We start from the raw sequence: 55,755 nt of genomic DNA, 5'->3' as shown, positions 1-55,755 counted from the left end.
GCGGCGGCTGCGGCTGCAAGCTCGCGCCGGCCGTGTTGCGCGAACTGCTGGCCGACCAGCCGGTGGCACAGGTTTTCCCACAGCTTCTGGTCGGGACGGAAACGGCGGATGACGCCGCCGTCTGGCAGATCGACGACAGGACCGCGGTGATCGCCACGACCGACTTCTTCATGCCGATGGTGGACGACCCCCGCGCCTTCGGCCGGATCGCGGCTGCCAATGCGATTTCCGACATCTACGCCATGGGGGGCCGCCCGATCATGGCGCTGGCGATCCTTGGGATGCCCATCGACAAGCTGCCGGTGGAGACGATCCGCGAGATCCTCGACGGCGGCCGGTCCATCTGCGCCGAGGCCGGCATCCCGGTCGCGGGCGGCCATTCCATCGACTCGCCCGAGCCGATCTACGGGCTGGCCGTGATCGGGCTGGTGGACCCCGCGAAGCTGCGCCGCAACGCCAGCGCGCGGCCGGGCGACAGCCTGATCCTGACCAAGGGGCTGGGCGTCGGCATCTATTCCGCCGCGATCAAGAAGGGCGCGCTGGATCAGGCGGGGATCGACGAGATGATCGCCTCGACCACGCTTCTGAACCGGATCGGGGTGGAACTGGCCGAGGACGAGGCGATCCACGCCCTGACCGACGTGACCGGCTTCGGCATCCTCGGCCACGGGCTTGAGATGGCGCGGGGCTCGGGCGCCAAGGTGGTGATCGACCGCGCCGCGCTGCCGTTGCTGTCCCGCGCCGAGGAACTGGCACAGTCCGGTCACGTCACAGGGGCCTCTACCCGCAACTGGGCCGCCTACGGGTCCGAAGTGACGTTGCCCGAAAACACGCCCGACTGGCGCCGCGCCCTGCTGACCGACCCGCAGACCTCGGGCGGGCTGCTGGTTGCGGTGGCACCCGAGGCAGCGGACGGCTGGGTGCAGCGCTTGCGTGATGCGGGCTATCCGCTTGCTTCGGTTGTCGGGCGGGTGGAAGAAGGCAGCGGCATCACCGTCGTCTGAGCGGGTTGCTCAGGGCTGGGCGATGCCGGTCTGGATCTCGGTGGGCTTGTCGGACCAGCGATACCTGACCTTGTAGCCCAGCTTGCCCAGGCCCTTGCCGGGCCGGATCAGCACGTCGAAGGACGCGGCCCCCGGTTCCGTGCCGCGGGCCTGCGCCACGCGGTATTCGCTGATGTCGGAACAGTTGTGCTTTCCGCCGCGCGGTGCGGGCGGCCAGGTCTCGGTCTGCGTCACCGGGTCGTAACGGGCGACCTCCAGCATCGACACGATGCGCCCGCCCAGCCGCAGCTTGCGGCAGATCTGGCGCAGGTCGGCCGGGATGGCGGCATAGTTCAGCGCGGTGACGCGCATCCGCCCCCAGCCGTCCCATCCGGTTGGGGCGGCCAGCACGACGGCTGCGAATTGCAGCGGCGGACGGTCCTCGACCCGCATCTGTCGCGCGGCGTTGAACATTGGCAGACATTCCTGGTGAATGAAGGCAGACGCCGGCGTGGACCGGCGCCCCCGAACGGCATCAGTCCTTGGCGCGTTCCACGTAGGAATTGTCCTCGGTGTTGATGACGATGCGGGTGCCCACGCCGATATGGGGCGGCACCATCACCCGCAGGCCGTTGTCCACCGTGGCGGGCTTGTAGGAGGAGGAGGCCGTCTGGCCCTTCACCACCGGCTCGGTTTCGGTGATCTCGACCGTGATCCGCTGCGGCAGGGTCATGGCGATGGGCAGGCCGTTGTAGACCTGCAGAAACACCCGCATGCCTTCCTGCAGATAGGCCTTCTGGTCGCCGATCATGTCGGCGGCGGCCACGACCTGCTCGTAATTCTCGGGTTCCATGAAGTGGAAGCCCTCGCCGTCCTCATACAGGAAATCGTAGCCGCGTTCGTCCACATGGGCGCGCTCGACCTGCTCGGTCGTCCGCCAGCGTTCCGAGACCTTGGTGCCGTCCGAGATGCGGCGCATGTCCACCTGGGTAACAGGCGTGCCCTTGCCGGGATGGAAGTTCTGGGCGGTAAGGACGACATAGAGCTTGTCGTCGATCTCGACCACGTTGCCTTTGCGCAGGGTGGATGCGATGACTTTCACGGGCGTCTTTCTTGCGATGGGGGAATGCGTGGATTATCGGCGCGCTCCTTAGCGCAGACTTGTGGAAATCGCCAGAGATGACTGAAACGCCCTGGTGGGACGCGCGCAGGCATGCCGACCGCCGCCCCCTGCTGCTGGCCCGCAACCGCATACAGCGCAGGGTCCGCGACTGGCTGGACGAGAACGGGTTCACCGAGGTCGACCCCGCTGCGCTGGCGGTCAGCCCCGGCAACGAGGCGCATCTGCACGGCTTTTCCACCGACGCCATCGGCAACGACGGGGTCGCGCGGCGGCTGTATCTGCACACCAGCCCCGAATTCGCCATGAAGAAGCTGCTGGCGGCGGGCGAGACCCGCATCGCCGCCTTCTCCCACGTCTGGCGCAACCGCGAGCGCGGCGCACTGCACAGCCCCGAGTTCACCATGCTGGAATGGTATCGCGCGGGCGAGCCTTACGAGACCCTGATGGACGACTGCGCCGCCCTGCTGCGGATCGCGGCCGAGGCCGCGGGTTCGACGGAACTGCGCTTCCGCGGCCACCGCTGCGACTTCTTCGCCGCGCCCGAGCGGCTGTCGGTGGCCGACGCCTTCCAGCGCCATGCAGGCCTCGACCTGCTGGCGACGGTCAGTGCGGATGGCGCGACTGACCGTGACGAGCTGGCGCAGCAGGCGCAGGCAGCGGGACTGCGGGTCGCCCATGACGACACCTGGTCCGACATCCTCAGCCGCGTTCTCGTGACCTTGATCGAGCCGCATCTGGGCCACGGTCGCGCCACCATACTCGATCGCTATCCCGCGCCCGAAGCCGCGCTCGCCCGGCGCGCCGGGGATGACCCCCGCGTGGCCGAACGCTTCGAACTTTACGCCTGCGGGGTGGAACTGGCGAACGGCTTCGGAGAACTGACCGACCCCGCCGAGCAGCGCCGCCGCTTTGCCGCCGAGATGGCCGAAAAGGCCCGCGTTTATGACGAGGCCTATCCGCTGGACGAAGATTTCCTGTCGGCGCTGGCCCATGTGCCGCCCGCTTCCGGCATTGCGCTGGGCTTTGACCGGCTGGTGATGCTGGCGACCGCCGCGCCCCGGATCGACGAGGTGATGTGGACGCCCGTGCCCTGAGGACGCGTCACGCCCACGTCACGGCCATCCCGCATCCCTGTCACCCATGCCGCCCAGCCAGCGCCTCGACGGATCATGGGAATGTGTCGATGCGCCTGCACCACAGCCACATCATCGTCGCCAATGACAACAACCTGCTCTTTTCGGGCGGGCACGAGATCGGGCGGGCCGCGGACAATGAGTTCATCCTGCTGCCGGTGCCCTGACTGCTGGCCGCCCGCTGAGAGCATGGCCTTCCCGTCCGGTCAGCCGCGTTCCAGCGCATGGCGGATCAGGCCGGTCATGTTCGCAACGCCCAGCTTGCGCTTCAGCGTCGAGGTCGCGTTGGCGACGGTCTTGTAGCTGACGCCAAGCTGGTCGGCGACCTCCTGCAAGGACCGGCCCTCGCCCAGCAGCGCCAGCACCTGATCCTCGCGGTCGGTCAGCGCGGCAAGGCTTTCGGCCCCCGCGCGGCGGGTCGCCAGCGCCAGGGCCTGCCGGGGCGACAGGTAGAACTCGCCCGCTTCCAGCGCCCGGATGGCGGCGTTGAACTCCTCGGGCGGGGCGTTCTTGGACAGGAAGCCCTGCGCGCCCTCGGCCAGCGCCCGGGCGGCGAAGCCCGCCTGGTCGTTCATGGAAAACATCAGGATCGAACTGTTGGGCGAGCGTTCAAGGATCGGGCCGATCAACGACAGCCCGCCCGCGCCCGGCAGCGAGATGTCGAGGATCACGATGTCGGGGCGGTGATCGTCCAGCAGCGCCAGCGCCTCGTCCCCCGACATGGCCTTCAGCACGCTTGCATAGCCAAGGTCGGCCAGCAGCCTGCCGCAGCCCAGATGGGTGATCGGGTGGTCGTCCACGACCATGGCGGTGCGGGTCAGGGGCTGGTCCATCATGCAGGCTCCGGCAGTGTCGCGCGAAGTGTGACACCCTTGGAACCGTCCCGCACCTCGAAACTGCCGCCGAGCAGCGCCACCCGCTCGCGCATCCCGGACAGGCCGTTGCCTTCGGCGGCCCCGCCCCGCCCGCGCCCGTTGTCGGACAGGCCGACCTGCCAGCCATCCGCCCCGTGCGAGACGCTTGCCGTGACCCGGCTTGCGCCCGCGTGGCGCAGGGCGTTGGTCGTGCCTTCCTGCAGGATGCGGTAGATCGTCAGCGCCACGGCCTCGTCGGGCTCGGGCAGGTCGGGGGCGAGGTCGAGCGACCAGACGATGCCCTCGTGGCGCTGGGCGAGATCCTCGAACATGTCGGACAGGACCGTGGCCAGCGGCAGTTGCCCCACCGCCATCGGCCGAAGTCCCGACAACAGCGCCCTGTTCACATGGCCGATCTGGTCGGCGATGGCGAGGATGTTGCCCGCCCGGTCGCGCAGGCCGGGGTCGGTGGTGGCGTCGCGGATCGCCGCCGCCTCGACCCGCAGGGCGAAAAGGCAGGGGCCGTATTCGTCATGCAGGTCGCGGGCGACGGCCTTGCGTTCCTGGTCGCCCCGCTCGACCACCTGCCGCGACAGCCGCGCCCGGTCCGCCTGCGCCGCCGCCAGCGCCGCGCCCAGCCGGTCCACGTCGCCCGCCAGCGGCTTGAGGTCGGGGGTGCCCACCCCGCCGATGCGTGCCCCCGTGTCGCCATGCGCCAGCCGGTTCAGCACCGCCGAGACGCGCGCGAGCGGCCTGAGGCCCCCGCGCAGGATCACCGGGGTCAGCGCCAGTTGCGCCAGCCCCGCCAGCGCCAGCAGCAGGGCAAGGGTGCGGGCATCCTCCCACACCTCGGCGATCTCGGCCCCGGCATCCTCCGAGATGACGACATGCCCGCGCAGGTGGAAGTTCTCGATCACCGGAAGTTGGGTAGACCGGGTGCGGGGGGCGAGCAGGCGCACGAACCATTCCGGGGCGGGCTCGTCCTGGGTCGCGTGGGCAGCGGGGATCAGGGTGCGGCCCGTCGCCAGGTCATAGATCATGATCCGCGCGTGGCGGGGCTGCACCAGCCGGTCGGCCAGCGCGGCGGTCAGTTGCCCCGGCGGCACCGCGCCGATCAGCGTGGCGATGGTGGTGACGACAAGCTCGCGCGCCGCGCGCGTCGAGGCCTCGATCTCGGCCGCGACCGCCTGCCGGGCATTGGCCGCAAGCAATGCGCCCAGCCCGCCGACCAGCGCAAGCTGGACGACGAGGACCAGGGCCGCGATGCGAAGCGTCAGCGTCATCGCCCCGGATGTGACACGCCGCGCAAGGGCGGGGCAACCGGGCCGGGCGTCAGGCCAGCGCCGCCTCGGCCGCGGCGCGGATGGCGCGGATGTTCTCGCCGTAAGGGGCGCTGTTCGACACCGAGCCGCCCCGGAACACCGCCGAGCCCGCCACCAGCACATCCGCCCCTGCCTCGGCCAGCCGCGGGGCGGTGGCCGGATCGACGCCGCCGTCGATCTCGACATGCACGGGACGGTCGCCGATCATCGCGCGCAGGCGGCGGACCTTTTCGGTCATGTCGATGAACTTCTGCCCGCCGAAGCCGGGGTTCACCGTCATCACGCAGATCAGGTCGGCAAGGTCCAGCAGATGCTCGACCGCTTCGGCCGGGGTGCCGGGGTTCAGCGCCACGCCTGCCTTGGTCCCCGCGCCCCGGATCGCCTGCAGGGTGCGGTGGATATGCGGCCCCGCCTCGACATGGGCGGTGATGATGTCGGCGCCCGCCTTCGCAAAGGCGTCGATAAAGGGGTCCACGGGCGCGATCATCAGGTGGACGTCCATGACCGTGGTGACATGCTTGCGGAAGGCCGCGACGGCGGGGGGGCCGAAGGTGATGTTGGGGACGAAATGCCCATCCATCACGTCCACATGCACCCAGTCGGCGCCCTGATCCTCGACCGCGCGGATCTCGCGGCCGAAATCGGCGAAATCGGCCGACAGGATCGAGGGCGCGATCTTGATCTTGCGGTCAAAGTCCATGGAGGTCGTCCTTCCTGCGGCTGCCGTCCGGGGCGGGCCCGCCGGGAAAGACGCGGGCTCGCGCGGGTGTCGGACCGGGTCATAGTCCAGAGTTCCGCCGCAGTCACGCGTCGATCCCGCAAGAAAGGGTCCTTCGCCTGCAGCGGGCGACCGTCTTCCGCTCAGGTGGCCGCGGCGCGTGGGGAAGCCGGCATACCGGGCACGAGGTCATCTGCGGCTGGCAGCGCCTGCCGCTTTCCGGCCGCGTCCGGGGAAAGAAGGGCGGCATGAGCCTGCGCGGTTGCGGGGCCACTGCTCATCCCGCCGCTCTTGCGCCGGACGGCGTTTCTACTTCAGCGGCTCCTGCGGGCCTTCGGTGCCGCGCGGGGGGCGGCCCTCGGCGCGGTCGCGGTGCAGGGCTGCGCGGCCCAGCACCATCAGCGTCACCGGCATCGTCAGCATGATGAGACAGCCCAGGAAGATCTCGTGGATCACCCAGCGCGAGCCGATGGTGGAAAACATCAGCATCGAGCCGATCAGGATGCCCGCCGCGCCCCAGCTTGTCCCCAGGGTCGGGGCGTGCAGCCGTTCGTAGAAGCTGCCCAGCCGGATCAGCCCGATGGTGCCCAGAAGCGTCAGGATCGTGCCCAGAAGAACGAAGCCCGAGATCAGGAAGGCAATGACAGGAGGGATCTGGTCCAGATGGCTCATTCGATCACCTCGCCCCGCATCAGGAACTTGGCCATGGCGGCGGTGGCGACGAAGCCCAGGGTGCCGATGACCAGCGCGGCCTCGAACTGGTAGATGGTGCCCTGCTGCATCCCGGTGACGACCAGCAGCAGCATGGCGCACATGTACATGGTGTCCAGCCCCAGCACCCGGTCCTGCGCCCGCGGGCCGCGCAGCGCCCGCAGCACCGAAAGCACCACCGAGATCACCAGGCAGATCTGGGAAAAGGTGAGGACGACGGACAGGATCGTTGCGCTCATTCGAAGATCTCCATCAGCAGGGACTCGTAGCGGGACTTGATGGTATGGACCCAGTCATCCTCGTCCAGAAGGTCGAAGACATGCAGCAGCAGCAGGCCGTTGCGCGGTTCGTATTCGATCCAGGCGGTGCCGGGCGTCGCGGTCACGATGATCGCCAGCACCGCAAGCCCGTTCGGGCTGGTCATGTCCAGCGGGATGGGGACAAAGCCGGCGCGGCGCCGGCCGCCCCGTCCCTGCGTCAGGATCAGCCCCGCCACCGCGATGTTCGAGCGGATGATGTCGCCGCCCACGCGGAAGAACAGCCGGATGATCTGGCGGGGCCGGCGGACCATGATCCGCTCGGGCGTGAGGCGGCGATAGGCGAGCCCGCCGAGGATGCCCGCGATCACGCCCAGCACAAACTGTCCCGGGGTGAAGCTGGTCAGCACCATCCACAGGATGGTCAGGACGACGGTGACGATGGGATGGGGGAACAGGGTCATGGATCGTCAGACCCCACCGGCGGTGCGGTCAGCACCCCCCCGATATAGACTTGGTTCTGGGTCAGCGCGTCGGCGGTGCGGTCGAGATAGCGCAATGCCGGTTCCGCCCGGATCGACAGAAGCACGACCGTCGCCACCAGCATCAGGATCGGCACGATCTCAAGCATCGGCAGCGGCGGTTCCTCGGTGTTGGCCCAGAGGCTCTGGATGCCCCAGCGGACCATCGCCACCAGCGCGCAGAAGCCGGTGACGATCAGCAGGACCACGAAGGCCCAGTGGCCCCACATGCCGGGCAGGACCTTGGCGCGCTCGACCGCGCCCGACAGCATCCCGAACTTGCCGAGAAAGCCCGCAAGCGGCGGCAGCCCCGCCACCACCAGCACACAGGCAAGGAAGGCCACGCCCAGCAGCGCGGTGGCGCCGGGGATGGCCCGGCCCTCGTCGGTGGGCTCGTCGATCTCTTCCTCGGGATCGGCATAAGCCTCGGCGGTGATCGCCAGAAGCCCGGCGATGCCGCCTTCCTTGCGGCCGATGGGTTCGGCCAGCAGGAACAGCGCCGCGATGGCGATGGTCGAGGCGATCATGTAGTAAAGCGCCGCCGTCAGCATCGGCGCGTCGTCGTAGATCTGCGCCAGCCCGACGACCGCCAGCAGCGTCCCCGAGGACACCAGCACCAGGTTGCCGGTCATCCTGCCCAGATCCTGCGCCTGCAGCACCCCCAGCGCGCCGAAGATCATGGTGGCCATGCCGCCCGCCGCCAGCACGTTGGCGCCGAAGCCCGCAGATTCGCCTGCCCCCGCGCCGAACAGCAGCAGGCCGAGGCGGATCACCACATAGGCCCCGACCTTTGTCAGCAGCGAGAAGATCGCCGCGACCGGGGGCGAGGCCGCGCCGTAGGCATTGGGCAGCCAGAAGCACAGCGGCCACATCGCCGCCTTGACAAGGAAGGCGCCCGACAGCAGCGCCGCCGCCGCATGGACCATGGGGCGGTCGGCCTCGGACAGCCGCGGGATGCGGGACGCGAGATCGGCCATGTTCAGCGTGCCGGTGGCCCCGTAGATCAGCGAGACGCCCAGCAGGAACAGCATCGCCGCGACGAGGTTGACGGCGATGTAATGCAGCCCCGCCGCCACCCGGACGCGGCCCGTGCCGTGAAGCAGCAGCCCGTAGGAGGCCGCCAGCATCACCTCGAAGAAGACGAACAGGTTGAACAGGTCGCCGGTCAGGAACGACCCGTTGACCCCCATCAGCAGGAACTGGAACAGGGGCGAGAAATGCTGCCCGTTCCGGTGCCATCCCGCGCCCGCATAAAGCAGCGCCGGCAGGGCGATGATGGAGCCGAGCAACAGCATGACCGCCGCCAGCCGGTCCAGCACCAGCACGATGCCGAAGGGCGAGGGCCAGTCGCCCAGCAGATACAGGGTGACCATGTTGCGTCCCATGTCGGCCGAGCCGCCGGCGCGGTCCACCAGCGCGATGGCGACGGCCAGCTGCAGCACGCAGGACAGGATGCCGATCCCCAGCTTCAGCCGCCGCTGGCGTTCGTCATACATCAGCATGATCGCCCCCGCGAGCAGCGGGATCAGGATCGGCAGGACGACGATATGGGCCGGAGAGATCACTGGCCGCGCTCCTTCCCGTCGACGTGGTCGGTGCCGGTCAAGCCGCGCGAGGCCATGATGACGACAAGGAACAGGGCGGTGGTGGCGAAGCTGATGACGATGGCGGTCAGCACCAGGGCCTGCGGCACCGGATCGGCATAGGCGTCGGGGTTGACGAAGCCGCCCTTGGGCATGATCGGGGCAGCCCCTGTGACCAGCCGGCCCATGGCGAAGATGAACAGGTTGACGCCATAGGACAGCAGGCAGAGGCCGACGATGACCTGGAAGGTGCGCGGCCGCAGGGTCAGCCAGACGCCGGATGCGACCAGCACGCCGATGCCAAGGGACAAGGTCAGTTCCATCACACGCCCTCCCGCTGTTGTTCCTGTTCCTCGTGGCGGTTTTCCTGCTCCTCCTTCGGGTCGGCGTCGGCTGCGGTCTCGCGCGCCCGCAGGCGGGACGAGCGCAGCGACTGGTGGGCGATGGCGATCTGGATCAGCACGGCCGCCCCCACCACCGTGGCGAAGACGCCGAGGTCGAAGACCAGCGCCGTCGCCGCCGGCACCTGCCCGATCACCGGCAGGGTGACATACTGGGCATGGGCCGTCAGGAACGGATAGCCGAACAGGAACGAGCCCATGCCGGTCGCCACCGCGATCACCAGCCCCAGCCCGATCCAGCGCACCGGCAGGATGGTGATGCGGCTTTCCACCCAGCGCACGTCCCTTGCCAGGTATTGCAGCAGCAGCCCGATGGCGAAGGCGACGCCGCCCGCGAAGCCGCCGCCCGGCAGGTCATGGCCGCGCAGGAACAGATACATCGACAGCGCCACGGTCAGCGGGAACATCCACTGCATGATGACCGAGGGGATCATCATCATCACGTCGTGCCGCGTGGGCTCGCGTTCCGCCTCGCGCTCGCGCTCGGGGTCGAGGGGGGGCAGTTCGTTGAAGGTCTGCTGCGAGGGCAGCGCCACGCTTTCCGGCGCCGGGCGGAAACGGCGCAGCAGCGCGTAGCAGGTCAGCGCCACGATCCCCAGCACGGTGATCTCGCCCAGGGTGTCAAAGGCGCGGAAGTCCACCAGGATCACGTTGACGGCGTTCGTCCCGCCACCCTCGGCATAGGAATTGCGGCGGAACCAGTCGCCGATGGTCAGCCCGGCGGGCGTGGTCATCACCGCAAAGGCGATGGCCGCGACGCCCGCGCCGCAGACGGTCGCCACCACGAAGTCGATGCCCCGCCGCCTGCGGGCGGTGAAGCGGTCGTCGCCCTCGATCAGCTTCATCCGCTTGGGCAGCCAGCGCAGCCCCAGCAGCAGCAGCACGGTTGTCATGATCTCGACCAGGAGCTGCGTCACCGCGAGGTCGGGGGCCGAGAACCAGGCAAAGGTCACGGCCGTCACCAGCCCCGCGCTGCCCAGCAGCGCCAGCGCGGCAAAGCGGTGATACTTGGCCTGGATCGCCGCCCCGATGGCACAGGCGATCCCCCCCATCCACAGCAGCGCGAAGGTCGCGTCGAAGTTCTGCAGCAATCCTTCGGGCACCAGCCGCGCAGCGCCCCACAGCGTCGCCGCCGTCGCCCCGAGGCTGAGCAGCACCAGCAGCCGCAACTGCACCTGCAGGCGCGGGCTGCCGACCCGGCGATAGGCCCAGGCGGGCCACTTGCGGGTCAGCACCAGCATCAGGCGGTCGAAGACCTGCTGGCCGCGGACCAGCGACAGGAAGGCCGGGGCCTCGTTCGCCTCGGACAGACGCCGCGCCATCAGGAAATACAGGATCGTGCCCGCCACCAGGGCAACGATGCTCATTGTCAGGGCGACGTTGAAGCCGTGCCACAGTGACAGGCTGTAATAGGGCGCGTTCTCGCCCAGCACCGCCAGCACGCCCGCGTGCAGCGGACCGCCGATCAGGGCTGCGGGCCACAGGCCCACCAGCAGGACGATGGCGACCAGGAACTCGACCGGGCGGCGCATCCAGGCCGGCGGCTCGTGCGGTTCCTTCGGCAGGTCGGTGGCTGGGGGACCGAAGAAGACGGTGACGATGAAGCGCAGCGAATAGGCCACGCTGAAGGTGCTGGCGATGGTGGCGATATAGGGCAGGGCCGCGTCCAGCCATGTGCCGTTGTGCCAGTCGGCGGCCTCGGCGAAGAACATCTCCTTCGACAGAAAGCCGTTCAGCAGCGGCACGCCCCCCATCGCGGCGGCGGCGACGATGGCCAGCGCCGCGGTGCGCGGCATCGAATGGCGCAGCCCGCTGAGGCGGCGCATGTCGCGGGTGCCGGTCTCGTGGTCGATGATGCCCGCGGCCATGAACAGCGAGGCCTTGAAGACCGCGTGGTTCATGATGTGGAAGATCGCGGCCACGATCGCGCCGCCGCTGCCCATGCCGCACAGCGCGGTGATCAGCCCGAGGTGACTGATCGTCGAATAGGCCAGCAGCCCCTTCAGGTCGTTGCGCCACAGTGCGATCACCGCGCCCAGCAGCAAGGTCAGCATCCCGGTGCCCGCGACGATCCAGAACCAGGCATCGGTGCCGCCCAGCACGGGCGAGAAGCGGACAAGGATGAACACCCCCGCCTTCACCATTGTCGCGGAATGCAGATAGGCCGAAACCGGCGTCGGCGCCGCCATCGCGTTCGGAAGCCAGAAATGGAACGGAAACTGCGCCGACTTGGTGAAGGCCCCGATCAGGAACAGCCCCAAGATCCACAGATACCAGGGATGCTCGCGCACCCGGTCGCCCGCGGCCAGCACGTCGTCCAGGTGGTAGCTGCCGGCGGCATGACCCAGCAGGATCATCGCCATCAGCAGGCAGAGGCCGCCCCCGCCGGTCACGATCAGCGCCGTCCTCGCCCCGTCGCGGGCGGCGGCATTGTGGTTCCAGTAGCCGATCAGCAGGAAGGAAAAGAGGCTGGTCAGTTCCCAGAACACCACCATCAGGATGATGTTGCCGGAAATCAGCATCCCCACCATCGACCCCGCGAAAGCCAGCAGGAAGCCGTAGAACCGCGGCACCGGGTCCGAGGGCGACAGGTAGTAGCGGGCGTAGATGACGACCAGCAGCCCGATGCCGTAGACCAGAAGCAGCATCAGCCAGGAAAAGCCGTCCAGCCGCAGCGTCAGGTCAAGCCCCAGCGAGGGCGCCCATTCGATGCTGCGGGCCACAGCCTGCGCATCGGCCACATCCCCCATGACCGCGAACAGCGCCAGCAGCCCCGCGATCATCACGCCGCCCGCCAGCACCACCTCGGCGTTGCGGGCGGTGACGGGCATGGTGACGGCCAGGATCGCGCCCGCGAAGGGCAGCACCGCAAGCAGGAGAAGGAGGTTCTGGGCGAGCATTCGTCGGCGGCTTGCCTTTCTTCGTCCGGTTGCGGCTTGCAGCGCCGCGCGATTTGATCGACCTCGCGGGCCGGGTTCTGGGCGCGGCGCAGGGAAACGGTCCCGCCGCAAGCGCTTTCCGAAGGCCATCGCGGGGATGCCACCGGGCAGGCACGATGCGCACCTCCGGGCCGGACTATGCCCGCCCCTTGCGTATCCGCAAGGTCGGAAAACGGCCTCAGCCTGCCAGAAACTGCTTTGACGCCGAGCTACAGGGACAGTTCCGGGGCGTCAATCACCTGTCCCGGACAAACGGACTCACAAAAGCGCAAGCCGCCCCGGATGGTGCCGGAAGGCTGGCGCACGTCGATGTCGCAGGGGATTTCAGTGGTGAGCCCAACAGGATTCGAAAATCAAGGCAGTCCGCGGGACCCCGCGTCCGACGTCCAAATTCGGACGCTCTCGGACGTCGGACAGGCCACCTTAAGGCGAGCCGATTATTTCCAACGATTTCAGAAAGTTCAGTGGTGAGCCCAACAGGATTCGAACCTGTGACCCACTGATTAAAAGTCAGTTGCTCTACCAACTGAGCTATGGGCCCAACACAGGGCGTTTCCTTACGGATGCGTTTGGCGGGGGTCAAGGCCAAATCGCTGCGCATCTGGCACAATCGCGGATGTGCGCGTATATCGCCGCGATGGAACAGGAAAACCCGGGCGGCCTCGGCTTCGTCAAGATGCACGGGGCGGGCAACGACTTCGTCATCATCGACTCGCGCGGCGCCCCGCAGCGGCGGGTGACGCCTGCGCTGGCGCGGGCGCTGGGGGACCGCAACCGGGGCGTGGGCTTCGACCAGCTGGCCGAGATCTGCCCCGACGATGCGGCGGACTACCGGCTGGAGTTCTGGAACGCCGACGGGTCCGGGGCCGGGGCCTGCGGCAACGCCTCGCGCTGCGTGGCCGACCTGATGATGCGTGATCCGGGGCGGGACCGGGTGCGCTTTTCCACGCTGCGCGGGATGCTGGAAGCGGAACGTCGGGACGGCCAGGTCCATGTCAACATGGGTCATCCCCAGCTTGCCTGGGACGAGGTGCCGCTGGCGCGCGAGATGGACACCGAGCGGCTCCCGCTGGACGGCGGCCCCGCGGCGGTCGGCATGGGCAATCCGCATTGCGTCTTCTTCGTCCCCGATGCCGAGGCGGTGGACCTGACCGCGATCGGCCCCCGGATCGAGCATGATGCACTGTTCCCCGAGCGCACGAATGTCGAGTTCGCCTCGCTGACCGCCCCCGACCGCCTGCGGATGCGGGTCTGGGAACGCGGCGCCGGCGTGACGCTCGCCTGCGGGTCGGGGGCCTGCGCCACGGCGGTCGCGGCGCATCGGCGCGGGCTGACGGGGCGGCGGGTGGTGCTGGACCTCGACGGCGGCACGCTGGTCGTGGACTGGCGCGAGGACGGGGTGTGGATGACCGGACCGGTGGCGCGGGTCTTCGAGGGTGTCCTGTCGCCCGAATGGCTGGCCGCGACATGACCGCTCCCCCGATCTTCGCCACGCTGGGCTGCCGGCTGAACGCCTATGAATCCGAGGCGATGGCCGAGATGGCCCGCGAGGCCGGCCTGAACGGCGCGGTGATCGTCAACACCTGCGCCGTCACCGCCGAGGCCGTCCGCAAGGCCCGCCAGGAAATCCGCCGCCTGTCGCGAGAAAACCCCGGCGCGCCAATCATCGTCACCGGCTGCGCGGCGCAAACGGAACCCGACACCTTCGCCGCCATGCCCGAGGTCGCCCGCGTCATAGGCAACCACGAGAAGATGCAGCCCGCGACCTGGGCCAGCCTCGCCGCGCCCGACTATGGCACCGAGCGGGTGATGGTAGACGACATCATGTCGGTGCGGGAAACGGCGGGCCACCTGATCGACGGCTTCGGCCGCCACCGGGCCTATGTGCAGGTCCAGAACGGCTGCGACCACCGCTGCACCTTCTGCATCATCCCCTATGGCCGGGGAAACTCTCGGTCTGTCCCGGCGGGCGTGGTCGTGGACCAGATCAAACGGTTGCGCGACCGCGGCTTCAACGAGGTCGTGCTGACTGGCGTGGACCTGACAAGCTGGGGCGCTGACCTGCCGGGCCAGCCCCGGCTGGGCAACCTCGTGCGGCGCATCCTGCGGATGGTGCCCGACCTGCCACGCCTGCGGATCAGTTCCATCGATTCGATCGAGGCCGACCCCGAGCTGATGGAGGCGATCGCCACCGAGCCGCGCCTGATGCCGCATCTGCATCTGTCCCTTCAGCATGGCGACGACCTGATCCTCAAGCGCATGAAGCGCCGCCACAGGCGCGATGATGCCATCGCCTTCTGCGAGGAAGCCCGCCGCATGCGTCCCGGCATCGTCTTCGGCGCCGACATCATTGCGGGCTTTCCCACCGAATCCGAGGCGCATTTCGAGAACTCGGTGAAGCTGGTGCAGGACTGCGGCCTGACCTTCCTGCACGTCTTCCCCTACAGCGCGCGCACGGGCACCCCGGCCGCGCGGATGCCGCGCGTGCCCGGCCCTGCGATCAAGGACCGCGCCGCGCGCCTGCGCGCCGTGGGCAAGGCTGCGCTGGCCGCGCACCTACAGGCACAGGTCGGTCGGTCTCACCGTGTTCTGACCGAGGGACCTCGCATCGGCCGCACCGAGCAGTTTACCGAGGTTTCCTTTGCCCATGACCTGCCCGAGGGCGCACTGGTCGAGGTGACGATCACCGGCCACGACGGCGCCCGCCTCGCCGCCTGAGCCGCGCACCGATTGGAGCAGATATTCCCGGCTGAAGCGCCGCATGGGTATTTGGACCAGAAAGAAGTCTTCTTCTTTGGCCCGCACGAGTGACATCTTTCTGGTCCAAATACCCATGCAACCGTGCAGCAGGCGCGGCGCCGGACTGTAATGCTTGCGATTGCGCTTCTGCAGCGGTTGCCATTAGCTTGCGGGCATGACGATCCTCTACACGCATTCTGCCTCCGAACGGCACCTCACCCCGTCCGGCCACCCAGAGCAGGTCGCCCGCCACAAGGCGGTGCTGGACGGGCTGGCGGATCTGAAGCTCGATCGCCGCGAGGCGCCGCTGGCCGCTGAGGCCGACATGCTGCGCTGCCACCCCGAGCGCTACCTTGCCCGGCTGAAGGCCGCGGTGCCGGCGCAGGGACAGGTGGCGCTGGACCCGGACACCTGGCTGTCGCCGGGCAGCATGGAGGCCGCGATGCGGGCCGTCGGCGCGGCCTGCGCGGCGGTGGATGCGGTGCTTGGCGGAGAGGACAGCCGCGCCTTCGTCGCCATGCGCCCGCCGGGGCATCATGCGGAACGCGAGACGCCGATGGGCTTCTGCCTGCTCGGCACCGCCGCCATCGCGGCGATGCGCGCGCTGGATCATCACGGGCTGGACCGGGTAGCGGTGCTGGACTTCGACGTTCACCACGGCAATGGCACGCAGGACCTGCTGTGGGACGAATCCCGCGCCTTCTTCGCCTCGACCCACCAGATGCCGCTTTATCCCGGCACCGGGCGCGCAAGCGAGACCGGCGCGCATGGGCAGGTGATGAATGTCCCGCTGCCGCCCGGCTCGGGCGGAGCGCAGGCGCGGGCCGCATGGCGGCAGATCATGGATCGCCTGCAGGCCCATGCGCCGCAGCTTGTCATCATCTCGGCGGGCTTCGACGCCCATGCGGCCGACCCCCTCGCCGCGCTCGAATGGGAGGACGATGACTTTGCCGCGATCACCCGCATGATCTGCGACGCGGCAGGCGCGGCCCCGGTGGTCTCGGTCCTGGAAGGGGGCTATGATCTGGCCGCGCTGGGCCGATCCGCCCGCGCCCATGTCACCGCGCTTGAAGGAACCGGCCCATGACCGATGCCGAAATCGACCAGATGTCCTTCGAGGACGCGATGAAGGAACTCGAATCGGTCGTCGGCAAGCTGGAACATGGCGAGGCGACGCTGGAACAGTCCATCGCCCTTTACGAACGCGGCGCAAAGCTGCGTGCCCATTGCGAGCGCCGGTTGCGCCAGGCCGAGGAGCGGGTCGAGAAGATCATGCTTGCCGCCAATGGAGAGCCCAGCGGGACCGCCCCGGTCGAAGGGCTGTAAGGATGCACCAAAGGCTGGAGGAGGCGCAGCGCGCCACAGCGAGCGCCATCGAGGCTGCGCTGGCGGACCTGCCGTCGGGCGACCTGACCGACGCGATGCGTTATGCCACCAATGGCGGCAAGCGCATCCGCGCCTTCCTGGTGCTGGAATCGGCGCGGCTGTTCGGCGTCGAGGACCTCAGCGCCATGCCGGTCGCCGTGGCGGTGGAACTGCTGCACGCCTACAGCCTGATCCACGACGACCTGCCGGCGATGGATGACGACGACCTGCGCCGGGGCCAGCCCACCTGCCACGTCCGCTGGATCGAGGCGACGGCGATCCTTGCCGGCGACGCGCTGCAGACGCAGGCCTTCGCAATGCTCTCCGACCCGGTGATCGGCCCGGCCGAGGCGCGCATTGCGCTGGTGGCGCGGCTGGCCGAGGCCTCAGGCGCGCGGGGCATGGTCTGGGGACAGGCGCAGGACATCGCGGCCGAGACGGCGGGCACTCCGCTGGACCTGCCCGCCATAGAGGCGCTGCAGCACGCCAAGACCGGCGCGCTGATCCGCTTTGCCGCGTCGGCCGGGGCGATCATCGGCGGCACCGATCCCGCGCCTTTGCAGGACTATGCCCACTACCTCGGGCTGGCCTTCCAGATCGCCGACGACATTCTGGACGTGACCGCCAGCGTGGAACAGACCGGCAAGCGCACCGGCAAGGATCAGGCGGCGGGCAAGGCCACCTTTGTTTCCCTGCTGGGGCTGGAGGAAGCGCGGGCGCGGGCGACCCAAATGGTAGTGCGGGCCGAGGCCGCGCTCGACTCCTATGGCGACAGGGCCGGAAACTTGCGGGCGCTGGCGCGTTTCGTTATCCACCGCAAGACCTGAGACCGACCGCCTCCGGGGGGTCCGCCCGCCCGGAAGGGGCCAGCCCATGACCGACACGACCTCGCGTCCCGCAACCCCGATCCTCGACCGCGTCGCCTCTCCCGCCGACCTCAAGGCGCTGAGCGACCGCCAGCTGCACCAGCTGGCCGACGAGTTGCGAGCGGAAACGATCAGCGCCGTCAGCGTGACTGGCGGCCATCTGGGCGCGGGGCTTGGCGTGGTCGAACTGACCGTGGCGCTGCACGCGGTCTGGGACAGCCCGCGCGACAAGATCGTCTGGGACGTGGGCCACCAGTGCTATCCCCACAAGATCCTGACCGGCCGGCGCGACCGCATCCGCAGCCTGCGGATGGAAGGAGGGCTGTCGGGCTTCACCAAGCGGTCGGAAAGCCCGCATGACCCCTTCGGGGCGGGCCATTCCTCGACCTCGATCAGCGCGGCGCTGGGCTTTGCCGCGGCGCGTGACCTCGGCGGCGATCCGGGCGACGCCATCGCCGTGATCGGGGACGGCGCCATGAGCGGCGGCATGGCCTTCGAGGCGATGAACAACGCGGGCCACATGGGCACCCGTCTGTTCGTGATCCTGAACGACAACGAGATGTCGATCGCCCCGCCGACCGGGGCGATGTCTAGCTACCTGACCCGGCTTTACACCCAAGGGCCGTTCCAGGAACTGAAGGCCGCCGCCAAAGGGGCGGTCAGCCTGCTGCCGCCGCCCATGCAGGAGGGCGCCCGCCGCGCCAAGGAGATGCTGAAGGGCATCACCATCGGCGGCACCCTGTTCGAGGAACTGGGCTTCTCTTACGTCGGCCCGGTGGACGGCCACGACCTCGACCAGCTTCTGCCGCTGCTCAGGACGGTCAAGGCGCGGGCGGACGGGCCGGTGTTGATCCATGCGGTGACGAAGAAGGGGAAAGGCTACGCCCCGGCCGAGAACGCCGCCGACCGCGGCCATGCCCGCGCCAAGTTCGACGTCATCACGGGCGAGCAGGCCAAGGCCAAGTCCAACGCCCCCAGCTATACCAGCGTCTTCGCCAAGTCCCTGATCGCCCAGGCCGAGCGGGACGACCGCATCGTGGCGATCACCGCCGCCATGCCGGACGGGACGGGACTGAACCTGTTTGCCGACCGCTTCCCCCGCCGCTGCTTCGACGTGGGGATCGCGGAACAGCACGCCGTGACCTTCTCGGCCGGGCTTGCGGCGGGGGGGATGCGGCCCTTCTGCGCGATCTATTCGACCTTCCTGCAGCGCGGCTATGACCAAGTTGTCCATGACGTGGCGATCCAGCGCCTGCCCGTGCGCTTCGCCATCGACCGCGCCGGGCTGGTCGGCGCCGATGGCGCGACCCATGCGGGTGCCTATGACGTAGGCTTCCTTGCGAACCTGCCCGGCTTCGTCGTCATGGCCGCCGCCGATGAGGCCGAACTGGTCCGCATGGTCGCCACCGCTGTCGCGCTGGACGACCGCCCCTCGGCCTTCCGCTTCCCGCGCGGCGAGGGCACCGGCGTCGAACTGCCCGAGCGCCCCGAGCCGCTGGAAATCGGCCGCGGCCGCATCGTGGCGGAAGGCGCCCGCGTCGCCATCCTGTCCTTCGGCACGAGGCTCTCCGAGGTCCTGCGCGCCCGCGAATCGCTTATGGCACGCGGCCTCGCCCCCACCGTGGCGGACGCCCGCTTCGCCAAGCCGCTGGACCGCGACCTGATCCTGCGGCTGGTGCGCGAACACGAGGCGCTGATCACCATCGAGGAGGGCGCCATCGGCGGCTTCGGCAGCCATGTGGCCCAACTGTTGGCGGAAGAAGGCGTCTTCGACCGCGGCTTCCGCTTCCGCAGCATGGTCCTGCCCGACACCTTCATCGACCACGCCAGTCCCGAGGCGATGTATCGCGCGGCTGCCATGGAGGCGCCCCAGATCGAGGCAAAGGTGCTGGAGGTGCTGGGGGTCGCCGCGCTGGGGCGGCGGGCGTGAGGGGAGAGGGGCTGCCAAAATACGAAGAGTTAATGTTGCCAATTCTTCGCATGATCGGCGAGGGAAAGCAGTCGATCGCCGACTCCCTTCCCGGACTGCAGAAACAGTTTTTGCTTTCCGACACCCAGATGGAAATGCTGCTTCCCAGTGGAACTCAGAGCTATATGTCGAACCGTGCTCATTGGGCGCGGAACTACATGATGCACGCCGGCCTAGTGGAACCCATCAAACGGGGCCATTACCGGATCACTCCTGCGGGAAAGGCGCTGCTGGACAGCAATCCGACCAAGATCGACAAGAACACGCTCAGAACCTACCCGGACTTTCTGGAATGGCTGACATACTTGGCAGGACGATCAAAGGAAGCGCCAGAAGTGCCCGTGTTCGGTGCTTCCGAACCACAGGACACGACCGAGACCCCGCAGGAACTGATCGACTCGGCCCATGCCGCCCTGCAGGACGCGTTGGCCGAGGAACTGCTGGAACAACTCCTCGCTGTCACGCCTGCCCGTTTCGAGCAGGTCATCGTCGACCTGTTGATCGCCATGGGCTATGGCAGCGGTCGGGCGGAGATGGGTCGTGCCATCGGCAAGTCCGGCGACGGCGGCATTGATGGAATCATCAACGAGGACAAGCTGGGCCTCGACGCTGTCTATATCCAGGCCAAGCGCTACAAGCCCGAGAATGCCATTGGCCGCCCCGCGCTTCAGGGCTTCGTCGGCTCGCTGATCGGGGCGAGGGCACGAAAGGGCGTGTTCGTCACGACCTCCTCCTTCACCAAGGAGGCATGGGGCTATGTGCGCGGGATCGAGCAGCGCGTCGTGCTGATCGACGGGGCGCGGCTGGCCCGGTTGATGATCGACCACGGCGTGGGGGTGCGCACCAGCGCGACCTATGTTATCCGCCGCATCGACGAGGATTACTTCTCCGTCGATTGACGGGCCGCGCCGGCCGCGCCTATTCGACTGCCGAGCGGCTTGGCCATGCATGGCCTGCGCGACTGGAACACAGCCATGACCCGCAACACCCACCCCGATGCCCATCCTGACGACCCGCATTACATCACCCGCTCGAACTGGCTGCGGGCGGCTGTCTTGGGGGCGAATGACGGGATCGTGTCGATCGGCTCGCTGGTCGTGGGCGTGGCGACGGCCTCGGGCGATCCGCAGGCGGTGATGATCGCGGGCGGCGCAGGGTTGGCCGCGGGCGCGCTGTCGATGGCGGCGGGGGAATATGTCAGCGTCAGTTCCCAGTCCGACATCGAGGCCGCCGACATCCACCGCGAGCGACAGGCACTGCACCACCAGCCCGAGATCGAGCTGGAGGAACTGATCCTGATCTACGAATCGCGCGGCCTCGCCCCCGACACCGCCCGGCTGGTCGCCTGCGAGCTGACCGAGCATGACGCGCTGGGCGCCCACCTGCGCGATGAACTGGGTCTGACCGAGGAGCTTTCGGCGGATCCCATGCAGGCCGCGATGGCCTCGGGCGCGACCTTCACCGTGGCGGGCGGGGTGCCCTATCTCGCGGCGCTGCTGACACCCTTGGGGCTGATCGTGCCGGTGGTTCTGGCGGTGACGCTGATCGCGCTGGCCGCTTTGGGCATGCTGGGGGCATGGGCGGGGGGTGCGCCTCTCCGCCCTGCTCTCGTGCGTGTGTTGCTGTGGGGTTCATTCGCGATGGCGGTGACCTCGGTGATCGGGCATCTTTTCGGGGCCGTTGTCTGACAAGCCCCGAGGTTCCCGATGCGTCTTGCCGCCCTTGCCCTGACCCTTGCCCTCGCCGGTCCCGCCGCCGCGCAGTCCATGCTGCCGACGCTCTACGACGTGACGGGGGTCAAGTCGAACGACGTGCTTAATATCCGGGCGATGCCGGACGCCTCCTCCTCGATCCTGTCGGAACTGCCGCATGACGCAACGGGGGTCGAGGTGATCGAGACACGGTCCGGCTGGGCGCGGGTCAACACCTTCGAGCGCTCGGGCTGGGTCAACATGCGCTATCTTCAGGAACGGCCCGATGTCTGGAAGCCGGGCGAAATTCCGGCCACGCTGAACTGCCTCGGGACCGAGCCCTTCTGGTCGCTGCGGCAGGTCGGCGCCAACATCGTCTACGAGACGCCCGAACTCTCGCGCCCCCTGCAGCGCCGCGTGGTGGTGGACAACCCCGCCCGGCGCGAGCCCGCCCGCAGCATCATCGCGGGCGACGCGCAGGGCCGACTGACGGTGGTGCTGACCCCCGCCCAATGCAGCGACGGCATGTCGGATCGCGCCTTCGGGCTGTCGGCCACGCTGCTGTTCGAGGGCGCGGACCAGGCCTCGCGGATGGAGAACGGCTGCTGCCGGATCACGCCCTGACGGATTCTTCCGCCAGGATCGCGGCCAGCCCGCTGCGATAGTCCGGGTGGATCAGGCGGATGCCGAGGTCGCGCTTGATCCGCGCGTTCGAGACGCGCTTGCTTTCGGCATAGAAGCTGCGAGCCATCGGCGTCATCTCGGCGGTCGTGAAATCCTCGGCGGGCGGCGGGGGCAGGCCCAGCAGATGGGCTGCATGTTCCAGCACATCCTCGGGCGGGGCGGGGTCATCGTCGCAGAGGTTGTAAATCGCGCCGGGTGAGGGCCGGGCGATCGAGGCCGCGAGGGTCTGCGCGATGTCCTCGGCATGGATGCGGGAAAACACCTGCCCCGGCTTGATGATGCGTCGGGCGGTGCCGTTGCGGACCTTCTCGAAAGGGCCGCGTCCGGGGCCGTAGATGCCGGCAAGGCGGAAGATGTGTAGCGGCAACCCGTGCGCTGCGGCCAGCGCCTGCCACCCGGCTTCCGCCGCCACGCGGTCGCGGCCCCGGCGGGTCGAGGGCGCGAGGTCTGAGGTCTCGTCCACCCAGCCGCCCTGTCGGTCGCCATAAACTCCGGTGGTGGAGAGATAGCCGAACCAGCGGGCGCGGCTGTCCGCGATGGCTGTGCCGAATTCGCGCAGCGCCGGGCATTCCCCGGCCTCCGGCCCGGCGCTGATCAGGATCGCGTCGGCGCGGGCGATCTCGGCCCGCACCGCGTCCCCCTCGCCGGGCCAGCGCAGGGGCGTGGCGCCTGCCAGCGTGACACGTGAAGCATTGTCGCGGGTGGTGCCGGTGACGGTCCAGCCCTGCGGCACCAGCCGCCGGGTCAGGAAGCCGGCCGAATAGCCATGGCCCAGCACCACCAGGCGCGAGGTCATGCGCGGGTGAGTCCCAGCACCTCGGCCCCGATGGCGAAGGATTTTTCGCGCGCCGCCGGGTCCCAGATGTTGCCGGTCAGGATCAGCTCGTCCGGCTTGTAGCGGGCGACCATCGCGTCGATCTGCGCCTTGACGGTGTCGGGGGCGCCGACGGCGCTGACGCTCAGCACCCGGTCCACCATCGACTGGTATTGCGCGGGCACGACCGCATCAAGATCATCCACCGGCGCGGGCAGCAAGCCGGGATTGCCGGTCCGCAGCCGGAAGAACTGGATCTGCGAACTGGTCCGCAGCCGCCGCGCTTCCGCGTCCGTGTCCGCCGCGATCAGGTTCGCGGCCAGCATGAAGCGCGGTTTGTCGCCCCAGGGCCCTGGCTGGAAGCGGTCGCGGTAAAGCGCTACCGCGTCGTCCAGCGCGTCGGGCGCGAAATGCGAGGCGAAAGCGTAAGGCAGCCCCAGCGCAGCCGCGAGGCTTGCCCCGTAAAGCGACGAGCCGAGAATCCAGACCGGCACGTTCGTCCCCTGCCCGGGATGGGCAGCCACCGCCACGCCGGGGCGTTCGGGGCCGAGGTAATGCAGCAGTTCCACCACGTCGTTGGGGAAATCCTCGTTGCGGGACTGGCCCCGCCGCAGCGCGTGCATCACCGCCCCGTCGCCGCCGGGCGCGCGGCCAAGGCCGAGGTCGATGCGCGGCCCATGGATGGTGGCCAGCGTCCCGAAGGCCTCGGCCACCGCCAGCGGCGCGTGGTTCGGCAGCATGATCCCGCCCGCGCCGACGCGGATGTCCTTGGTGTGATCGGCGATATGGCCGATCAGCACGGCTGTCGCTGCGCTGGCGATGCCCGGCATGTTGTGGTGCTCGGCCAGCCAGAACCGCTTGTAGCCCTGGGCTTCCGCCGCGCGTGCCAGCGTCACGCTGCTGGCGATGGCCGCCTTTGTGTCCGAGCCCTCGGGCACCGGCGCGAGATCGAGAATAGAGATGTCCATGCCCCCCGAGATAGGGCTGCCGCCGCCGTCTTGCCAGTGCCACCACCCGCTGCCACTGTCCGGGGCTAAAGGAGCCCGCCCATGGACCAGCTCTCCCGCCTGCTGCCCGTCGAGACGCCCGAGCCGGTCGAGCGCGAATATTTTGACGATCCCCAGGCCGCCGTCGCCCGCCTGATCGAGCTTCACGACCGTGCCACGGGCTGGCTGCTGGACCGTTTCGTAGGCACGCTGCGGGGGGGGCATCCGCCGGCGGCAAGGTTCCGCGCCTTCTATCCCGAGGTCCGGCTGACGACCTCGAGCCACGAGCAGGCCGATTCCCGGCTGGCCTTCGGCCATGTCACGCTGCCCGGCACCTATGCGGCGACGATCACCCGGCCGGACCTGTTCCGCGACTACCTAACCCAGCAGATTGGCCTTCTGATCCGCAACCACCAAGTTCCCGTGGCCGTCGGTGAAAGCGACACGCCCATCCCTGTCCATTTCGCCGTGGCGACCCAGAGCGACCTGAACGTCCCGCAGGAAGGCGTGCTGGATTATTCCCTGCGCGACATCTTCGACGTGCCCGACCTCGTCACCGTGAACGACAACATCGTGAACGGGATCGCTGATGAGCTGCCCGACGGCACCCGCCACCTTGCGCCCTTCACAGCGCAGCGGGTGGATTACTCGCTGGCGCGGCTGGCGCATTACACCGCGACCGCGCCCGATCACTTCCAGAGTTTCGTGCTGTTCACCAACTACCAGTTCTACGTGGACGAGTTCGAGGCTTTTGCCCGCAAGGCGCTGGCGGACCCCGCCTCGGGCTACACGGCCTTCGTCGGTCCCGGAAACCACATGATCGAGCGGCCGGACGATGCCTCGGTGCCCGTTGCCAAGACCCCGCAGATGCCGGCCTATCACCTCAAGCGGCCGGACGGGCAGGGGATCACGCTGGTCAACATCGGCGTGGGACCCTCCAACGCCAAGACCGCCACGGACCACATTGCCGTCCTGCGCCCCCATGCCTGGCTGATGGTCGGCCATTGCGCGGGGCTGCGCAACAGCCAGCGGCTGGGGGATTACGTGCTGGCCCACGCCTACCTGCGGCTGGACCATGTGCTGGACGACGACCTGCCGGTCTGGGTGCCGCTGCCGACGCTGGCCGAGGTGCAGGTGGCGCTGGAACAGGCCGTGGCCGAGATCACCGAGCTGGAAGGCTTCGAGCTGAAGCGGATCATGCGGACGGGCACCGTCGCCACCATCGACAACCGCAACTGGGAATTGCGCGACACGCCGGTCCACCGCCTCAGCCTCAGCCGCGCGATCGCGCTGGACATGGAAAGCGCCACCATCGCCGCCAACGGCTTCCGCTTCCGGGTGCCCTACGGCACGCTTCTGTGCGTCAGCGACAAGCCCCTGCATGGCGAGTTGAAGCTGCCCGGCATGGCGACCGATTTCTACCGCACGCAGGTCTCCAGCCACCTGCTGATCGGCATCCGCGCGATGGAGAAGCTGCGCGCCACCCCGATCGAGCGGCTGCATTCCCGCAAGCTGCGGTCCTTCCACGAGACGGCGTTTCTGTAAATCGGACGCTGCGCGGACCACGGGCCGTGCGCCAGAACGCCGCCGCCTGTCGCTTTATACAAGCTGACGGGAGTCTGCTTCTCAAGCTACTGGGATGACAGGATTGCAAGCGCAGAGTTTTCATCAATGAGCAGTTTCGAGATCCCCAAGCATACGCGGGCCATTTTTGAAGAAATCGTCACGCGTGCCGGTGGTCAGCTGGAAGATCACTATCAGGCGCGACGCGCGGGACTGCTTGCCGAGGCGGAGGCGGCGATACGGCAAAAGGGGATGATGGCGCCAGTCGCCTTGATCCAGCAGGAAGTCCAGAGCCGGATCGGGGACGGGACCGATCCCGTCATCTACCGGAACGCTCTGATCGCCCGCTTTGCGCTCGACCTGCCGCAGACGGTTGCCGCGCTGAGCCTGCCGGCATCCGCCCTCGCGCTCTATCCCGATCTTGCCCGCAGGCTGGCCGAGACGATACCGGCTGAATTCCCGGACTATGAGGCAGATTCGCTGGCGCGGGATGTTGCCCATGTGTTCGGTTTCTTCATCCCCGGCGCTGCGATGGACATCGACCGCTTCGGACGCCTCGATCCGCGCATGATTGCGTCCGCGGCCGTCCGGTGCAGGCAACTGACGGCCCCCGCGCGGTATGTCTGGGGCGGGATGTGGCGACCGTTCCTGGAGTTCCATACGGATTCGCGGCATCTGACCGGGTTCAATCCGGCCGGCTTTCACGCGACCTACCTTCAGGTGGCCGACATGCTCCGATGCAACCCGGCACTGGCGGGGCTGTTCATCTCGTCCTGGTTCCATGATCCCATCGCCGCAGAAATCAGCCCGCGGCTTGCCTATCTGCAGGGCGTCCCCCGCGCGGGCGGCGCGTTCTTCATCCGCAACAACACCGGCGAGCTTCATGTCAAGCGGGCGACCGCCACCTCGGCCACCCGCCGCCAGTTGGTTGCCGACGGAAAATACGTCCCGACCTGCTATACGATGATCTGGCCGCGCAAGAAGCTGATCGCTTGGGCCGACGGCATCAACAAGGGCCGGCGCGATGCCGGTGGGCTGGCAGCCCCTGCCGTTGCCCCTTCCGGGGCCATGAGCTTGGCGTCTGATGCCCATTTTCATCGCCCAAGCCTTAAAAGCACCCCTTGGCCCCTTCAAAAGGGCTTGAAACGCGGGGAAAAACCGGCTGTAGCAGGGGCCATGCCAGATCAACTGGCGCCGGAAATGCCCGCCTGACGCGCGCGACACACGAGGAGACAGGACCTATGGCCACAGCACCCGCCAAGCCCATGACCAAGACGCAGCTGGTGGCTGCACTGGCCGATGAGATGGGCAGCGACAAGAAGACCGCCACCGCCGCGCTGGACGCGCTGGGCGCGCTGGTCGCCCGCACCGTCGCCGAGGGCGGTGCGCTGACGCTGCCCGGCATCGGCAAGGTCGCCTGCCGCGCCCGCCCCGAGCGTCAGGTCCGCAACCCGCAGACGCAGGAAATGATGACCAAGCCCGCCGACAAGGTGGTCAAGGTCACCATCGCCAAGTCGCTGAAGGACAGCGTCAACGCCTGACTGCCCTTGTGGCTGGCGAAGCATCCGGGGGTCGCGCGAGGGCGCGGCCCCTTTTTGCAAGGGGCGAGGCAAGGGGAGGAACCGCGATGAGGATCACGGTGGACGACGCGCTGGCCGAGGCGGGCGCGGGCCGTTTCCAGCGTCGCCTGATGGCGATCTTCGGGCTGGTCTGGGCGGCCGACGCCATGCAGGTGGTGGCGGTCGGCTTCGCCGCACCCTCGATCGCGGCCAGCTTCGGGCTGGAGATGCAGGTGGCGCTGCAAAGCGGGACGCTGTTCTTTCTCGGGATGTTCGTCGGCGCGGCGCTGTTCGGGCGGCTGGCGGACCGGATCGGGCGGCGGAACGTGCTGATCGTGACGGTGGCCTGCGACGCGGTCTTCGGGCTGGCCTCGGTCTTTTCGCCCGACTTCCAGTGGCTGCTGGCGCTGCGCTTCCTGACCGGGATGGCGGTGGGCGGCACCCTGCCCGTGGACTATGCCATGATGGCCGAGTTCCTGCCGCCGAAGAACCGCGGCCGCTGGCTGGTCTGGCTGGAGGGCTTCTGGGCGCTGGGCACGCTGGTCGTCGCGCTGACCGCCTGGTTCGCGGCAAGCTTCGCGGTCGCGGCGCCATGGAAGCTGATCTACCTGGTGGCGGCCCTGCCCGCCTGCATCGGCATCTTCCTGCGGCTCTGGGTGCCGGAATCGCCCATGTACCTGCTGCGCCGGAACCGCGAACCCGAGGCCCGGGCCATCATCAACCGCATCCGCGTGGCAAATGGCGCGCCCGCGTTTGCCCCCAAGGCAAGGCTGGTCCTGCCGCCAGCCGCCCCCGCCCCAGCAGGGGGGATCTTCACCGCCGGGCTGGCGCGAACGACCGTGGCGGTTCTGGCGGTGTGGTTCCTCGTCTCGCTCAGCTACTACGGCGTCTTCGTCTGGCTGCCGGGCAAGCTCGCGACGGAAGGCTTCGGCTTCGTGCGGGGCTACGGCTTCCTCGTGATCCTCGCGCTGGCGCAACTGCCGGGCTATGCGCTGGCCGCCTGGGGGGTCGAGAACTGGGGGCGACAGAAAACGCTGCGGATCTTCCTTGTCCTCTCGGCGCTGGGTTGCCTGTTGTTCGTCACGGCCACCACCGGCGCAGTCGTCGCGGGCGCGCTGATGCTGATGAGCTTCGCGCTGCTGGGCACCTGGGGGGCGCTTTATGCCCTGACGCCCGAGATCTATCCGACCAACCTGCGGGCCACCGGCATGGGCACGGCAGGGGCGGTCGCGCGGCTGGGGGGACTGGCCGCGCCCTCGCTGATGGCGGTGCTGGCGACGCGCGACTTCAACGCGATGATCGGGCTGTTCGCGGGCCTGCTGGTACTGGCGGCGGTGCTGTCCTTCGGCATCGGCCGAGAAACGCGAGGCGCATCCATCGCCTGAGCGGCGGGTCAGAAAGAAGCATCCCGCTCGCAAGGCGAAGTGATTTCTTTCTGGTTCAAATACCCATCACGACGATGAAGCGGGCGCTGCATCGCCGATCACGGCTGAACGAACACGCGCGAGGGATGGACCTCCCCGCCCATGTAGCGGCCGATGGCGACCGCGCGGCCTTCATGGCTGACCCAGACCTCTGCGCCGTAATCGACAGTGCCGAGCACCTGCCCCGGATTGCCGTTCCGCAGCCGCGCCGCGCCCTGGTCGGTGGCGCGCATCTCGGGCAGGTCCAACGCCGACTGGACCGGCAGCAGCGCGGCATCGAGTTCCGCCTGCGCCGCCCGGTCCACCCGGTCGAAGGGGATCGCATCCGCCACCTCGAAGGGCCCCGACCAGACCCGGCGCAGGCCCTGCACATGGCCGAGGCAGCCGAGCGCCCGGCCGAGGTCGCGGGCGATGGCGCGGACATAGCCGCCCTTGCCACAGACCAGATGCAGGTCGGCCTGATCGGTGCGTGCCTCGGTCAGCATCAGTTCCTCGACCCATAACGGGCGGGCGGCCAGCGTGAAGGCCTCACCCTCGCGCGCGAGGTCATAGGCGCGGGCGCCGTCCACCTTGACGGCCGAGACGGCCGGGGGAACCTGCAGGATCTCGCCGCGGAATGCGGGCAGGGCGACCTCGATGGCCTCGGCCGAGGGCCGCGCGTCGGACCGGCGCAGCACCTCGCCCGAGGCGTCGTCGGTCGAGGTCTCGGCGCCCCAAGTCACTGTGAAGTCATAAGCCTTCAGCGCCTCGGTCAGCCAGGGCACGGTCTTTGTCGCCTCGCCCAGCGCCACGGCCAGCAGCCCCGTCGCGTCAGGGTCCAGCGTTCCTGCGTGGCCAGCCTTCTTCGCGTCCAGCGCCCAGCGCACACGGGACACCACGTCGGTCGAGCCGACCCCCGCGGGCTTGTCGATCAGCAGCCAGCCCGAGATGTCCCGTCCCTTTTTCCGCGCCATCTACGGTCCGCCCACATAGCCGATGATGGGTCCCATCCGCCGGCCCCAGTCGGCGCGGCGAAGCCCCGGCGCATAGAGCCGGCTGATCGAGCCGTCGAAATACAGCGCGTTGCGCGCGCCAAGCTCGTCCCGGAAGAAGCGGGCGAACTGGTGGAAGGTGACCGGCGCGTCCGAGATCGCGAACCAGGCCGTCTGCATGTCGCGCGAGACGCCCACGCCGTTGCGGATATAGCGGCTGTCGCTATGGGGCAGGAAGCGCGGGTGCAGCTCTCCGTCGATGACCAGCAGGGGGCCGGATTGCGTCGCCAAGCGGCATTGCGGCTGGGCGCGGGCAAAGCGGCGGCTCTCGATCACTTGGAAAGGCGCCCGGGCGCCGACGCAGAAGACCCCGTTCGGCAGCAGGCCGAAGTTGCCGTCGCCCCCGGCGGTGACGATGTGGCCCGCTTCCTCGCTGTCGGACCGGAACAGCCCTACCGGCGCGTAGTCGGGATGATACATCCCCGCGTTCATGGCAAAGCCCAGCACCTCGCCGGGCGCCAGCGTCCCGCGCACCCCGTTGAAGTCGCCCACTGCCTTGCCGTCCGGCCCGTTCAGCCACAACCGCAGCCCGTCCTGCCGGTCGGTGGTGACGGTGCAGAGGGAATAGCGGGTGCCCTCGAAGGTGCGCGTCTCGCAGATGTCGGCCATGGCGGGCAGCGTCATCGCAACCAGCGCGCCGACCGCCAGCCCCAGCCGGCGCTTGAGCCTACCAATCATCGTCCGCGTCGGGTCCCGAGTCGCGGGCGAGGTCGGCGCCCTCGTCCCAGTCCTCGTCGCCCTCGACATCGCGCCGCACCCGCTCGTCGGCGAAGATGCGGCGGGTGTCGTCCATGCGGTCGAAGGTCTCGTCAAGGACAAAGCGCAAGTCGGGCGCATATTTCAGCGTCATGTCCTTGGCGACCAGGTGGCGCAGCTCGCGCGTGTTGCGGCGCAGCGCGGCCAGCGCCTCCTCGGCGCCGTGGCCCCCCAAGGGAAGCACATAGGCCGTCGCGACCTTGAGGTCGGGCGAGGTCCGCACCTCGCCCACCGTGATCGAATGGCGGTTCAGGTCCGGGTCATGCACGTCGCCGCGCAGCAGCACGTCGCTGAGGGTGCGGCGGATCAGTTCGCCCACCCGCAACTGGCGCTGCGACGGGCCGGGACCATGGTTGAAGCGATTGGAAGCCATGCGCCCCATCTAGGGGGTCGCGGCCCGTCCCGCAACGGGCTAGACCCGCCGGAAACACGGGGGATGCGATGGACGCGCAGAACAGGCCGGGGATCGTGGTCGCGGGCGTATCCGGCCGGATGGGGCGGATGCTGGTGCAGGCGGTGCTGCAGTCGCCTGACTGCCGGCTGGTCGGCGCGCTGGAGCGCGAGGGTCATGCGTGGATCGGCCAGGACCTTGGCACCGCGATGGGGGCCGCGCCCTTGGGCGTTCCCGTCACGGACGACGCGGTGGCGGCGATCGCGCAGGCGCAGGGGGTGCTGGACTTCACCTCTCCGGCGGCAACCGTCGCTTATGCGGAACTGGCGGCGCAGGCCCGCGCGGTCCATGTGATCGGCACCACGGGGCTGTCCGAGGATGACCTTCAGCAGATCAGGGCCGCCGCGCGCCATGCGCCGATCATCCGCGCAGGCAACATGAGCCTGGGCGTCAACCTGCTCGTCGGGCTGACCCGTCGCGTGGCGGCGGCCCTGGGCCAGGACTGGGACATCGAGATCGTCGAGGCCCATCACCGCCACAAGGTCGATGCGCCCTCGGGCACCGCGCTGATGCTGGGCGAGGCCGCAGCCGAGGGGCGCGGCGCGGCGCTGGACGCGCTGCGGGTGCCCGCGCGCGAGGGGATGACCGGCGCACGGGCCTCGGGCAGCATCGGCTTCTCGGCGATCCGTGGGGGCGACATCGTCGGCGAGCATGACGTGATCTTCGCCACGGCGGGCGAGCGGGTTGTCCTGCGCCACATGGCGACCGACCGCGCCATCTTCGCGCGCGGTGCCCTGCGCGCAGCGCTTTGGGGGCAGGACAAGGGACCGGGGGAATACGACATGGCAGACGTGCTGGGGCTTTAAGCCCCGGCCGGGACATTGTCCGGCGAGACGCCTGCAGGACCGGATGATTCCGCGGAGTGCTGCGACGCAGCGCAAGATTGCCACAAGTTCTCTGCATCAAGCCGAATATCCTTGCGGCAACCGCGCGCAGGCGGCGCAAGATCGGCAGCACATTTCCGCCGATCCGCATGATCCTTCCGCAAATGTCCTTTGGGAAAGGTCGAAGCATGAAGATCGTCGTTCTGGGCGCCGGCGTCATCGGGGTGACGAGCGCGTGGTATCTGGCTCGCGCAGGCCATCAGGTCACGGTGGTGGACCGCCAGCCTGCCGCCGCGATGGAAACCTCCTTCGCCAATGCGGGCGAAATCTCGCCGGGCTACTCGACCCCCTGGGCCGCGCCGGGCATCCCGCAGAAGGCGCTGCGCTGGATGTTCCAGCGCCATGCGCCACTGGTGCTGCGCGCATCGGCCGACCCGGCCCGGGCAGGCTGGATGGCGCGGATGCTGCGGAACTGCACCGCCGATGCCTATGCGGTGAACAAGTCGCGGATGATGCGGATCGCCAACTATTCGCGCGACTGCCTCGGCGCGCTGCGCTCCGAAACCGGCATCCGTTACGACGAGCGCACCCGCGGCACGCTGCAGGTCTTCCGCGACGCCTATCAGGTGAAGGCCGTGCAGAAGGACATCGAGGTCCTGCGCGCCGACGGCGTCCCCTTCGAGGTGCTGGACGCCGAAGGCTGCGTCGCCGCCGAGCCGGGACTGGCCTTCTCGCGCCACCTGCTTGCGGGCGGGCTGCGGCTGCCGAACGACGAGACGGGCGATTGCCACGTCTTTACCCAAAGGCTCGCGGCCCTGGCCGAGGCCGAAGGGGTTGCGTTCCTTTACGGCACCGCCATCCACGGGCTTGAGGGATCGCCTTCACGCATCACCGCCGTGCGGACCTCGGCCGGGCGGCTGGTGGCGGACGGCTTCGTCGTCGCGCTGGGCAGCTATTCGCCCGCGCTGGTCGCGCCCTTCGGGGTGAAGCTGCCGGTGCATCCGGTCAAGGGCTATTCGCTGACCCTGCCCATCGTGGACGAGGCCCGCGCGCCGGTGTCCACGGTCATGGACGAGACCTACAAGGTCGCCATCACCCGGCTGGGCGACCGTATCCGCGTGGGCGGCCTGGCGGAGCTTGCGGGCTTCGACCTGTCGCTTTCCCCGCGCAGGCGGGCGACGCTGGCGAAGTCGGTGGGCGAGCTTTTCGGCGGCGCGGGCGACCTCGACCGGGCGAGCTTCTGGACCGGCCTGCGGCCCATGACCCCGGACGGGACGCCCATCGTGGGGCCGAGCCCCATCGGCAACCTGTGGCTGAACACCGGGCACGGGACGCTGGGCTGGACCATGGCGGCAGGCTCGGGCCGGGTGCTGGCCGACCTCATCAGCGGCCGCACCCCCGAGATCAAGAGCGACGATCTTGGCCATGCCCGCTATTTGCGCCGCAGGCCGGTGCCGCTTGCGCCCATCCCGCAGGCGGCCTGAGCGGATGGCCTGGCGGATCGAGCCTTGCGATCCGGTGCATGGCAAACAGATATCGGCCCTTTCGACAAGGGCCTGGGCGCCCGTGTCCGCAGGAATGCGGGCGGGCCTTCCCCGGCATGTCTGCGCATCCTTCCATCCCCACGGCTGGGGGATCGGCAGGCCAGGAACATCCAGTCTTTCCTCGCGGCGGAAGGCGGAAGCGCACGGGTGGCTATCAAAAGCGATGCGGTCCTTGGCTGGATGGGACTGCGCTTCCACCCCGAGGATCGGATAAGCGAACTCTTCGCCATCGCCGCTGGTCCCGTTTGCAAGCGACAGGGAATCGCGCGGGCGCTGATCGAGCGCGCAGCATCGAAGTTCCGCAAAGCCGGTCTTGCCTTTGTCATGATCGAGACGGGGACAGACCCTGGTCACGCGCCGCTGCAGACGACGTATGGAAAGCCGGTTCCGAGCAATGGGCCGTGATCCGCTATGTGCGGAAGCTTTGAGCCGGGCGGCTCAGAAATCGACCGCGAGACCCTTGCGTTCGTAATCGCCGTAGCGGACGGGTTCCGGCCCGTCGCGGCCGCCCAACTCGGGCGGCAGGTCGAGGGGTGCGGCGGTGCGGCGGCGCTCCTCGGCCTCGGCCAGCGCGCGGCGGGCGGGGGGCGGTAGATGGCCCCATTCGGGGCGGTCCTCGGGCGGGACCGTGGGATCGGCAGTCATGGATAACCCCGCGCTTTTTGCGTATCGCTGCCCTTCAGCTAAGGACAACAGGCGCGATGGACAAGCGAGACGGTGAAAAGACGGGGGCCGAGGCGCGGCCAAGGCGCCGGGTGGTCGTGGTGGCACCGCAGGAGGGGGCTCTGCCCCCGCCGACTGCGTCGGCCCCCCCGGGATATTTGGGTGAAGAAGAAGGACATGGCGTCGCGCCTGAAGGCGAGCGACGGGCCAGGCAGTCCAGGCCGCGCAAGGGCGGGCAGGCTGAGCGGGCACGCAAGGGTGCCCCGGCCGCCGGGCACGGGAAGACCCCGTCTCATGCCGCGCGGGCGGGGGCGTTGCGCCTGCTGGCGGCGGTGCGCGAGGGGACCACGCTGTCCGAGGCCGAGGCAGCGCTGGACGCCCTGCCACCGTCCGAACGCGCCCGTGGGCGCAGGCTTGCGGCTGCGACGCTGCGGCACCGCAGCCGGGCCGAGGCGGTGCTTGCGCCGCTATTGTCCCGCCGCCCCCGGCCCGAGACGCTGGACCTGCTGCAGCTTGCCGTGACCGAGATGCTGGGCGAGGACGAGGCCCCGCATGGCGTCGTCAACGCCGCCGTGGCGCTGGCGCGGGCGGGTGGACCCAAGGCGAAGGCCGCGGCGGGGATGGTGAATGCCGTCCTGCGCCGCGCGGCCGAGGCGCAGGGAGTCTGGGACGCCGCGCTTCCTCCGCGCCTGCCGGACTGGCTGCGCAGCCCCGTTGCCGCCCGCTGGGGCGAAGCCGCGGCGCTGGCCATCGAGGCCGCGCATGAGCGGGGTGCGCCCCTGGACCTGACGCCGAATGGGGAGGCTCCGGGCCAGGCGCTGCCGACCGGCAGCCATCGCCTGCCCAGTGGAACGCAGGTCACGGCGCTGCCGGGCTATGCCGAGGGCCACTGGTGGGTGCAGGACGCCGCCGCCGCCCTGCCGGTGCGGCTGCTGGACCCTCGTCCCGGCGAAACGATTGCCGACCTGTGCGCCGCGCCGGGCGGCAAGACGATGCAGCTTGCGGCGGCAGGCGTGCACGTCACCGCCATCGACCTGTCGCCGCAGCGGCTGGCGCTGGTGGCCCAGAACCTCGCCCGAGTGGGTTTATCCGCCGAGACCGTGGCCGCCGATGCGCTGGACTGGCAACCGCCCGCGCCGCTGGACGCCGTCCTGCTGGACGCGCCCTGTTCCGCCACCGGGACGATCCGCCGCCATCCCGAACTGCCCCTGATCCGCGACGGGGCGATGATCCCCGATCTCGTGCGGCTTCAGGCGCGGCTGATCGATCATGCGCTGAGCCTGCTGAAACCCGGCGGGCGGCTGGTCTACGCCGTCTGCTCGCTGCATCCCGCCGAGGGCGAGGCGCAACTGGACGCCGCACTGGCCCGCCATCCCGACCTGCGGGTGGAGGCGCCCGATCCCGCGCTGTGGGACGCCGCCTGGATCACCGAAGCGGGGGCCATCCGCACCCGGCCCGATCATTGGCCGGACCTCGGGGGACTGGACGGGTTCTTCATCGTGCGGCTGGAGAAACCGTAACCCTTGCGGCGCGACGCGCTCGGGAACACGCCCGTCCCGCCTGCCGGTCTTTCTCTTTCATCCAAATATCCCCCGGGGGCTTGCGAGCGCCCGGATGGAAGGCGGATCAGAAAACAACCTTCACGGTTGTTTTTCCGCCGGATGGGTCCGGTGGACCTTTTCAGCGAGCAAGGGGCCGGCAGACCCCAGCAGGGGGTGAAAACCCCCCACTCGGGCGGTGAAGCAAAAGCACGGCCGGTCAGTTCCACCCGACCTCGGAAAGAAAGATATACCCCGCCCCGTAGATCGTCTTGATCAGGCGCGGGTTCTTGGGGTCCTCGCCAAGCTTGGTCCGCAGGCGGGAAATCCGCACGTCCATCGCCCGGTCGAAACTGTCGCCCGCCGTGCCTCCCAAGGTTTCCAGCATCTGCGTCCGGCTGATGAGCCGGCGCGGGCTGTCGAGGAACATTCGCAGCATTTCCGCCTCGGCATGGCTCAGCGGCGTTTCCGCACCATCCGGGCCGGTCAGCAGGTAGCGGTCGAAATCCGCGCTCCAGCCCGAGAAGCGGGCGGTCTGGCCGCCCCGCGCCGGTTCACGGGCGGGCTTGCGCAGACGGGCGCGGATGCGGGCCACGACCTCGGCGGGGTCGAAAGGCTTGATCACATAGTCGTCCGCGCCGAGTTCCAGCCCCGTCACCCGGTCCTGCACCTGCGCACGGCCCGAGATGATGATGATCGCCGCGCCAGATTGCGTCGCCAGCCGGTGGACCAGCGCCAGCCCGTCGCGGTCGGGCAGGCCGAGGTCGATCAGGCAGGCGTCGGGGGTCATCCGGCGCAGGGCGGCCTCGAACTCGGTCGCGCGGCCGAAGCCGGCGGTGCGGAAGCCCGCCTCCTCCAGCGCGTCGGCCAGCAGGCGGCGGATGTCGGGTTCGTCGTCGAGGATGGCGATCAGCGGCGGGTCACTTGTCATCGGGCAGGCCTGCGAAAAGGGCGTTCAGCGACGCGGCGTCGAAGGGCTTGGTCAGCACGGGCTGGGACAGCCCCTGCCGTTCGGGATCATCGGGGGGCCGCGCGGTCATCAGGATCAGGGGCAGGCCCAGCGCGCCAAGGTCGGCGCCCGAGCCGTCGCCCAGCTGCAGGTCCGACAGGATCACCGACAGGCCGGGCAGGTCGGCCAGCGACCGCGCCTCGGACAGCGAGCCGGCCTCGATCACCTGCTGCCCCATGCCGGTCAGCATCTCGCGCAGGGTTTCGCGGATCAGGTCGTCGTCGTCCACCAGCAGCACCAGCCGCCGCGCCACGCGCTGGAAGGGCAGGCGCAGCCGCACCCGCGCCCCGCCGCCCGGCGCATTGTCCAGCCGCAGGGTGCCGCCCGCCAGCTTGGTCTGGTCATAGACCATCGGCAGGCCCAGCCCTGAACCCTGACCGGGCTTGGTGGTGAAGAAGGGCTCGGTCGCGCGGGCCAGCGCCTCGGGCGCAAAGCCAGGGCCGCTGTCGATGACGGTCAGTTCCAGCCAGCGGCCGCGGACGCGGGCGGACAGGCGGATCGCGCCATGGGTGCTGCCCGACCCCGCGCCGGTTCCCGAGATCGCGTCCCGCGCGTTCAGGATCAGGTTCAGCAGCGAGTCCTGCAGCGAGCCGGGGTCCAGCAGCACCGCCCCTTGGGGCAGGTCGCAGTCCAGTTCCAGCGTCACCCCGCGTCCCAGCGACGGCCGCGCCATGGCCGCAAGCTGGTCCAGCAGGGCCGGCAGGTCCACCGGCTCGGGCGTGAGCCGGCGCGGCCCGGTGATCGTGGCGATCCGGTCCAAAAGCGCCGCCCCCCGCCGCGCGGCGGCCAGCGTCCCCGCCACGTCCGCCGCGGCCTCGGGCTGCAGGGCCAGCCGCGCCAGCCGCCCCTGCAGCCCGAGGATGATCGTCAGCAGGTTGCCGAAGTCATGCGCCAGCCCCGAGGTCATCTGCGCCGCGAGTTCCCGCCGCGCCGCATGGGTCAGGGCCTCGCGGGTGTTCACCTCGGCGGTGACATCGGTGGACAGGACATAGGCGCCCGCGCCCTGGGGATCGGGGGTCAGGGCCACGCGGATGCGGCGGCCCGACTCCGTATGCGTCACCTCCATCACCTGCGGCTCGCCCGCAAGCGCCCGGTCCAGCGCCGGGCGGATGCGGGCGAAGGTCTCGCCCAGGACCTCGGCCGACGTGCAGCCGACGATGTCGCGGGCGGCGCCCGGAAAGACCGCGCCAAGCTGCTGGTTGGAAAAGGTATAGCGGCCCTCGGCGTCCACATGGGCGATATGGGCGGGCACCATCGCCGTGACCTGCCGTGTCCGCGCCTCGGCCTCGGTCAGCACGCGCTTGGCTTCCTCGAGCGCGGCGTTCGTCGCGGCAAGCTGGCGGTTCGCGGCCGACAGCCGCTCGGCATGGCTGAGAAGCTGGCCGGACAGTTCCTCGGATCGCGCCCGCAGCAGCGATTCGGTGCGCTTGATGTCGGTGATGTCGGTATAGACGGCGATCCAGCCGCCCTGCGCAAGCGGCGCCCCCTCGACGGAAATGGTGCGGCCATCGGGGCGGGTGCGTTCCAGATAGTGGGGCTGGAAGGTGCGCGCCTGATCGACGCGCATCCGCACAGCCGCCTGGGGGTCGTTCTGGGGCCCGTATTCGCCGCGGGCGACGAGATAGGCGATGGTGTCCTCGAAGCCTGCGCCGGGGCGGACAAGGCGGTCGGGCAGGGCGAACATCCGCTGGTATTGCCGGTTCGACAGCGCCAGCCGCAGATCGGCGTCGAAGATGGAAATCGCCTGCTGAATCAGGTTCAGCCCGGATTGCATCAGTTCGTCATGGCTGTCCGGCGTCGTCATCCGTCCATGGCTACCATCGCCTTGTCCGTCGCGGAAGCCGGTAACAATTCGTAAGGTTCGGGAAAAACTCGGGCAAGATTCGCGGGCCAGACAGGACGGGCAGGCGGAAAGAGGGGTTCCGCCTGCGACGGCCGATGCCGTTCGAAGGGAGTGAGGATGAAGCTAGTCGCAGCCGCCGACGCGAGCCTGCGGTCGATTCCCGCGCTGTTGGCGCGGAACGCCGCAACGCTGGGCAACTGGCCCGCTTGTCGGGAAAAGGAATTCGGCATCTGGCAAGGCTGGACCTGGGCCGAGGCGCAGGAGGAGATCCGCGCGCTGGCCATGGGCTTTCTTGCGCTGGGCCTGAACCGCGGCGACCATGTGGCGATCATCGGGCGCAACCGCCCCGCGCATTACTGGTCGATGGTGGCCGCCCAGATGTGCGGCGCGATTCCCGTGCCGCTCTATCAGGACGCCGTGGCCTCCGAGATGGCCTATGTGCTGAACCATTCCGGCGCCCGCTTCGTCGTCTGCGGCGACCAGGAGCAGGTGGACAAGGTGATCGAGGCCGAGGAGGCCGTGAAGATCATCGACCAGATCATCTACACCGACAAGCGCGGGATGCGGAAATACGACCATTCCCGCATGAACTGGCTTGACGACGTGCAGGCCGAGGGCCGCGTCGCCCACCAGCGGTTCGAGGTGGAACTGGACGCCCGCATCGCGGAACTGGATTATGACAGCACCTGCGTGATGCTCTACACTTCCGGCACCACCGGCAAGCCCAAGGGCGTGGTGCTGTCCAACCGCAACGTGATCGAGACGGCGCGCAATTCCTCGGAATTCGACGGGCTGAAGTCTTCCGAGGAGGTGCTGGCCTATCTGCCGATGGCCTGGGTCGGGGACTTCATCTTCTCGGTCGGGCAGGCCTACTGGACAGGCTTCTGCGTGAACTGCCCCGAAGGCGCGCATACGATGATGACCGACCTGCGCGAGATCGGGCCGACCTATTTCTTCGCGCCTCCCCGCGTCTTCGAGGGCCAGTTGACCAGCGTCATGATCCGCATGGAGGACGCGGGCCGGATCAAGAAATGGCTCTTCGACCATTACATGCGGCTTGCCCGCCGCGTCGGCACGGCGCTGACGGACGGGAGGCCCGTCAGCGCGCTGGACCGGCTGCGCTACGGTCTGGGAAACCTGCTGGTCTACGGCCCGCTCAAGAACACGCTGGGCTATTCTCGCATCCGCGTAGGCTATACTGCCGGTGAAGCCATCGGGCCGGAGATCTTCGACTTCTACCGCTCGCTGGGGATCAACCTCAAGCAGCTTTACGGCCAGACCGAGGCCACGGTCTTCATCACCCAGCAACCGGACGGGCAGGTGCGGGCCGATACCGTGGGCGTGCCTTCGCCCGGCGTCGAGGTCAGAATCGCGGACAATGGCGAGGTCTTCTACCGCTCGCCCGGCACCTTCGTCGAATACTACCAGAACCCGGAATCCACCGCCTCGACCAAGGACCGCGAGGGCTGGGTCGCGACGGGCGACGCCGGGTTCTTCGAGCCAGGAAGCGGGCATCTGCGGATCATCGACCGCGCCAAGGACGTGGGGCGCATGGCGGACGGCTCGCTGTTCGCGCCGAAATATGTAGAGAACAAGCTCAAGTTCTACCCGAACATCCTTGAAGCCGTGGTGCTGGGGAACGAGCGCGACTACTGCACCGCCTTCATCAACATCGACCTGACGGCGGTCGGCAACTGGGCCGAACGCAACAACATCGCCTATGCGAGCTACCAGGAACTCGCCGGCCACCCGCAGGTCTACGAGACGATCCGCAGGCACGTCGAGGAGGTGAACGCCAGCGTGGCGCAGGATCCGATGCTGTCGGGCTGCCAGATCCACCGCTTCCTGATCCTGCACAAGGAACTGGACGCCGACGACGGCGAGATGACCCGCACCCGCAAGGTCAAGCGCGGCGTGATCTCCGAGAAATACGCCGATCTGATCGCCGCGCTCTATGACGGGCGCAAGACGGTCTACACGGAAACCGAGGTCACCTACGAGGACGGCCGCAAGGGCCGGCTGAAGGCCACGTTGCGGATCGAGGACGTCCGCACCACCCCCACGCCCGCGCAGAGGATGGCCGCCGAATGAGTCCGACCTCCCAGACCATCCTGTCCGACATGGCCCCCACTGCGCCCGCGCCGCTGCCCGGCGCCGAGGGCTACATCACCGCGGACGGCCGGAAAATCGGCGGCGTGCTGATGGACCTGCGCCGCATCACCCTGCGCTTCGGCGGGGTGACGGCGATCAAGGACATCTCCTTCGACATCCGCGAGGGCGAGATCCGCGCCATCATCGGCCCGAACGGAGCCGGCAAGTCGTCCATGATGAACGTCATGTCGGGCTTCTACGTCCCGCAGGAAGGCGAGGTCTGGTTCAAGGGCGCGCGCCGCCCGCAGATGCGGCCCTATCAGGTGGCGCGGCAGGGGCTGGCGCGGACCTTCCAGAACATCGCGCTGTTCGACGGGATGTCGGTCTTGGACAACATCATGACCGGGCGGCTGACGATGATGAAATCGTCGCTGTTGGAGCAGGCGCTGTGGTGGGGCCGGGCCGAGGCCGAGGAAACCCGCCACCGCGAACAGGTCGAGAAGATCATTGATTTCCTTGAGATTCAGAACATCCGCAAGACTCCGGTCGGGCGGCTGCCCTATGGGTTGAAGAAGCGGGTGGAACTGGCGCGCGCGCTGGCGGCCGAACCGCAGCTTCTGATGCTGGACGAGCCGATGGCCGGCATGAACGTCGAGGAAAAGGAGGACATGAGCCGCTTCATCCTCGACGTGAACGACGAGTTCGGCACCACCATCGCGCTGATCGAACACGACATGGGCGTGGTCATGGACCTGTCCGACCGGGTGGTCGTGATGGACTACGGCCGCAAGATCGGGGACGGCACACCCGACGAGGTCCGCAACAACCAGGAAGTCATCGACGCCTATCTGGGGGTGGCCCATGACTGAAAAGGCGCCGCACACACCATGCACGACTGATGCACGGTCGATGCACAACCCATGCAGACGCAACCGCGCCCGGAGGGCCTGCTGATGGAACAGCTTCTCTACGCCTCCGAGGTCCTGGTGAACGGCCTCATGGCTGGGGTCATGTATTCGCTGGTGGCGCTGGGCTTCGTCCTGATCTTCAAGGCATCCGGCGTCTTCAACTATGCGCAGGGCGTGCTGGCGCTGTTCGCCGCCCTGACGCTGGTCGGCATCCAGCAGGGCCAGATCCCCTTCGCCCATCTCATCAACGCCATGACGGGCACGCACCTGTCCTCCTTCGGCTGGACCGTGCCCTCGCTGCTGGCGATCCTGCTGACGGCGCTGGTGATGGTGGGGCTGGCGATCCTGATCGAGACCTTGGTGCTCAAGCACCTCGTCGGGCAAGAGCCGATCATCATGTTCATGGCGACGATCGGGCTGGCCTATTTCCTCGAAGGCCTCGGCGACATCATGTGGGGCGCTGACGTCAAGACGCTGGACGTGGGGCTGCCGCAGGGGATTTCCGACACGGCCGAGGCATGGACGGCGGCGCTGACAGGCTACGGCTTCTTCATCGACCGGCTGGACATCTGGGCCACGGTGATCGCGGCGCTTCTGGTCGCGGCGCTGGTGGCCTTCAGCCAGTACACCAAGCAGGGCCGCGCCATGCGGGCGGTGGCCGACGACCACCAGGCGGCACTGTCGGTGGGCATCTCGCTGCGCTTCATCTGGGTCATGGTCTGGTCCATCGCGGGCTTCGTGGCGCTGGTCGCCGGGATCATGTGGGGCACCAAGTCGGGGGTGCAGTTCTCGCTGTCGCTGATTGCGCTGAAAGCCCTGCCGGTGCTGATGCTGGGCGGCTTCACCTCGATCCCGGGCGCCATCGTCGGCGGCCTCATCATCGGTGTGGGCGAGAAGCTGTTCGAGTTCTACATCGGCCCGCTGGTCGGCGGCGCGACGGAAAGCTGGTTCGCCTATGTGCTGGCGCTGATCTTCCTGGTCTTCCGCCCTCAGGGCCTCTTCGGCGAGCGGATCATCGAGCGTGTGTGACGCCCCCTGCTCCATCTTCTTCGTGAAAATATCCTCGGGGGCGCGGGGGCAGACAGCCCCCGCTCTGACCGGGCAGAAAGGATAAGCGATGCTTTATCGTGAAGCCGGCGACTTCAAGACCAGCTACCGGGACGACAGCCAGACCTTTCCGCTGAAGCTCGACCGGATGGGCTACTGGGTCACGCTGGCGGTGGCCTTCGGGGTGATCCCCTTCGTCATCACGGACTACTGGGCCAATGCGGTGCTGGTGCCGTTCCTGATCTATGCCATCGCCGCGCTGGGGCTGAACATCCTGGTCGGTTATGGCGGGCAGGTCAGCTTGGGGACCGGGGGCTTCATGGCGGTGGGCGCCTATGCGACCTACAAGCTGTCCACCTCGTTCCCCGAGATCTCGCTCTTGATCCACATCCTGCTGGCGGGCGGGATCACCGCCGCCGTGGGGGTGTTCTTCGGCCTGCCGAGCCTGCGGATCAAGGGCTTCTATCTCGCCGTCGCGACGCTCGCCGCGCAGTTCTTCCTCGTCTGGCTCTTCAACAAGGTGCCGTGGTTCTACAACTACTCGGCCTCGGGGCAGATCACCGCGCCGGAACGCACCTTCCTGGGCTATGTCATCAGCGGCCCGGCGACCTCGGCCTCGGCAAAATACCTCGTCTGCCTGGTCTTCGCGGTGGGGCTGGCCTGGGTCGCGCGGAACCTCACCCGCGGCACGGCGGGGCGCAAGTGGATGGCGATCCGCGACATGGACATCGCGGCCGAGATCATCGGGGTGAACCCGCTGACCGCCAAGATGAGCGCCTTCGCCGTCTCGTCCTTCTTCATCGGCATCGCGGGGGCGCTGCTGTTCTCGATCTATCTCGGCGCGGCGGAAGCCAGCGAGACCTTCGGGATCACCAAGTCCTTCCTCGTGCTGTTCATGGTCATCATCGGCGGCCTCGGGTCCATCTTCGGCAGCTTCGCGGGCGCGGCCTTTCTTGTCGTCCTGCCGGTCTTCCTGAAAAACGTGCTGGTCGGGGCTTTCGGCTGGCCCACCGACCTTGCCGCCCATATCGAGCTGATGATCGTAGGCGCGCTGATCGTCTTCTTCCTGATCGTCGAGCCGCATGGGCTGGCCCAGCTCTGGCGGCTGACCAAGGAAAAGCTGCGGCTCTGGCCGTTCCCGCATTGACAAGAACCGGGCCGAACCCGGCGCAACCATAAATCTTCTGGGAGGAACCTGATGAAACTTCGCTTCGCTGCCGCCGTCGCCGCCGCCATGATGGCCGCAGCCCCGGCCCTGGCCGACCTGACCGTGCCGAACCTGAGCTATCGCACCGGCCCTTACGGCGCGAACGGCAACCAGTATGCCGACGGCTTCAACGACTACTTCACCCTGCTGAACGAGCGCGACGGCGGCATCGGCGGCCAGCGCGTCCTGACGCCGGAATGCGAGACCGCCTACAACACCGAAAAGGGGGTCGAGTGCTATGAATCGACCAAGGGTTCGGGCGCGCTGGTCTACAACCCCTTCTCGACCGGCATTACCTATCAGCTGATCCCCAAGGTTTCCTCCGACGGCATCCCGATGCTGACGCCGGGCTACGGTCGGACCTCGGCCAAGGACGGCAGCGTCTTCCAGTGGGTGTTCAACCCACCCGCGAACTACTGGGACGGCGCCTCGGTCATCGTCAAGCACCTGCTGGACGTGAACGGGGGCGACCTGAACGGCAAGACCATCGCGCTGGTCTATCACAACTCGGCCTTCGGCAAGGAGCCGATCCGCACGCTGGAGGAGCTGTCCAAGAAGCACGGCTTCACCCTGACCCAGATCCCCGTCGATCCTCCGGGGCAGGAGCAGAAGTCGCAGTGGCTGCAGATCCGCCGGGAAAAGCCCGATCATGTGATTCTCTATGGTTGGGGCGTGATGAACCAGGCAGCGATTCAGGAAGCTGCCAACATCCGCTATCCGATGGAGAACCTGATCGGCATCTGGTGGGCCGGCGGCGAGGTGGACGTGGAACCGGCGGGCGCGGCCGCCAACGGCTACAAGTCCGCGACCTTCAACGGGGTCGGGATGGACTATCCCTTCTACGGCGACCTCAAGACCCATGTGCTGGATGCCAACAAGGCCAGCGGCGGCGGTCAGCATGTTGGCAAGGCCATGTATTCGCGCGGCATGTATGCGGCGCTGGTGATCGCCGAGGGGATCAAGAAGGCGCAGGAACTGGCCGGGACGCCCGAGATCACCCCCGCGCAGATGCGCGACGGTCTTGAGGCGCTGGAGATCACCGAGGCGCGGATGGCGGAACTGGGCCTGCCCGGCTTTGGCCAGCCGTTCCAGTTGTCCTGCCAGAACCACGGCGGCAGCGGCATGGGGATGATCCAGCAGTGGGACGCATCGGCCAAGCAGTGGAAGCTCATCACCGAGTTCATCCAGCCGGATGAGGAGGTGCTGCAGCCGCTGATCACCGCCGACGCCCAGGCCTTCGCCGCGGAAAACAACATCCAGCCGCGCTGCAACTGATCCACGCGCCCCGGCGGTCTGCCGCCGGGGCATCCCCCTTGAGGAGCCCGAGATGCTGGACGCTGCCACTGCACCCCTGACCACCGCCCGCGCGGACGAGGCGCTGCTTGAGGTCAACAACATCGAGGTCATCTACAACCATGTCATCCTGGTCCTGAAAGGGGTCAGCCTGTCGGTCCCCAAGGGCTCGGTCACCGCGCTGCTGGGCGGGAACGGCGCGGGCAAGACCACGACGCTGAAGGCGGTGTCGAACCTGCTGAAGTCCGAGCGCGGCGAGGTGACGAAGGGCGCGATCACTTACCGGGGCGAGAATGTCACCGACCTGGACCCCGCAGCCTTGGTCAAGAAGGGTGTCATCCAGGTGATGGAAGGCCGCCATTGCTTCGAGCACCTGACGGTCGAGGAAAACCTGCTGACCGGCGCCTATACCCGCGGCGACGGCGCGGCTGCGGTGAAGCGCGACCTGGAAATGGTCTATGAATACTTCCCGCGCCTGCGCGAGCGGCGGAAGTCCCAGGCCGGCTATACCTCGGGCGGCGAGCAGCAGATGACCGCCATGGGCCGGGCGCTGATGAGCCGGCCCGAGACGATCCTGCTGGACGAACCATCGATGGGTCTTGCCCCGCAACTGGTCGAGCAGATCTTCCAGATCGTGAAGAAGGTGAACGAGGGCGAGGGCGTGACCTTCCTTCTGGCCGAGCAGAACACCAACGTGGCGCTGCGCTATGCGCACTATGGCTATATCCTGGAAAGCGGCCGCGTGGTGATGGACGGCGAGGCCGCCGCCCTGCGCGAGAACCCCGACGTCAAGGAGTTCTACCTCGGGATGGCCGACGAGGGCCGCAAGTCCTTCCGCGACGTGCGATCCTATCGCCGCCGCAAGCGTTGGCTGGCCTGAGCCACTTTTCAGGGAAGAGACTTCCATGAGCAATTACGACGACCTGGAAATCCGCAGCAGCGACGAGCGCGAGGCCGATCTGGCCGATGCGCTGGCCCGCGCGATCTCGAACGCGCAGACGGCGCCCGCGCTGGCGCGTGCCTTGCGCGACGTGGAGCCGGCCGAGGTGCGGAGCCGCGCCGACCTTGCCCGCCTGCCGGTGATCCGCAAGGCGGAACTCTCCGAGGCGCAGAAGAAGAAGCCCCCGTTCGGCGGCTATACCACCCGCCACCCGCACGAGTTCCACCATGTCTTCCAGTCGCCCGGTCCGATCTATGAACCGGGCCGCGTGGATGCCGACTGGTGGCGGCTGGGGCGCTTTGCCTTCGCGGCGGGGCTGTCCAGCAGCGACATCCTGCAGAACTGCTTCGGCTATCACCTAACGCCCGCCGGGATGATGTTCGAAAGCGCCGCCCGCGCCGTGGGCGCGGCGGTGCTGCCGGCCGGGACGGGGCAGACGGAATTGCAGGTCCGCGCTGCCTCTGACATCGGGACCACGGCCTATTCGGGGACGCCGGATTACCTGAAGGTGATCCTCGATCGCGCCGACGAGATGGGGGTGGAACTCGGTTTCAAGCGGGCGCTGGTGTCGGGGGGGGCGCTTTTCCCCTCGCTGCGGCAAAGCTATGCGGATCGCGGCATCGCCACGCTGCAGTGCTATGCGACCGCTGACCTCGGCCTGGTCGCCTATGAGAGCGAGGCGATGGAGGGGATGATCGTCGATGAGCGGGTGATCGTGGAAATCGTCCGCCCCGGCACCGGCGATCCGGTCCCCGAGGGCGAAGTGGGCGAGGTCGTCGTGACCACGCTGAACCCGGACTATCCGCTGATCCGTTTTGCCACCGGGGATCTCTCGGCGGTGATGCCGGGGGAAAGCCCTTGCGGGCGGACCAACATGAGGATCAGGGGCTGGATGGGCCGCGCCGACCAGACGGCCAAGATCAAGGGGATGTTCGTGCGCCCCGAACAGGTGGCCCAGCTTGTCGCCCGCCACCCCGAGGTGTCACGCGCCCGTGTCATCGCGGATCGTGCGGATGAAATGGACGTGATGGTTGTCCAACTTGAAACAATGCAGCAGAACCCCGCGCTATACGAGGCGTCGGTGCTCGATGCACTCAAGCTGAAGGGCCGGGTCGAGTTGGTCGCCCCTGGGTCGCTGCCGAACGATGGCAAGGTGATCGAGGATCGGCGCAGCTACGGCTGAAACGGCCCCTGACAAGGGGGACCAGCATGGTCGGAAAAGGGTTGAAGGGGCGGATCACCGCCCTTGTGGTGGCGGCTTTGGCGGCGGGCCTGGTGGGTGCCGCGCCCGGCGGCGGTGCGATGGCGCAGGCGATCCCGCCCGACGCGCCCGCCAGTGCCGAGGACGACGCGCTGTGGCGGCTGGCGCAGGGGCGGGGGACGGCGGATGCCTACCGCAACTACCTGTCCACCTTCCCCGCTGGCGCCTTTGCGGCGCAGGCGCGGGCGCGGCTGGGCCAGTTGCAGGCGGGATCGGCGCCGATCACGGGCACGCCCTTGCCGCCGATGCAGTCGTCCCCTGCCACGCAGCCGGTGCCCGCGCCCGTTCCGACCCCTGTCACGCAGCCGCCCACGAGTCCCGCACCCGCACCCGCACCGGCCGTGCCGCAGGAAGCGGTGCAGGCCGAGACGGCGCTGGCGCTGACGCTTGAGGACCGGCGGGCGATCCAGTCGCGGCTGACCTTGCTGGGGCATGACACCCGCGGGATCGATGGCACCTTCGGCTCGGGCACCCGCCGCGCGATCGTCGCCTGGCAGACGGGCCGGGGCCTTGCCCCGACCGGCTACCTGACCGCCGCGCAGGCGCAGGAACTGCGAACCGGGACAGCGCCCGCGCCCGCCACGCCTGCCCCGACGACGACCGCGCCGGCAACGGGGGCCACGGCCGAGACCGAGGCGGCGCTGGGCCTGACCGCGACGGAAAAGCGCATCATCCAGTCACGGCTGACGCAGCTTGGCCATGACACGCGCGGGATCGACGGGGCCTTCGGCCCGGGTTCGCGCCGCGCCATCACCGCCTGGCAGGCGGCGAACAACCTGCCCGCGACGGGCTTCCTGACCCGCGCCGCTGCGGATGCGCTGCTGAACGCGGGCACCACCCCGGCCGGGCGGGTGCTGACAGAGGAGGAGCAGGCCCAGCGCGCCGAGGCGGCGCTGAACCTGACGCGCGAGGATCGGACGGCGGTCCAGCGGGCGCTGGTCGTGGCAGGCCATGACACGCGCGGTGTGGACGGCACCTTCGGCTCGGGTTCGCGCCGGGCGATCCGCGACTGGCAGGCCGGGCGGGGGGCGCCCGCGACGGGCTACCTGACGGCCGAGCAGGTCCGGCTGCTGAAGGGAGAGGCGCCTGCGTCTTCCACCACTGCTCCGACGCCGCCGCCGGCTGCGGCAGGTCCGGGGGCCTCGGCCGCGGACGAGGCGGGGCTGGGTCTGACCGATCTTGCGCGGGTCGAGGTGCAGGCCCGGCTGAGCGCGCTGGGCTATGAGCCGAACGGCGTGGACGGGCGATTCGGGCCGGGCACGCGGCGGGCGATCTCGGCCTGGCAGGGCGACAACGGGCTGGCGGCGACCGGCTTCCTGAGCGCTGACCAACTGGCCCGGCTGCGGGCGCAGCGGGGGAGGTGAAAGGGAAGGGGCGGCGGAGTGGTGCGTGCGAAGCACGCACCCTACGGTGCCGAAGGGCCTTGGACGTCCTGTAGGGTGCATGCTTCGCACGCACCTGCCGCGCCACCCCGATCCACAAAAGGCAACGATCCGCCGGAAGACCGCGAGCAGCGGGGACTTGGGCAAGGCAAGTGCGCGCCGCAGGTGCCGGAGGAAACGCCCTTCGGAAACGGAAAACGCCCGCAGCACGGGGCTGCGGGCGTTTTCCGTTGTCCGGCCAGGCCGGGGGCGATCAGCCCTGTCGCGCCTTGAAGCGGCGGTTGGTCTTGTTGATCACGTAGATGCGGCCCTTGCGGCGCACCACTTGGCAGTCCCGGTGACGCTCTTTCAGCGAACGCAGCGAGTTGCGAACCTTCATCGGTTTTCTCCCTCTTCGCGGCGCTCGCATCGCGCCTTGAAACTGAAATGCCCCCGGTGACATGCCGAGGGCGGCGAAAGAATGGTGGGCGGTACTGGGATCGAACCAGTGGCCACTACGATGTCAACGTAGTGCTCTACCGCTGAGCTAACCGCCCGTGCCAGCCGGACCCGCCCCTTGCGGAACGGAATCGCGTTGGTCCGCGTGTCTATAAGGCCCGCGCCCGCGCCCCGCAAGTGCCCTTTTTCAGCCTGCCCCCTTCGGCTATACAGCAGGCTTGCAACGATGATGAGAGGCCCGTGCCGATGATCCCGATGCCTGCCCCTGACGGCCCGACCTTTGACATCGCGCGGCCGGCCGACTGGGTGGGGGGCGTGATCTTCGCCTCGCCGCATTCGGGGCGCGACTATCCCGGCTGGTTCCTGGCCGAATCGGTGCTGGACCCCCATGCGCTGCGCTCGTCCGAGGATGCCTTCGTGGACCGGCTGATCGCGCCCGCGGTGGCGGCGGGGGCCGTCACCCTGACCGCGCGGGTGCCGCGCTGCGTGGTGGACCTGAACCGGGGCGCGGACGAGCTTGACCCGGCGGCGATCGAGGGCGCGGCCTCGCGCCGCGCCGATCCGCGCATCCAGTCGGGGCTGGGCGTGATCCCGCGCGTCGTGGCCCAGGGCCGGGCGATCCGCCGCGGCAAGCTGACCCTGGCCGAGGCGCAGCGGCGGATCGACGCGCTGTGGCGGCCCTATCACGCTGCGCTGGAAGGGCTGATGGCCGAAGCGGTGGCGCGACACGGCCGCGCGATCCTGATCGACGTCCATTCCATGCCGCGCGAGGCGCTGCTGCACCTGCAGGCGCCGCCGCCCGACATCGTGCTGGGCGACCGCAACGGCGCCTCGGCCGACCCCGCGATCAGCGAGGCGGTGCATGGCGCGCTGATCGGCGCCGGGTTCCGGGTGCGCCGCAACTCTCCCTTCGCGGGGGCGCATGTGGCGTCGGCCTACGGGCGGCCGCTGCGGGGCTGCCATGTGGTGCAGATGGAAATCGACCGCTCGCTTTACATGGATGAGGCGGCGATCCGGCCGCACCGGGGCTTTGACGACCTCGCCCGCCGTCTGGGCGGGGTGATCGCGCATGTCGCGGCGCTGCCCCTGGACGGCACCGGCCTGCCGCTGGCGGCGGAATGAGGGCGGGGCCGGGCGGGATGCGCTGGAGCGGGGCGAAGCTGGTGCTGACCTGCGGCGACAGCCTGCTGGTCCTGCGCCGAGACGACATCCCCACCATCAACTGGCCGGGGGCCTGGGACCTGCCGGGCGGACGGCGCGAAGGGGACGAGCCGCCCGAGGATTGCGCGCTGCGCGAGCTTTTCGAGGAAACCGGGTTGCGGCTGGACCGGGCGCGGCTGCGCGGCCATGCGCGCGAGCTGCCGCACCGGCCGGGGCGGGCGGGCTGGTACTTCCATGCCGAGATCACCCCCGTGGAGGCTGCGGGCGCGACCTTGGGCGACGAGGGGGCCGAGCTGCGGCTGATGCCGGTGGCCGAGTTCGTGGATCATCCGAACGCGGTGCCGCATTTCCGGAACATCGTGCGCGAGATGCTGGGGCGGTAGCGGTGCCTGCCGGGCACGCGCCCTACGGTGGGTTGCCTGCGGCGACGGCGCGGACCATCGGGCGCATGGCGTCGCCCTTGACCATCCACGAGGTCGCGAAGGCGAAGGTGGCGATGGTTTCCAGCCAGAACACCGGGCGCAGGGGCAGAAGCTGCGTCTTGACCGGATCGGGCGACAGCAGGATCAGCCCGATCAGCGCCAGCGCCGCGACGATGATCCAGCCGCAGGCGCGGTAGATCCGGTTGCTCGCGGTCTTCTCGGCGTCGGGATGGTCCCCGCGGACGAAGAGCACCAGACAGAACAGCGCCAGCGCCCCGAAGAAGGCGCCGGCCCCCAACCAGTGCAGCGTGCCGGCCAGCGAGAAGCCGATGACGCATTGGCTGAGGGTGCAGGCCACCGGCTCGGCCGGCGCGGTCGGGATCAGCGCCACGGCCAGCGCCCCCAGCGAGGCCGCGCGGCCGGCCATGAGGTCGCTCAGCCATTCGCCGGGACGGGGGCGGTAGCCCTCGTAGCTCCACAGGAAGACGGCGATGGCGCAAAGGGTACCGACGAGGACCTCGCGCATGGGGGAATAGTAATAGGCCGAGATGCTGGGCCGCAGGCCTTGGCCGAAGATCACGCTCCACAGGACGAGGACGGTGGGAAGGAAATAGCCCAGAAGCCCGATGGCCCGCCTGACCCGCAGGAAGGACAGCACCAAGTCGTTGTCGGATCGTTCCGCGTAGCCGTGGAAGTCGCCGTCCCGCATCGCCTCTCTCCCCCACGCGCCCCGGGAGGATCAGGCTATCACGATTCTCGCGGGGGGTGAGCGATTTCCGCAAGGATCGCCCGCGCCGCGGCGCGGGGGTCGGGGGACTGCCAGACGGGGCGGCCGACGACGATGTGATCGGCGCCCGCGGCCAGCGCGGCGGCGGGGGTCTCGACCCGCTTCTGGTCGCCGGGCGCGGCGCCTGCGGGGCGAACGCCGGGGGTGACGATCAGGCGCGAACCGGGCAGGGCGCGGATCGCTTGCGCCTCGCGCGGCGAGGCGATGACGCCGTCGGCCCCCGCATCGAAGGCGCGGGCGGCGCGTTCCACGGTCAGGTCGTGCAGGTCGCCCGCCCGCATCAGCCCGGCGTCGAGGTCGGCGCGGTCGAGCGAGGTCAGGATCGTCACCGCGAGGATCTTGAGGTCCGACCCGGCCGCGCCCTCTTTCGCGGCGCGCACCACATGGGGGTCGCCGTGGACGGTGAGGAAATCGAGATCGAACTGCGCGAGGCCGCGCACGGCGGCTTCCACCGTCGCGCCGATGTCGTAAAGCTTCATGTCGAGGAAGATGCGCTTGCCGTGGTCCTGTTTCAGCTCATTGGCCAGCGCCAGCCCGCCGCCGGTCAGCATCCCCAGCCCGATCTTGTAGAAGGACACGGTGTCGCCAAGCTGCTGGGCCAGTTGTAGTCCGGCCAGCGCATCGGGCAGGTCCAGCGCCACGATCAACCGGTCGTCCATAGGGTGCCTCCGCCAGCGAAATCAGGGGCTTTTCGCATGGACGGCGGCGACTTGAAACCCCGGCGCGGGGCGCACATCTGGATTGCAGGACCCGCGACGGGCCGTGCCATGACGGGCGGCACCAAGGCGGGGGCTGCAAAGGAGATTTTGCCGATGGACATGGAAAAGTTCACGGAGCGGTCGCGCGGGTTTTTGCAGGCCGCGCAGACCATCGCGATCCGCGAAGGCAACCAGCGCGTGCTGCCCGAGCACCTGCTGAAGGCGCTGATGGATGACGATCAGGGGCTGGCCGCCAACCTGATCACCCGCTCGGGCGGCGATGCCGCGGCGGTGCGCCGCGCGGTGGACGAGACGGTGGCGAAGCTGCCCAAGGTCTCGGGCGGCGACGGGCAGGTTTACGTGGATACCGGCCTCGTGCGCGTCATGGACGAGGCGCAGAAGATCGCCAAGCAGGCCGGCGACAGCTTCGTGCCGGTCGAGCGCGTGCTGATGGCGCTGGCGATGGTGAACACGCGGGCCAAGGACGCGCTGGACGCGGGGAAAGTCACCGCGCAGGCGCTGAACGCCGCGATCAACGACATCCGCAAGGGGCGGACGGCTGATTCCGCTTCCGCCGAGGACACCTATGAGGCGCTGTCCAAATATGCGCGCGACCTGACCGAAGCCGCCGAGCAGGGCAAGATCGACCCGATCATCGGCCGCGACGAGGAAATCCGCCGCACCATGCAGGTGCTGTCCCGCCGGACCAAGAACAACCCGGTGCTGATCGGGGAACCCGGCGTCGGCAAGACCGCCATCGCCGAGGGCCTCGCGCTGCGGATCGTCAACGGCGACGTGCCGGAATCGCTGCGCAACAAGAAGCTGATGGCGCTGGACATGGGCGCGCTGGTTGCGGGCGCGAAATACCGCGGCGAGTTCGAGGAGCGGCTGAAGGCCATCCTGAACGAGGTCGAGACCGCCGCCGGGGAAATCATCCTCTTCATCGACGAATTGCACCTGCTGGTCGGCGCGGGCAAGACCGACGGCGCGATGGATGCCGCGAACCTGATCAAGCCGGCGCTGGCGCGGGGCGAACTGCATTGCGTGGGCGCGACGACGCTGGACGAATACCGCAAGTATATCGAGAAGGATGCGGCGCTGGCCCGGCGCTTCCAGCCGGTGCTGGTGCAGGAGCCGACGGTCGAGGACACCATCTCGATCCTGCGCGGCATCAAGGAAAAGTATGAGCTTCACCACGGGGTGCGGATTTCCGACGCGGCGCTGGTGGCGGCGGCGACGCTGAGCCACCGTTACATCACCGACCGCTTCCTGCCGGACAAGGCGATCGACCTGATGGATGAGGCCGCCAGCCGCCTGCGGATGGAGGTCGATTCCAAACCCGAGGAACTGGACCAGCTCGACCGCCAGATCCTGCAGATGCAGATCGAGGCCGAGGCGCTGAAAAAGGAAGACGACACCGCCTCGCGCGACCGGCTGGAACGGCTGGAAAAGCAGCTGTCCGACCTGCAGCAGCAGTCGGCGGAACTGACCGCCCGCTGGCAGGCCGAGCGCGACAAGCTGGAAGGATCACGCCACGTCAAGGAGCAGCTGGACCGCGCCCGCGCCGAGCTTGAGCAGGCCAAGCGCGAAGGCAACCTCGCCCGCGCGGGGGAATTGTCCTACGGCATCATCCCCGGACTGGAGCGGCAGATCGCCGAAACCGAAGGTCACGAGGACGGCCCGCTGGTCGAGGAAGCCGTGCGCCCCGAGCAGATCGCCGAAGTGGTGGAACGCTGGACCGGCATCCCCACCAGCAGGATGCTGGAAGGCGAGCGCGAGAAGCTGCTGAAGATGGAAGAGGTGCTGGGCAAGCGCGTCATCGGCCAGTCCGAGGCGGTGACAGCGGTGGCGAATGCCGTCCGCCGGGCACGGGCGGGGCTGAACGACCCCAAGCGTCCGCTGGGCAGCTTCCTGTTCCTCGGCCCCACCGGCGTCGGCAAGACCGAACTGACCAAGGCCATCGCGCAATATCTGTTCGACGACGATTCCGCGATGGTCCGCGTGGACATGAGCGAGTTCATGGAAAAGCACTCGGTCAGCCGGCTGATCGGCGCGCCGCCCGGCTATGTCGGCTATGACGAGGGGGGCGTGCTGACCGAGGCCGTGCGGCGGCGTCCCTATCAGGTGATCCTGTTCGACGAGGTCGAAAAGGCCCACCCGGACGTCTTCAACGTGCTGCTGCAGGTGCTGGACGACGGCCAGTTGACCGATGGGCAGGGACGGACGGTGGACTTCAAGAACACGCTGATCATCCTGACCTCGAACCTCGGCGCGCAGGCGCTGAGCCAGTTGCCCGAGGGGGCCGAGTCCTCGGCCGCGCGGGCCGAGGTGATGGCGGCGGTGCGCGGACATTTCCGGCCCGAGTTCCTGAACCGGCTGGACGAGATCATCATCTTCCACCGGCTGAGCCGGGCGAACATGGATGCGATCGTGGACATTCAGCTTGTCGGGCTGGAGCGGCGCCTGGCGGACCGCAACATCACGCTGGACGTGGAGCCGGCCGCGCGGACCTGGCTGGCCGACGAGGGTTATGACCCGGTCTTCGGGGCGCGGCCGCTGAAGCGGGTGATCCAGCGATCCCTGCAGAACCCGCTGGCCGAGATGCTGCTGTCGGGAGACGTGATGGACGGCCAGACCGTGACGGTCACCGCCGGACCCGAGGGGCTGATCGTCGGCGACCGCGTCAGCGCAGGGGCGCAGGGCGGTAATGAGCGCCCCGCAGATGTCGTGCTGCAATAAGCGGATCGGCCTCGGCCTTCATGGGCCGGGGCCTTTTCCTTGCCGGGAACGTGATGGCGCGGGCAGGATCGTTGATGCCTTGGCCCGCGTTTTTGCGATGCTATCCGAAGGGGAAATGCCATGAAGCTGTCTTGGTCCGACGTCACGCCCCAGGCGCTGTTTCTGAACCGCCGCGCCTTTATCGCGGGTCTGGGCGTGGCCGCGGCCGCCCCCGCCTTGGCGGCAGTTGAGGAGCCCAACAGCTTCGAGCAGATCACCAACTACAACAACTTCTACGAATTCGGCTTCGGCAAGACCGACCCGGCCGAGAACGCGGGCCAGCTCACCACCGACCCCTGGGCAGTCGAGGTTGGCGGGCTGGTGGACCGGCCCGGCAGCTACTCGGTCGCCGACCTCGCCCCCGAGAACGCGGTCGAGGAACGCATCTACCGCCTGCGCTGCGTCGAGGCATGGAGCATGGTGATTCCCTGGCTGGGTATCCCCTTGGCAAGCGTGCTGGACAAGGTGGGCGTGCAGCCGGGGGCCAGGTTCGTGGCTTTCGAGACGCTGTTGCGCCCCGAGGAGATGCCCGAGCAGCGCCGCCGCAGCATGGACTGGCCCTACCGCGAGGGGCTGCGGCTGGACGAGGCGATGCACCCGCTGACGATCCTGGCCACGGGGCTTTACGGCAGGCCGATGCCCAACCAGAACGGGGCGCCTATCCGGTTGGTCGTGCCGTGGAAATACGGCTTCAAGTCGATCAAGAGCATCGTGAAGATCACCCTCACGGACAGTCAGCCCGTCACCACCTGGCAGGCGATGCAGCCCCGCGAATACGGCTTCTATGCCAACGTGAACCCGCAGGTGGACCACCCGCGCTGGAGCCAGGCGACCGAGCGGCGCATCGGCGCGGGCCTGTTCGGCGGCCGTCAGGACACGCTGATGTTCAACGGCTACGGCGATCAGGTCGCGCAGATGTATGCCGGGATGGATCTGGCGCGGGATTACTGATGGATCGTATTCGCCGCCTGCCGACAGGCATGGTCTGGGGTTTGGGCGTGCTGCCGCTGGCGCTGCTGGTCTGGGATACGCTGGCGGGGAACCTCGGCGTCGATCCGGTGCGCGACATCGAGCACCGGCTGGGCCGCACGGCGGTCTATTTCCTCATCGCCTCGCTCTGTGTGACGCCGATCCTGCGGATCGCCCGGGTCAATCTGGTGAAGTTCCGGCGGCCGCTGGGATTGCTGGCAGCCAGCTATGCCGGATTGCACCTGCTTGCATGGGCGATCCTCGATATGGGGCTGCTGTGGCCGCAGATGCTGAGGGACATCGCCAAGCGCCCCTATCTGACGATCGGGATGGCAGTGCTGGTGATTCTGCTGGTGATGGCGGCGACCAGTTCGAACGGCGCGATTCGGTGGCTGGGGCCGATGAGGTGGCGGGTGATTCATCGCTGGGTCTATCTCGCGGCGCCTCTGGCCGTGTTCCACTGGTTGCTCGCCTACAAGATCTGGCCCGCGAAGCCCTTGGTGATTCTG

At 68.6% G+C, this 55,755-nt stretch carries 54 protein-coding genes and 2 tRNA genes (2 of these 56 cut by a window edge); 32 read left to right on the top strand and 24 right to left on the bottom strand.

Translation table 11 applies throughout. The features are described from left to right. Positions 1-1,004: the 3' portion of a selenide, water dikinase SelD gene (gene selD / locus JGR78_RS13120; protein WP_182792591.1), read on the top strand. The gene continues 40 nt to the left of window position 1, outside the view; only the last 1,004 of its 1,044 coding nucleotides appear in the window; the start codon falls outside the window, past its left edge; it ends in the stop codon at positions 1,002-1,004. 9 nt (positions 1,005-1,013) lie between these two features. On the opposite strand, the gene JGR78_RS13115 is transcribed toward selD, so the two are convergent. Together JGR78_RS13115 and efp are read right to left on the bottom strand one after the other, a co-directional pair. Beyond that, positions 1,014-1,457, bottom strand: a complete 444-nt coding sequence (locus JGR78_RS13115) for a hypothetical protein (RefSeq protein ID WP_182804094.1) — start codon at positions 1,455-1,457, stop codon at positions 1,014-1,016. Positions 1,458-1,518: 61 nt separating this feature from the next. Continuing rightward, positions 1,519-2,085, bottom strand: coding sequence for an elongation factor P (gene efp / locus JGR78_RS13110; protein ID WP_182792589.1), 567 nt, complete (start codon positions 2,083-2,085; stop codon positions 1,519-1,521). Between the two features lie 77 nt (positions 2,086-2,162). On the opposite strand from efp, the gene epmA reads away from it, so the two are divergent. Next, positions 2,163-3,200 carry an EF-P lysine aminoacylase EpmA gene (gene epmA / locus JGR78_RS13105; RefSeq protein ID WP_182792588.1) on the top strand — a complete coding sequence of 346 codons (1,038 nt, stop codon included), beginning with the start codon at positions 2,163-2,165 and terminating at the stop codon, positions 3,198-3,200. A gap of 245 nt (positions 3,201-3,445) precedes the next feature. On the opposite strand, the gene JGR78_RS13100 is transcribed toward epmA, so the two are convergent. The 10 genes from JGR78_RS13100 to JGR78_RS13055 form a co-directional block, all read right to left on the bottom strand. Next, positions 3,446-4,075 carry a response regulator transcription factor gene (locus tag JGR78_RS13100; RefSeq protein ID WP_182792587.1) on the bottom strand — a complete coding sequence of 210 codons (630 nt, stop codon included), beginning with the start codon at positions 4,073-4,075 and terminating at the stop codon, positions 3,446-3,448. Continuing rightward, positions 4,072-5,376, bottom strand: a complete 1,305-nt coding sequence (locus JGR78_RS13095) for a histidine kinase (RefSeq protein ID WP_182792586.1) — start codon at positions 5,374-5,376, stop codon at positions 4,072-4,074. The genes JGR78_RS13100 and JGR78_RS13095 overlap by 4 nt, the downstream gene beginning before the upstream one ends. Before the next feature lie 49 nt (positions 5,377-5,425). Further along, on the bottom strand, positions 5,426-6,115 hold the full coding sequence (rpe, locus tag JGR78_RS13090) for a ribulose-phosphate 3-epimerase (protein WP_182792585.1): 690 nt from the start codon (positions 6,113-6,115) through the stop codon (positions 5,426-5,428). A gap of 327 nt (positions 6,116-6,442) precedes the next feature. Next, positions 6,443-6,805: a monovalent cation/H(+) antiporter subunit G gene (mnhG, locus tag JGR78_RS13085; RefSeq protein WP_182804092.1), complete on the bottom strand. Its 363-nt coding sequence runs from the start codon at positions 6,803-6,805 to the stop codon at positions 6,443-6,445. Further along, positions 6,802-7,083, bottom strand: a complete 282-nt coding sequence (locus tag JGR78_RS13080; RefSeq protein ID WP_182804089.1) for a K+/H+ antiporter subunit F — start codon at positions 7,081-7,083, stop codon at positions 6,802-6,804. The genes mnhG and JGR78_RS13080 overlap by 4 nt, the downstream gene beginning before the upstream one ends. After that, positions 7,080-7,565 (bottom strand): Na+/H+ antiporter subunit E, encoded by a 486-nt coding sequence (locus JGR78_RS13075; protein ID WP_182804087.1) that lies wholly within the window; start codon positions 7,563-7,565, stop codon positions 7,080-7,082. The genes JGR78_RS13080 and JGR78_RS13075 overlap by 4 nt, the downstream gene beginning before the upstream one ends. Further along, entirely contained in the window at positions 7,562-9,187 is a 1,626-nt protein-coding gene (locus tag JGR78_RS13070; RefSeq protein WP_234450748.1) for a monovalent cation/H+ antiporter subunit D, read from the bottom strand. The genes JGR78_RS13075 and JGR78_RS13070 overlap by 4 nt, the downstream gene beginning before the upstream one ends. Next, positions 9,184-9,528, bottom strand: coding sequence for a Na+/H+ antiporter subunit C (locus JGR78_RS13065; RefSeq protein ID WP_182792581.1), 345 nt, complete (start codon positions 9,526-9,528; stop codon positions 9,184-9,186). Before JGR78_RS13065 ends, JGR78_RS13070 begins: the two co-directional genes overlap by 4 nt. Next, positions 9,528-12,506 carry a monovalent cation/H+ antiporter subunit A gene (locus tag JGR78_RS13060; RefSeq protein ID WP_182804084.1) on the bottom strand — a complete coding sequence of 993 codons (2,979 nt, stop codon included), beginning with the start codon at positions 12,504-12,506 and terminating at the stop codon, positions 9,528-9,530. The genes JGR78_RS13065 and JGR78_RS13060 overlap by 1 nt, the downstream gene beginning before the upstream one ends. A 504-nt stretch (positions 12,507-13,010) precedes the next feature. Continuing rightward, positions 13,011-13,086 (bottom strand) — tRNA-Lys (locus JGR78_RS13055). Between the two features lie 75 nt (positions 13,087-13,161). On the opposite strand from JGR78_RS13055, the gene dapF reads away from it, so the two are divergent. The 9 genes from dapF to JGR78_RS13010 all read left to right on the top strand — a co-directional run bounded on the left by dapF (position 13,162) and on the right by JGR78_RS13010 (position 21,799). Beyond that, positions 13,162-14,016, top strand: coding sequence for a diaminopimelate epimerase (dapF, locus tag JGR78_RS13050; RefSeq protein WP_200559336.1), 855 nt, complete (start codon positions 13,162-13,164; stop codon positions 14,014-14,016). Beyond that, a complete protein-coding gene (gene mtaB / locus JGR78_RS13045; protein WP_182804080.1) occupies positions 14,013-15,263 on the top strand; it encodes a tRNA (N(6)-L-threonylcarbamoyladenosine(37)-C(2))-methylthiotransferase MtaB in 1,251 nt (416 codons plus the stop codon). The genes dapF and mtaB overlap by 4 nt, the downstream gene beginning before the upstream one ends. A gap of 196 nt (positions 15,264-15,459) precedes the next feature. Then, complete coding sequence (locus tag JGR78_RS13040; RefSeq protein ID WP_182804078.1) at positions 15,460-16,371, top strand: histone deacetylase family protein; 912 nt, start codon at positions 15,460-15,462, stop codon at positions 16,369-16,371. Continuing rightward, entirely contained in the window at positions 16,368-16,610 is a 243-nt protein-coding gene (locus JGR78_RS13035; RefSeq protein ID WP_182792851.1) for an exodeoxyribonuclease VII small subunit, read from the top strand. Before JGR78_RS13040 ends, JGR78_RS13035 begins: the two co-directional genes overlap by 4 nt. Positions 16,611-16,612: 2 nt before the next feature. Next, positions 16,613-17,476 (top strand): polyprenyl synthetase family protein, encoded by an 864-nt coding sequence (locus JGR78_RS13030; protein ID WP_182804076.1) that lies wholly within the window; start codon positions 16,613-16,615, stop codon positions 17,474-17,476. A 46-nt stretch (positions 17,477-17,522) separates the two neighbouring features. Continuing rightward, entirely contained in the window at positions 17,523-19,445 is a 1,923-nt protein-coding gene (gene dxs / locus JGR78_RS13025) for a 1-deoxy-D-xylulose-5-phosphate synthase (protein WP_182804074.1), read from the top strand. Positions 19,446-19,477: 32 nt separating this feature from the next. Further along, on the top strand, positions 19,478-20,383 hold the full coding sequence (locus tag JGR78_RS13020; protein ID WP_182792869.1) for a restriction endonuclease: 906 nt from the start codon (positions 19,478-19,480) through the stop codon (positions 20,381-20,383). Positions 20,384-20,458: 75 nt separating this feature from the next. Next, the gene (locus tag JGR78_RS13015) at positions 20,459-21,172 is read left to right on the top strand and encodes a VIT family protein (protein WP_182792848.1); all 714 of its coding nucleotides are present in this window, start codon (positions 20,459-20,461) and stop codon (positions 21,170-21,172) included. 18 nt (positions 21,173-21,190) lie between these two features. After that, positions 21,191-21,799: a COG3650 family protein gene (locus JGR78_RS13010; RefSeq protein WP_182792847.1), complete on the top strand. Its 609-nt coding sequence runs from the start codon at positions 21,191-21,193 to the stop codon at positions 21,797-21,799. Here the strand turns inward: JGR78_RS13010 and JGR78_RS13005 are convergent. Together JGR78_RS13005 and JGR78_RS13000 are read right to left on the bottom strand one after the other, a co-directional pair. Beyond that, positions 21,789-22,655 (bottom strand): SDR family oxidoreductase, encoded by an 867-nt coding sequence (locus JGR78_RS13005; protein ID WP_182804072.1) that lies wholly within the window; start codon positions 22,653-22,655, stop codon positions 21,789-21,791. The genes JGR78_RS13010 and JGR78_RS13005 overlap by 11 nt on opposite strands. Further along, on the bottom strand, positions 22,652-23,641 hold the full coding sequence (locus tag JGR78_RS13000; protein WP_182792845.1) for an LLM class flavin-dependent oxidoreductase: 990 nt from the start codon (positions 23,639-23,641) through the stop codon (positions 22,652-22,654). Before JGR78_RS13000 ends, JGR78_RS13005 begins: the two co-directional genes overlap by 4 nt. Positions 23,642-23,722: 81 nt before the next feature. Between JGR78_RS13000 and JGR78_RS12995 the strand changes: the two genes are divergently transcribed. The 4 genes from JGR78_RS12995 (at position 23,723) to JGR78_RS12980 (ending at position 28,166) form a co-directional block, all read left to right on the top strand. Beyond that, positions 23,723-25,204 carry an AMP nucleosidase gene (locus JGR78_RS12995; RefSeq protein WP_182792844.1) on the top strand — a complete coding sequence of 494 codons (1,482 nt, stop codon included), beginning with the start codon at positions 23,723-23,725 and terminating at the stop codon, positions 25,202-25,204. 270 nt (positions 25,205-25,474) lie between these two features. After that, on the top strand, positions 25,475-26,434 hold the full coding sequence (locus JGR78_RS12990; protein ID WP_200559335.1) for a hypothetical protein: 960 nt from the start codon (positions 25,475-25,477) through the stop codon (positions 26,432-26,434). 29 nt (positions 26,435-26,463) lie between these two features. Then, positions 26,464-26,763 carry an HU family DNA-binding protein gene (locus JGR78_RS12985; RefSeq protein ID WP_182792842.1) on the top strand — a complete coding sequence of 100 codons (300 nt, stop codon included), beginning with the start codon at positions 26,464-26,466 and terminating at the stop codon, positions 26,761-26,763. A gap of 86 nt (positions 26,764-26,849) precedes the next feature. Next, a complete protein-coding gene (locus JGR78_RS12980; protein ID WP_182804070.1) occupies positions 26,850-28,166 on the top strand; it encodes an MFS transporter in 1,317 nt (438 codons plus the stop codon). Between the two features lie 98 nt (positions 28,167-28,264). Here the strand turns inward: JGR78_RS12980 and truB are convergent, their stop codons facing one another. Genes truB through rbfA form a run of 3 tightly spaced genes read right to left on the bottom strand, consistent with a single transcriptional unit; the run spans position 28,265 to position 30,365 of the window. Continuing rightward, on the bottom strand, positions 28,265-29,158 hold the full coding sequence (gene truB, locus JGR78_RS12975) for a tRNA pseudouridine(55) synthase TruB (protein ID WP_182804068.1): 894 nt from the start codon (positions 29,156-29,158) through the stop codon (positions 28,265-28,267). Beyond that, positions 29,159-29,860: a phosphodiester glycosidase family protein gene (locus JGR78_RS12970; RefSeq protein ID WP_234450962.1), complete on the bottom strand. Its 702-nt coding sequence runs from the start codon at positions 29,858-29,860 to the stop codon at positions 29,159-29,161. Between the two features lie 43 nt (positions 29,861-29,903). Next, positions 29,904-30,365, bottom strand: a complete 462-nt coding sequence (gene rbfA, locus JGR78_RS12965) for a 30S ribosome-binding factor RbfA (RefSeq protein WP_182804064.1) — start codon at positions 30,363-30,365, stop codon at positions 29,904-29,906. 68 nt (positions 30,366-30,433) lie between these two features. On the opposite strand from rbfA, the gene dapB reads away from it, so the two are divergent. The 3 genes from dapB (at position 30,434) to JGR78_RS18455 (ending at position 33,216) form a co-directional block, all read left to right on the top strand. After that, positions 30,434-31,249: a 4-hydroxy-tetrahydrodipicolinate reductase gene (dapB, locus tag JGR78_RS12960; RefSeq protein WP_182792837.1), complete on the top strand. Its 816-nt coding sequence runs from the start codon at positions 30,434-30,436 to the stop codon at positions 31,247-31,249. Positions 31,250-31,455: 206 nt separating this feature from the next. Further along, positions 31,456-32,751, top strand: coding sequence for a D-amino acid dehydrogenase (locus JGR78_RS12955; protein ID WP_182804061.1), 1,296 nt, complete (start codon positions 31,456-31,458; stop codon positions 32,749-32,751). A gap of 24 nt (positions 32,752-32,775) precedes the next feature. Next, positions 32,776-33,216, top strand: coding sequence for an N-acetyltransferase (locus tag JGR78_RS18455; protein WP_182792835.1), 441 nt, complete (start codon positions 32,776-32,778; stop codon positions 33,214-33,216). A gap of 33 nt (positions 33,217-33,249) precedes the next feature. Here JGR78_RS18455 and JGR78_RS12945 read toward each other — a convergent pair whose 3' ends face one another. Next, on the bottom strand, positions 33,250-33,456 hold the full coding sequence (locus tag JGR78_RS12945) for a DUF1674 domain-containing protein (RefSeq protein WP_182792834.1): 207 nt from the start codon (positions 33,454-33,456) through the stop codon (positions 33,250-33,252). 176 nt (positions 33,457-33,632) lie between these two features. On the opposite strand from JGR78_RS12945, the gene JGR78_RS12940 reads away from it, so the two are divergent. Then, positions 33,633-34,994 carry an RsmB/NOP family class I SAM-dependent RNA methyltransferase gene (locus JGR78_RS12940; RefSeq protein ID WP_370576533.1) on the top strand — a complete coding sequence of 454 codons (1,362 nt, stop codon included), beginning with the start codon at positions 33,633-33,635 and terminating at the stop codon, positions 34,992-34,994. Positions 34,995-35,232: 238 nt separating this feature from the next. Here JGR78_RS12940 and JGR78_RS12935 read toward each other — a convergent pair whose 3' ends face one another. Together JGR78_RS12935 and JGR78_RS12930 are read right to left on the bottom strand one after the other, a co-directional pair. After that, positions 35,233-35,943, bottom strand: a complete 711-nt coding sequence (locus JGR78_RS12935) for a response regulator transcription factor (RefSeq protein ID WP_182792832.1) — start codon at positions 35,941-35,943, stop codon at positions 35,233-35,235. After that, the gene (locus tag JGR78_RS12930) at positions 35,933-37,825 is read right to left on the bottom strand and encodes a PAS-domain containing protein (protein WP_182792831.1); all 1,893 of its coding nucleotides are present in this window, start codon (positions 37,823-37,825) and stop codon (positions 35,933-35,935) included. The genes JGR78_RS12935 and JGR78_RS12930 overlap by 11 nt, the downstream gene beginning before the upstream one ends. 156 nt (positions 37,826-37,981) lie before the next feature. On the opposite strand from JGR78_RS12930, the gene JGR78_RS12925 reads away from it, so the two are divergent. The 8 genes from JGR78_RS12925 to JGR78_RS12890 all read left to right on the top strand — a co-directional run bounded on the left by JGR78_RS12925 (position 37,982) and on the right by JGR78_RS12890 (position 47,975). Further along, the gene (locus JGR78_RS12925; protein WP_182804056.1) at positions 37,982-39,955 is read left to right on the top strand and encodes a long-chain fatty acid--CoA ligase; all 1,974 of its coding nucleotides are present in this window, start codon (positions 37,982-37,984) and stop codon (positions 39,953-39,955) included. 29 nt (positions 39,956-39,984) lie between these two features. Next, the gene (locus tag JGR78_RS12920; RefSeq protein WP_182792868.1) at positions 39,985-40,824 is read left to right on the top strand and encodes an ABC transporter ATP-binding protein; all 840 of its coding nucleotides are present in this window, start codon (positions 39,985-39,987) and stop codon (positions 40,822-40,824) included. A gap of 51 nt (positions 40,825-40,875) precedes the next feature. Next, positions 40,876-41,892 (top strand): branched-chain amino acid ABC transporter permease, encoded by a 1,017-nt coding sequence (locus JGR78_RS12915; protein ID WP_370576450.1) that lies wholly within the window; start codon positions 40,876-40,878, stop codon positions 41,890-41,892. Between the two features lie 88 nt (positions 41,893-41,980). Continuing rightward, positions 41,981-43,057, top strand: a complete 1,077-nt coding sequence (locus JGR78_RS12910) for a branched-chain amino acid ABC transporter permease (RefSeq protein WP_182792829.1) — start codon at positions 41,981-41,983, stop codon at positions 43,055-43,057. A 51-nt stretch (positions 43,058-43,108) separates the two neighbouring features. Beyond that, positions 43,109-44,392 (top strand): ABC transporter substrate-binding protein, encoded by a 1,284-nt coding sequence (locus JGR78_RS12905; RefSeq protein ID WP_182804054.1) that lies wholly within the window; start codon positions 43,109-43,111, stop codon positions 44,390-44,392. Positions 44,393-44,444: 52 nt separating this feature from the next. Further along, positions 44,445-45,290 carry an ABC transporter ATP-binding protein gene (locus JGR78_RS12900; RefSeq protein ID WP_182792827.1) on the top strand — a complete coding sequence of 282 codons (846 nt, stop codon included), beginning with the start codon at positions 44,445-44,447 and terminating at the stop codon, positions 45,288-45,290. Positions 45,291-45,315: 25 nt separating this feature from the next. Beyond that, the gene (locus JGR78_RS12895) at positions 45,316-46,533 is read left to right on the top strand and encodes a phenylacetate--CoA ligase family protein (protein WP_182804052.1); all 1,218 of its coding nucleotides are present in this window, start codon (positions 45,316-45,318) and stop codon (positions 46,531-46,533) included. A 26-nt stretch (positions 46,534-46,559) separates the two neighbouring features. Then, a complete protein-coding gene (locus JGR78_RS12890; RefSeq protein ID WP_182804050.1) occupies positions 46,560-47,975 on the top strand; it encodes a peptidoglycan-binding protein in 1,416 nt (471 codons plus the stop codon). A gap of 271 nt (positions 47,976-48,246) precedes the next feature. On the opposite strand, the gene ykgO is transcribed toward JGR78_RS12890, so the two are convergent. Together ykgO and JGR78_RS12880 are read right to left on the bottom strand one after the other, a co-directional pair. Beyond that, a complete protein-coding gene (gene ykgO / locus JGR78_RS12885; protein WP_036720860.1) occupies positions 48,247-48,372 on the bottom strand; it encodes a type B 50S ribosomal protein L36 in 126 nt (41 codons plus the stop codon). Between the two features lie 82 nt (positions 48,373-48,454). Further along, positions 48,455-48,529 (bottom strand) — tRNA-Val (locus tag JGR78_RS12880). A gap of 148 nt (positions 48,530-48,677) precedes the next feature. Between JGR78_RS12880 and JGR78_RS12875 the strand changes: the two genes are divergently transcribed. Together JGR78_RS12875 and JGR78_RS12870 are read left to right on the top strand one after the other, a co-directional pair. Continuing rightward, positions 48,678-49,553: an N-formylglutamate amidohydrolase gene (locus tag JGR78_RS12875; protein ID WP_370576529.1), complete on the top strand. Its 876-nt coding sequence runs from the start codon at positions 48,678-48,680 to the stop codon at positions 49,551-49,553. Then, a complete protein-coding gene (locus JGR78_RS12870; RefSeq protein WP_234450745.1) occupies positions 49,550-49,975 on the top strand; it encodes an NUDIX domain-containing protein in 426 nt (141 codons plus the stop codon). Before JGR78_RS12875 ends, JGR78_RS12870 begins: the two co-directional genes overlap by 4 nt. 22 nt (positions 49,976-49,997) lie before the next feature. On the opposite strand, the gene JGR78_RS12865 is transcribed toward JGR78_RS12870, so the two are convergent. Together JGR78_RS12865 and pyrF are read right to left on the bottom strand one after the other, a co-directional pair. Beyond that, positions 49,998-50,723, bottom strand: a complete 726-nt coding sequence (locus JGR78_RS12865; protein ID WP_182804048.1) for a DUF998 domain-containing protein — start codon at positions 50,721-50,723, stop codon at positions 49,998-50,000. A gap of 38 nt (positions 50,724-50,761) precedes the next feature. Then, positions 50,762-51,460, bottom strand: coding sequence for an orotidine-5'-phosphate decarboxylase (gene pyrF / locus JGR78_RS12860; RefSeq protein WP_182804046.1), 699 nt, complete (start codon positions 51,458-51,460; stop codon positions 50,762-50,764). Between the two features lie 153 nt (positions 51,461-51,613). Between pyrF and clpB the strand changes: the two genes are divergently transcribed. The 3 genes from clpB to JGR78_RS12845 form a co-directional block, all read left to right on the top strand. Then, a complete protein-coding gene (clpB, locus tag JGR78_RS12855) occupies positions 51,614-54,238 on the top strand; it encodes an ATP-dependent chaperone ClpB (RefSeq protein WP_182804043.1) in 2,625 nt (874 codons plus the stop codon). 120 nt (positions 54,239-54,358) lie between these two features. Beyond that, positions 54,359-55,228: a protein-methionine-sulfoxide reductase catalytic subunit MsrP gene (gene msrP, locus JGR78_RS12850; RefSeq protein WP_182804041.1), complete on the top strand. Its 870-nt coding sequence runs from the start codon at positions 54,359-54,361 to the stop codon at positions 55,226-55,228. Then, positions 55,228-55,755: the 5' portion of a sulfite oxidase heme-binding subunit YedZ gene (locus JGR78_RS12845; RefSeq protein WP_182804039.1), read on the top strand. It continues 93 nt past the right edge of the window; the window shows 528 of its 621 coding nt (coding positions 1-528); it begins with the start codon at positions 55,228-55,230; its stop codon lies beyond the right edge, outside the window. The genes msrP and JGR78_RS12845 overlap by 1 nt, the downstream gene beginning before the upstream one ends.

This window comes from Paracoccus sp. MC1862 (assembly GCF_016617715.1).
GTDB lineage: Bacteria > Pseudomonadota > Alphaproteobacteria > Rhodobacterales > Rhodobacteraceae > Paracoccus.
Note: the sequence above shows the minus strand (reverse complement) of the source record. Positions and strands in the feature narration are given on the sequence as shown.

Coding starts and splice junctions, on each gene's coding strand:
- JGR78_RS13115 (WP_182804094.1), bottom strand. CDS start 1,457: ATGTTCAACGCCGCGCGACAGATGCGGGTCGAGGACCGTCCGCCGCTG.
- epmA (WP_182792588.1), top strand. CDS start 2,163: ATGACTGAAACGCCCTGGTGGGACGCGCGCAGGCATGCCGACCGCCGC.
- JGR78_RS13100 (WP_182792587.1), bottom strand. CDS start 4,075: ATGATGGACCAGCCCCTGACCCGCACCGCCATGGTCGTGGACGACCAC.
- JGR78_RS13095 (WP_182792586.1), bottom strand. CDS start 5,376: ATGACGCTGACGCTTCGCATCGCGGCCCTGGTCCTCGTCGTCCAGCTT.
- rpe (WP_182792585.1), bottom strand. CDS start 6,115: ATGGACTTTGACCGCAAGATCAAGATCGCGCCCTCGATCCTGTCGGCC.
- mnhG (WP_182804092.1), bottom strand. CDS start 6,805: ATGAGCCATCTGGACCAGATCCCTCCTGTCATTGCCTTCCTGATCTCG.
- JGR78_RS13080 (WP_182804089.1), bottom strand. CDS start 7,083: ATGAGCGCAACGATCCTGTCCGTCGTCCTCACCTTTTCCCAGATCTGC.
- JGR78_RS13075 (WP_182804087.1), bottom strand. CDS start 7,565: ATGACCCTGTTCCCCCATCCCATCGTCACCGTCGTCCTGACCATCCTG.
- JGR78_RS13065 (WP_182792581.1), bottom strand. CDS start 9,528: ATGGAACTGACCTTGTCCCTTGGCATCGGCGTGCTGGTCGCATCCGGC.
- JGR78_RS13060 (WP_182804084.1), bottom strand. CDS start 12,506: ATGCTCGCCCAGAACCTCCTTCTCCTGCTTGCGGTGCTGCCCTTCGCG.
- dapF (WP_200559336.1), top strand. CDS start 13,162: ATGTGCGCGTATATCGCCGCGATGGAACAGGAAAACCCGGGCGGCCTC.
- mtaB (WP_182804080.1), top strand. CDS start 14,013: ATGACCGCTCCCCCGATCTTCGCCACGCTGGGCTGCCGGCTGAACGCC.
- JGR78_RS13040 (WP_182804078.1), top strand. CDS start 15,460: ATGACGATCCTCTACACGCATTCTGCCTCCGAACGGCACCTCACCCCG.
- JGR78_RS13035 (WP_182792851.1), top strand. CDS start 16,368: ATGACCGATGCCGAAATCGACCAGATGTCCTTCGAGGACGCGATGAAG.
- JGR78_RS13030 (WP_182804076.1), top strand. CDS start 16,613: ATGCACCAAAGGCTGGAGGAGGCGCAGCGCGCCACAGCGAGCGCCATC.
- dxs (WP_182804074.1), top strand. CDS start 17,523: ATGACCGACACGACCTCGCGTCCCGCAACCCCGATCCTCGACCGCGTC.
- JGR78_RS13020 (WP_182792869.1), top strand. CDS start 19,478: ATGTTGCCAATTCTTCGCATGATCGGCGAGGGAAAGCAGTCGATCGCC.
- JGR78_RS13015 (WP_182792848.1), top strand. CDS start 20,459: ATGACCCGCAACACCCACCCCGATGCCCATCCTGACGACCCGCATTAC.
- JGR78_RS13010 (WP_182792847.1), top strand. CDS start 21,191: ATGCGTCTTGCCGCCCTTGCCCTGACCCTTGCCCTCGCCGGTCCCGCC.
- JGR78_RS13005 (WP_182804072.1), bottom strand. CDS start 22,655: ATGACCTCGCGCCTGGTGGTGCTGGGCCATGGCTATTCGGCCGGCTTC.
- JGR78_RS13000 (WP_182792845.1), bottom strand. CDS start 23,641: ATGGACATCTCTATTCTCGATCTCGCGCCGGTGCCCGAGGGCTCGGAC.
- JGR78_RS12995 (WP_182792844.1), top strand. CDS start 23,723: ATGGACCAGCTCTCCCGCCTGCTGCCCGTCGAGACGCCCGAGCCGGTC.
- JGR78_RS12990 (WP_200559335.1), top strand. CDS start 25,475: ATGATGGCGCCAGTCGCCTTGATCCAGCAGGAAGTCCAGAGCCGGATC.
- JGR78_RS12985 (WP_182792842.1), top strand. CDS start 26,464: ATGGCCACAGCACCCGCCAAGCCCATGACCAAGACGCAGCTGGTGGCT.
- JGR78_RS12980 (WP_182804070.1), top strand. CDS start 26,850: ATGAGGATCACGGTGGACGACGCGCTGGCCGAGGCGGGCGCGGGCCGT.
- truB (WP_182804068.1), bottom strand. CDS start 29,158: ATGGCGCGGAAAAAGGGACGGGACATCTCGGGCTGGCTGCTGATCGAC.
- JGR78_RS12970 (WP_234450962.1), bottom strand. CDS start 29,860: ATGACGCTGCCCGCCATGGCCGACATCTGCGAGACGCGCACCTTCGAG.
- rbfA (WP_182804064.1), bottom strand. CDS start 30,365: ATGGCTTCCAATCGCTTCAACCATGGTCCCGGCCCGTCGCAGCGCCAG.
- dapB (WP_182792837.1), top strand. CDS start 30,434: ATGGACGCGCAGAACAGGCCGGGGATCGTGGTCGCGGGCGTATCCGGC.
- JGR78_RS12955 (WP_182804061.1), top strand. CDS start 31,456: ATGAAGATCGTCGTTCTGGGCGCCGGCGTCATCGGGGTGACGAGCGCG.
- JGR78_RS12945 (WP_182792834.1), bottom strand. CDS start 33,456: ATGACTGCCGATCCCACGGTCCCGCCCGAGGACCGCCCCGAATGGGGC.
- JGR78_RS12935 (WP_182792832.1), bottom strand. CDS start 35,943: ATGACAAGTGACCCGCCGCTGATCGCCATCCTCGACGACGAACCCGAC.
- JGR78_RS12930 (WP_182792831.1), bottom strand. CDS start 37,825: ATGACGACGCCGGACAGCCATGACGAACTGATGCAATCCGGGCTGAAC.
- JGR78_RS12925 (WP_182804056.1), top strand. CDS start 37,982: ATGAAGCTAGTCGCAGCCGCCGACGCGAGCCTGCGGTCGATTCCCGCG.
- JGR78_RS12920 (WP_182792868.1), top strand. CDS start 39,985: ATGGCCCCCACTGCGCCCGCGCCGCTGCCCGGCGCCGAGGGCTACATC.
- JGR78_RS12915 (WP_370576450.1), top strand. CDS start 40,876: ATGCAGACGCAACCGCGCCCGGAGGGCCTGCTGATGGAACAGCTTCTC.
- JGR78_RS12910 (WP_182792829.1), top strand. CDS start 41,981: ATGCTTTATCGTGAAGCCGGCGACTTCAAGACCAGCTACCGGGACGAC.
- JGR78_RS12905 (WP_182804054.1), top strand. CDS start 43,109: ATGAAACTTCGCTTCGCTGCCGCCGTCGCCGCCGCCATGATGGCCGCA.
- JGR78_RS12900 (WP_182792827.1), top strand. CDS start 44,445: ATGCTGGACGCTGCCACTGCACCCCTGACCACCGCCCGCGCGGACGAG.
- JGR78_RS12895 (WP_182804052.1), top strand. CDS start 45,316: ATGAGCAATTACGACGACCTGGAAATCCGCAGCAGCGACGAGCGCGAG.
- JGR78_RS12890 (WP_182804050.1), top strand. CDS start 46,560: ATGGTCGGAAAAGGGTTGAAGGGGCGGATCACCGCCCTTGTGGTGGCG.
- ykgO (WP_036720860.1), bottom strand. CDS start 48,372: ATGAAGGTTCGCAACTCGCTGCGTTCGCTGAAAGAGCGTCACCGGGAC.
- JGR78_RS12875 (WP_370576529.1), top strand. CDS start 48,678: ATGATCCCGATGCCTGCCCCTGACGGCCCGACCTTTGACATCGCGCGG.
- JGR78_RS12870 (WP_234450745.1), top strand. CDS start 49,550: ATGAGGGCGGGGCCGGGCGGGATGCGCTGGAGCGGGGCGAAGCTGGTG.
- JGR78_RS12865 (WP_182804048.1), bottom strand. CDS start 50,723: ATGCGGGACGGCGACTTCCACGGCTACGCGGAACGATCCGACAACGAC.
- pyrF (WP_182804046.1), bottom strand. CDS start 51,460: ATGGACGACCGGTTGATCGTGGCGCTGGACCTGCCCGATGCGCTGGCC.
- clpB (WP_182804043.1), top strand. CDS start 51,614: ATGGACATGGAAAAGTTCACGGAGCGGTCGCGCGGGTTTTTGCAGGCC.
- msrP (WP_182804041.1), top strand. CDS start 54,359: ATGAAGCTGTCTTGGTCCGACGTCACGCCCCAGGCGCTGTTTCTGAAC.